The organism is Lysobacter antibioticus HS124, assembly GCF_000336385.2.
Taxonomy (GTDB): domain Bacteria; phylum Pseudomonadota; class Gammaproteobacteria; order Xanthomonadales; family Xanthomonadaceae; genus Lysobacter; species Lysobacter firmicutimachus.
This window is the reverse complement of sequence record NZ_HG424470.1, coordinates 1-57,671: the sequence shown is the minus strand read 5'-3', so window position 1 is coordinate 57,671 and position 57,671 is coordinate 1. Positions and strand designations below refer to the sequence as shown.

Here is a 57,671-nt window from a genome sequence, read left to right as displayed (position 1 = left end):
GCCAAGCTCTACGACTGTCTTGCCGTTGAGGTTTCCCCATGCACCTGACCGCCGAAACCCTGGAACGTCCGGCCGCGGCCGAAAACCAATCGCCCGCGCAAGCCGCGGCTGCGACGCGCGAGCGCGCGTATGCGCCGGCGCGCAGCGAGGCGGCGCGCGCTGAAGTCGAGACGTCGGCCGCGGCTCGTAGTCCTGAGTCCCGCGCTCGTAGCGAAGTCCCGACTTCCCAGCGAATGCCGCTCATTTGGTTCGACGGCCGGTTCATCCCCGGCGACGCGCCGGAAGCGCCGCTGACCACCCACGCCATGCATTACGGCACCGCGGTGTTCGAAGGCATCCGCAGCTACGCCACCGTCGACGGCGGCGCGGCGGTGTTCCGCCTGCCCGAGCACATGGAGCGCATGCGCAAGGGCGCGGACATGTTCGGCATCGACTTCGACGTCGAGCGCGCCAGCCAGGCGACCCTGGCCACCCTGCGCGCCAACGGCCACCGCGACGCCTACATCCGCCCGCTGACCTGGATGGGCACGGGCAGCATCGGCCTGGACGTCGATCCGCTGAGCCAGCACTTGATGATCGCGACCCTGCCCAAGGTCGTGCATCTGGGCGGCGCGCGCACCCGCCTGACCGTGTCGCCGTGGAAGCGCAACCCGGCCACCTCGCTGCCGGCGCTCAAGCTCAGCGGCGCCTACGTCAATTCGATCCTGGCCAAGCGCGAAGCCAAGCAGCGCGGCTTCGACGAAGCCTTGTTCACCGACGACAAAGGCTATGTGGTCGAGTGCACCGGCGCCAATGTGTTCATGGTCAAGAACGGCGTGGTGACCTCGGTCGAACATCGCGACGCCCTGCCCGGCATCACCCGCGACACCATGATCGAGCTGTCCGGCGCGCAATCGCGCGAGGTCACCCTGCACGAGCTGCTCGACGCCGACGAAGTCTTCGTCTGCGGCACCGCCGCCGAGGCCACCCCGATCAGCGTGCTGGACCGCCGCGAATTCGGCGACAACCCGGTCACGCGCGAGCTGGCCGCCCTGTACGCACGCGTCGTGCGCGGCGAAGAGCCGCGCTACGCCGCCTGGCTGACCGCGGTCTGAGCCATGGATTGCGACGTAGCCAGCCTGGCCACGCTCAGCGCCGCCGACCTGTTGGCGGCGCAAGTGCGGCTGAGGCGTTATCTGGAGCCGACTCCGCTGCACCACGCCGAGCGCTTCGGCTGCTGGTTGAAACTGGAGAACCTGCAGCGCACCGGCTCCTACAAGGTGCGCGGCGCGCTCAACGCCCTGCTGGCCGGGCGCGAACGCGGCGATCATCGTCCGGTGATCGCCGCCTCGGCCGGCAATCATGCCCAGGGCCTGGCCTGGGCCGCGTATCGCCTGGGCATCCCCGCGATCACGGTCATGCCGCGCACCGCGCCGCAGACCAAGGTCGCCGGCGTCGCCCATTGGGGCGCCACCGTGCGCCTGCACGGCGACGGCTACGACGACGCCAAGGCCTTCGCCAAGGAACTGGCCGAGCAGCACGACTACCGGCTGCTGTCGGCCTTCGACGACCCCGACGTGATCGCCGGCCAGGGCACGATCGGCCTGGAACTGGCGGCCTTCCTGCCCGACGTGGTGCTGGTGCCGATCGGCGGCGGCGGCCTCGCCGCCGGCGTGGCGATGGCGTTGAAGTCGCAGCTGCTGGCGGGCGGCGCCGCCGGCCGCAAGGTGCGGGTGATCGGCGCCCAGGTCGAAGGCGTGGACTCGATGGCGCGCGCCCTGCGCGGCGACCGCCGCCTGCTCGAGCCGGCCGCGACCCTGGCCGACGGCGTGCGGGTCAAGGAGCCCGGCCGCCTGACCGAGCGCGTGCTCGGCGAAATGCTCGACGACGTGGTGATCGTGCGCGAAGCCGAGCTGCGCGAAACCCTGGTCCGGCTCGCGCTGGAAGAACACATCATCGCCGAGGGCGCCGGCGCCCTCGCCCTGGCCGCCGGTCGCCGCATCGTCGGCAAGCGCAAATGCGCGGTGGTGTCCGGCGGCAACGTCGACGCCGGGGTGCTGGCGCAGCTGCTGTCGGACGTGCGGCCGCGGCCGCCGCGGCGCCCGCGCCGGCGCAACCGCGAAGCGCTCGGTCGCGAAGCGGCCACCGTCGAGGCGGACATTTACAAGCTCGCCAATCTCGATCCCGCGATGCGACTTAGTCGGGGCCGCCGCGGCCCCGACTCCCGCCCCAGCGACGATGCCACGACTTCCAACCCGCGTTACGCCGTATTAGAGGATTGATTCCCATGAACGACACGTCCGGACCGGTAGTACCGACCGACGCGCCGCAACAACAGGTCACGATTTTCGACACCAGCCTGCGCGACGGCGAGCAGTCGCCGGGCTGCAGCATGACCGCCAGCCAGAAGCTGCGCTTCGCCCATGCCTTGTCCGAACTCGGCGTCGACGTGATCGAGGCCGGCTTTCCCGCCAGTTCCGAGGCCGACCTGGAAGGCACCCGGGCGATCGTGCGCGAAGTGCGCGGCTCGACCCTGGCGACCCTGGCCCGCTGCCACCCCGGCGATATCGAAGCCTGCGCGCGTGCCCTGGAAGGCGCGGCCAAGCCGCGTATCCACGTGTTCATCTCCACCAGCCCGCTGCACCGCCAGCACAAGCTCAACCTGGACAAGCAGCAGGTGACCGAGCGCGCGATCGCCGCGATCGAGCAGGCGCGCCGCTACGTCGACGACGTCGAGTTCTCCTGCGAGGACGCGCTGCGCACCGAGCACGATTATCTGGTCGAGATCTGCAGCGCCGCGGTCGCCGCCGGCGCGCGCACGCTGAATATTCCCGACACCGTCGGCTACACCACCCCGAGCGAGATCCGCGCCCTGTTCGAACACCTGCGCGGCAACGTGCGCGACGCCGACAAGGCGGTGTTCAGCGCCCACTGCCACAACGACCTGGGCCTGGCCGTGGCCAACAGCCTGGCCGCGATCGAAGGCGGCGCGCGCCAGGTCGAATGCACCATCAACGGCATCGGCGAACGCGCCGGCAACTGCGCGCTGGAAGAGCTGGTGATGGCGCTGCGGGTGCGCAACGCCTACTACAACGTCGGCACCCGCATCGACAGCCGCCGCCTGGTGCCGACCTCGCGCCTGCTGTCGCGCATCACCGGCATGGTGGTCCAGCGCAACAAGGCCATCGTCGGCCAGAACGCGTTCGCGCACGAATCGGGCATCCACCAGCACGGCATGCTCAAGCACCGTGGCACCTACGAGATCATGCACCCGGAGACCGTGGGCTGGGCGCAGTCGCAGATGGTCATGGGCCGCCACAGCGGCCGCGCCGCGCTGAGCGACCGCCTGCAGGCCTTGGGCTTCAGCCTGGACGAGGCGCGTTTGAACGCGGTGTTCGCCAGCTTCAAGGCGTTGGCTGAGAAGAAGCGCGAAGTGTTCGACGCCGACCTGGAGGCGCTGGTGCTCGGCGCCGACGCCAAGGCCGCGCGCGGCTACCGGCTGGTGCGCGCCCACGTCAGCACCGGCGTCGCCGACGGCAGCTTGCCGACCGCGAGCGTGCAGTTGGTCGAGCCCGACGGCGCCACGATCAGCGAAGCCGCGGTCGGCGACGGACCGGTGCACGCGCTGTTCGCCGCCCTGGCCCGCGCTACCGGCATCGCCCTGCGCATCGACAGCTACAACGTCTCCAGCGTGACCACCGGCGACGATGCCCAGGGGCAGGCCAGCGTGACCGCGCGCGTGGACGGGATCGAGCTGACCGGCTCCGGGACCAGCACCGACATCATCGAGGCCAGTGCGCTGGCCTGGCTGGAGTTGGCCAACCGCTTGCTGCGCACCCGTCAGCAAGCCGAGTCGCAGCCGCACAAGGTCGCCGCCACCGCCTGACCTGAGCCCTTCTCCCGCAACCGGGAGAAGGGACACCGAAGATCGAACCATTCAAGCCGAAAGCCATAGTCGCCCCCATCATGACTTCAGCCACCCAGCCCAGCACCCTGTTCGACAAACTGTGGGACGCCCACCTGGTCGCGCCCGAAAGCGAGGCCGCGCCCGCGGTGCTGTACATCGACCTGCACCTGATCCACGAGGTCACCTCGCCGCAGGCCTTCGCCGAACTCGAAGCGCGCGGCCTCACGCCGCGCCGCACCGATCTGACCAAGGGCACGCTCGACCATTCCACCCCGACCCTGCCCGCCGGCGCCGACGGCCGTCTGCCCTACTACACCGCCGAGGCCGAGCATCAGGTCGACACCCTGCGCCGCAACTGCGCGCGCCACGGCATCGAGCTGTTCGATTTCGACAGCGCCCATCGCGGCATCGTCCACGTGATCGGCCCGGAACTCGGTCTGACCCAGCCCGGCCAGACCATCGTCTGCGGCGACAGCCACACCGCCACCCACGGTGCGTTCGGCGCGCTGGCCTTCGGCATCGGCACCAGCGAAGTCGGCCACGTGCTGGCCACCCAATGCCTGCTGCAGCGCAAGCCCAAGACCCTGGCGATCAACATCGAAGGCGAGCTGGCCCCCGGCGTCGGCGCCAAGGACCTGATCCTGCACGTGATCGGCGAAATCGGCGTCAACGGCGGCACCGGCCACGTCATCGAGTACCGCGGCTCGACCGTGCGCGCGCTGTCGATGGACGAGCGCATGACGGTGTGCAACATGTCGATCGAGGCCGGCGCCCGCGCCGGCCTGATCGCGCCGGACCAGGTCACCTACGACTATCTGGCCAAGACCCCGCGCGCGCCGCGCGGCGCCGACTTCGAGCGCGCCGTGGCGCGTTGGAGCGAGTTCAAAACCGACCCAGGCGCACGCTTCGACCGCGAAGTGCATATCGATGCGTCCACGATCAAGCCGACCCTGACCTGGGGCACGCACCCGGGCCAAGTCGCCGCGGTCGACGCGGCGTTGCCGCAGGCCGGCGACGCCGACGAGGCCAAGGCCCTGGCCTACATGGGCTTCGAAGGCGGCAGCGCGCTGGCCGGGCGTCCGGTCGACGTGGTGTTCGTCGGCAGCTGCACCAACTCGCGCCTGTCCGACCTGCGCCAGGCCGCCGAGGTGCTGCGCGGCCGACACGTGCATCCGCGCGTGCGCATGCTGGTCGTGCCCGGCTCCGAGCAGGTCAAGCGCGATGCCGAGGCCGAGGGCCTGGACGCGGTGATCCGCGCCGCCGGCGCCGAGTGGCGCGAACCCGGTTGCTCGATGTGCATCGCCATGAACGGCGATCTGGTCGGCGCCGGTCAGTTGGCGGTATCGACCAGCAACCGCAATTTCGAGGGCCGCCAAGGCAAGGGTGCGCGCACTCTGCTGGCTTCGCCGCTGACCGCGGCGGCCTGCGCCGTCGCCGGACGGGTGGTCGACCCGCGCGATTACCTCGCCCATGCCGCCCAAGCCTCGGCCGTCCAGGAGGTCGCGTGATGTCCGCTTCCATCGCTTCTACCGACGCCGGCGCCGGCGCCGGCTTCGTCGAACTGGTCTCGCGCACCGTGGTGCTGCGCGAGCGCAACATCGACACCGACCAGATCATCCCGGCGCGCTTTCTGACCACCACCGAGCGCAAGGGCCTGGGCAAGTTCGCCTTCAACGACTGGCGCTACCTGGCCGACGGCTCGCCCAACCCGGCCTTCGAGTTCAACAAGCCCGCAAACGCCGGCGCCGCGATCCTGGTCGCCGGGCGCAATTTCGGCTGCGGCTCTTCGCGCGAACACGCGCCCTGGGCGCTGACCGACCTCGGCCTGCGCGCGGTGATCAGCAGCGAGATCGCCGACATCTTCCGCAGCAACTCGCTCAAGAACGGCCTGCTGCCGGTGGTGGTCGAGCAGGCGCTGCTCGACGAGCTGCTCGCCCGGCCGGGCATCGAGCTGCGCATCGACGTGCGCGAACGCCGCCTGCATCTGCCCGACGGGCGCTCGGTCGAGTTCCCGCTCGACGCCTTCGCCCAGACCTGCCTCATCGAGGGCGTCGACCAGCTCGGCTATCTGCTGCGCCAGCAGCAGGCGATCAATCACTACGAACAGCGCCGCGCCGCGGCGCAATCCCCATCCCAGGAGTCCTCCCATGCGCGCTGACATCGTCGTTCTGCCCGGCGACGGCATCGGTCCGGAAGTCACTGCCGCCGCGGTCGAAGTGCTGCGCGCGGTCGCCGCCCGCTACGGTCACCATTTCGAACTGCGCGAGCACGCGATCGGCGGCGCCGCGATCGACGCCAGCGGCGAGCCGCTGCCGGCGGCGACCCTGCAGGCCTGCCAGCGCGCCGACGCGGTGCTGCTGGGCGCGGTCGGCGGCCCCAAGTGGTCCGATCCGCAAGCCAAGGTCCGCCCCGAGCAAGGCCTGCTGGCGCTGCGCAAGGGGCTGGGCCTGTATGCCAACCTGCGCCCGGTGCAACCGCACGCCGCCACCCTCGGCGCGTCGCCGATCAAGCCGCACCTGCTGGCCGGGGTCGACCTGATGGTGGTGCGCGAGCTTACCGGCGGCATCTATTTCGGCCGCAAGCAACGCAGTCCCGACGCCGCCAGCGACCTGTGCGAGTACAGCGTGGCCGAGATCGAACGGGTCGTGCGCCGCGCCTGCGAACTCGCCCGCGGCCGCCGCAAGCACGTGGTCTCGGTCGACAAGGCCAACGTGCTGGAGACCTCGCGGTTGTGGCGCGAAGTCGCGGCAAAGGTGGCGCGCGAGGAATTCCCCGACGTGACCCTGGAGCATCAGCTGGTCGATTCGATGGCGATGCATCTGATCGCCAAGCCGCGCGCGTTCGACGTGATCGTCACCGAGAACATGTTCGGCGACATCCTCACCGACGAAGCCTCGATGCTGGCCGGTTCGCTGGGCCTGCTGCCCTCGGCCTCGCTCGGCGAAGGCAAGGTCGGTCTGTACGAACCGATCCACGGTTCGGCCCCGGACATCGCCGGCCGCGGCATCGCCAACCCCTGCGGCACCATCCTCAGCGCCGCGCTGCTGCTGCGCCATTCGCTGGGCCTGGAGGCCGAGGCCGAATGCGTCGAGCGTGCGGTCGCCGCGGTGCTGGAGGCCGGCACGCTGACCGCCGACCTGGCCCCGGCCGGCCGCGCCGCGACCACCGCCGAAGTCACCGCGGCGGTGTTGGCCCAGCTCGAGCTGCCGTGTCAGGTCGCCGAGCTGCGCGATTGAGCGCAGACGACGGGCGGATGCGATGAACGCACAGCCCATTCCGCTTCCCTGAACACGCCGTATCGAACACGCCGTATCGAACTCGCCGCGGGGCGCGGCCCGTGCCGCGTCCCGCGCAACGCAAGCGTCGCGCATTACAAAGAGGTCTCTCCGGCCCGTCCGTACCCTCCTTCCCGAAGCCGGGCGGCTTCGGGATTTTTTTGCCCGCGTCACAACCGCGCGATCGCGAACCCGTCACCCGCCGTTGATGTGAACCCAGGCAACAATCGCGCCACGAGCCTGTGCCATCATCCTGACGCAACCTGGGTCGGCCACGTGCGACCTGCAGACAGTCGCGGGAACGCATGACCGAAACGGACCTCAGTGTCGACCTGCTGGTGGTCGGCGGCGGCATCAACGGTGCCGCGATCGCGCGCGACGCCGCCGGCCGCGGGTGGTCGGTGCTGCTGTGCGAGCGCGACGACCTCGCCGCGCACACCTCCAGCGCCAGCACCAAGCTCATCCACGGCGGCCTGCGCTATCTGGAGCAGTACGAGTTCGCCCTGGTCGGCAAGGCCCTGGCCGAACGCAAGCGCCTGCTGCGCATGGCGCCGCACATCATCCGGCCGCTGCGCTTCGTACTGCCGCACCAGCCGCATCTGCGCCCGGCCTGGCTGATCCGCCTGGGCCTGTTCCTGTACGACCGCCTCGGCGGACGCCGCGGCCGCGGCTTGCCCGGTTCGCGCTCGGTCAACCTGCGCAAGCACATCGCCGGGCGCCCGCTGCAGGACGAATTCGTGCGCGGCTTCGTCTATTCCGACGCCTGGGTCATGGATGCGCGCCTGGTCGTGCTCAACGCGATGGACGCCGCCGAGCGCGGCGCCGACGTCCTGACCCGCACCGCCTGCGTCGCCGCGCAGCGCGAACGCGACGGCTGGCGGGTGCGCCTGCGCGGCCCCGGCGGCCGGGCCCGCGACGTGCGCGCGCGCGTGCTGGTCAATGCCGCCGGCCCCTGGGCGGCGCGCTTCCTCGACGAGGTCGCGCGGCTGCCGCATGCGCGCCGGCTGCGCCTGATCAAGGGCAGCCACATCGTCGTGCCGAGGCTGTTCGATCACGACCATGCCTACATCTTCCAGCAACCCGACCGGCGCATCGTGTTCGCGATCCCCTTCGAACAGGCCTACACCCTGATCGGCACCACCGATGTCGACTACCGCGACGATCCCGCCGCGCCGCGCATCGACGAAGCCGAAACCGCCTACCTGTGCGAAGCCGCTTCGCGCTATTTCAAGCGGCCGATACGCCCGCACGACGTGGTCTGGAGCTACAGCGGCGTGCGGCCGCTGCTCGACGACGACAACGACCGGGCTTCGCAGATCACCCGCGACTACCTGCTCGATCTGGATCGCGGCGGCGCGCCGCTGCTGAACGTGTTCGGCGGCAAGCTGACCACCGCGCGCAAGCTGGCCGAAGAAGCTTGCGACCGGCTCGCCGACGATCTCGGCGCGGCGCGCCCGGCCTGGACCGGCGATGCGCCGCTGCCCGGCGGCGACCTGCCCGGAGCCGACTTCGACGCCTTCCACGAAGATTTCAGCCTGCGCCGGCCGTGGCTGCCGGACGCGCTGGCGCTGCGCCTGTGCCGCAGCTACGGCAGCCGCGCCTTGCGTGTGCTGGAGAACTGCGCGCGCCTGGACGACCTGGGCGACTGCTTCGGCGCCGATCTGTACGCGGTCGAAGTCGACTATCTGGTCGATTACGAATGGGCGCGCACCGCCGAGGACATCCTGTGGCGGCGCTCCAAGCTCGGCCTGCGCATCGACGCCGCGGGCGTGGAACAGTTGCAGGGCTATGTGGCGCGGCGCGTGGCCGGCCGGGCGGATGCGCAGGCGCAGGTGGGGTTCGCATGAATCCTCGTGCGCCCGCATGCGGTGCATGCGCGAGCGACGTCATCGTCGTGCCGGCACGGCCGCGCCGCCGCCCGGGTTCGGGCCGGCCCGGATCTCCTCGTCCCTTTGCATCGTCGTCCCCGCGAACGCGGGGGTCCAGGGCTTCACCGCACCAGGCACCGAAGCCTCCGGTGTCCCGCCTTCGCGGGAATGACGGCAGAACGGCGTCCCCGGCCTGACAGCCGCCTCGCAAGATCCGCCAAACCCGCACCGCTCGCGTCCCCCAGGAGATCCATCGCGATGCCCACCCCGATGTCGCAATACCTCAGCGAATTCGTCGCCACCGGCATCCTGATCCTGCTCGGCAACGGCGTGGTCGCCGGCGCGCTGTTGAACCGCTCCAAGGCGCAGGGCGCCGGCTGGGGCGTGATCACCGCGGCCTGGGGCCTGGCGGTGCTGATCGGCATCTTCATCGCCGGTCCGACCAGCGGCGCGATCATGAATCCCGCCCTGACCCTGGCCCTGGCCGCGATCGGCAAGCTGTCCTGGTCGCTGGTCCCCGGCTTCGTCGCCGCCCAGCTCGCCGGCGCCTTCGCCGGCGCGGTGCTGGTGTGGCTGAGCTATCTCGCCCATTGGCGGCTCAGCGACGATCCCGCGGCCAAGCTGGCGATCTTCTGCACCGCACCCGCCGTGCGCGACACTCGCGCCAACCTGCTGACCGAAGCCATCGGCACCTTCGTGCTGACCTTCGCCGCGCTCGCCATCGGCGCCAACAGCCTCGCCCCCGGCCTGGGCCCGTTCGGCGTCGGCCTGTTGGTGGTGGTGATCGGCATGTCGCTCGGCGGCCCGACCGGTTACGCGATCAACCCCGCTCGCGATCTCGGCCCGCGTCTGGCCCATGCGCTGCTGCCGATCGCCGGCAAAGGCGGCTCGGACTGGGGCTATGCCTGGGTACCGGTGGTCGCGCCGGTGGTCGGCGCGGTGGCGGGAGCGTTCGCGTTTCAGGCTGTGTATGGATGAGAAGCGGGCATGGGGAGTCGCAAGGCGTTGCGTCGCTGAATCGTTCCGACTCCCTCACTCGATTCCCTCTCTCGACTCTCGACTCTCGATTTCCGACTCCCGACCTCCGCACGAGTACCCCTATGGATAAGCCCTACATCCTGGCCATCGACCAAGGCACGACCAGCTCGCGCGCGATCCTGTTCGATCGCCAGGGCGCGGTGGTCGGCATCGCCCAACGCGAGTTCGAGCAGATCTTCCCGCGCCCGGGCTGGGTCGAGCACGATCCGCGCGAGATCCTCGCCAGCGTGCAGACCACCGCGATCGAGGTCATGACCAAGGCCCAGGTCGGCCCCGAGCAGATCGCCGGCATCGGCATCACCAATCAGCGCGAGACCACCGTGGTGTGGGACCGCCACACCGGCCAGGCGGTGCACAACGCCATCGTCTGGCAGTCGCGGCAGACCGCGGCGATTTGCGACCGGCTCAAGGCCGAGGGCTACGAGCCGCTGGTGCGCGAACGCACCGGCCTGTTGATCGACGCCTATTTCTCCGGCACCAAGGTCAAGTGGATTCTCGACAACGTCGAGGGCGCGCGCGAGCGCGCCGAGCGCGGCGATCTGCTGTTCGGCACCATCGACACCTGGCTGATCTGGAACCTGTCGGAGAACCGCGCCCACGTCACCGACTACAGCAATGCCTCGCGCACGCTGATGTACGACATCCACAAGCGCCAGTGGTGTCCGGAACTGCTGAAGATGCTCGACGTACCGGCCTCGATGCTGCCGGAAGTGCGCTCCAGCAGCGAGGTCTACGCCCATACCGGCGCGCGCCACTTCTTCAACAACTCGGTGCCGATCTGCGGCGTCGCCGGCGACCAGCAGGCGGCGCTGTTCGGCCAGGCCTGCTTCGCCCCGGGCATGGCCAAGAACACCTACGGCACCGGCTGCTTCCTGCTGATGAACACCGGCGAGAAAGCGGTGCGTTCGGACAACGGCCTGCTCACCACCATCGCCTGGGGCATCGACGGCCAGGTCGAGTACGCGCTGGAAGGCAGCATCTTCGTCGCCGGCTCGGCGGTGCAGTGGCTGCGCGACGGCCTGCGCCTGTTCGGCAAGGCCGGCGACTCGCAGGCCTACGCCGACCGCGCGCGCTCCACCGACGGGGTCTATTTCGTGCCGGCCTTCGTCGGCCTCGGCGCGCCGTACTGGCGCAGCGACGTGCGCGGCGCCATGTTCGGCCTGACCCGCGGCACCAGCAAGGAGCACTTCGTGCGCTCGGTGCTGGAATCGCTGGCCTACCAGACCCGCGACGTGCTCGAAGCGATGCAGGCCGATTCGGGCATCCGGCTGACTTCGCTGCGCGCCGACGGCGGCGCGATCGGCAACGATTTCACCGCCCAGTTCCAGGCCGACATCCTCGACGTGCCGCTGAAGCGGCCGCGGGTCAACGAAACCACCGCGCTCGGGGCGGCCTATCTGGCCGGGTTGGCGGTCGGCTTCTGGAACAGCCGGGAGCAGATCGCGCAGCAGTGGCAGGTCGAACGCAGCTTCGAGCCGCAGATGAGCGGCGCCGAGCGCGAGAAGTTGTATGCCGGGTGGAAACGGGCGATCGAGGCGACACTGGCGTTCAGCGTCGAGCACGCTTAGGCCTGGCGGGCTCACCCCAACCCCTCTCCCGCAGTGGGAGAGGGCCGGGGGTGAGGGCGCGCGACAGCGCGAAATCCGCAACGCCATCCGCGGCAACACGCTCCCCGCCTTTTGTCGCAAGCGGGGAAAACACCACTACCGCCGCGCTCAAGCCTCCGCCGGCACCTTGACCTTGAACCAGGCCGCGTACAGCGCCGGCAGGAACAGCAGGGTCAACAGCGTCGCGACCAGCAGGCCGCCCATGATCGCCACCGCCATCGGCCCGAAGAAGGCGCTGCGCGACAGCGGAATCATCGCCAAGATCGCCGCCAGCGCGGTCAGCACGATCGGCCGGAAGCGGCGCACGGTCGCGTCTACTATCGCCTTCCACGGTTCGTGGCCCTCGCTGCGGTCCTGTTCGATCTGATCGACCAGGATCACCGAGTTGCGCATGATCATGCCGGCCAGGGCGATCGTGCCGAGCATGGCGACGAAGCCGAACGGCACCCGGAACACCAGCAGGAACAAGGTCACGCCGATCAGGCCCAGCGGCGCGGTCAGCAGTACCATGAAGCTGCGCGAGAAGCTGCGCAGCTGCAGCATCAGCAGGGTGAACACCGCGAACAGGAACAGCGGCATGCCGGCGTTGATCGACTTCTGCCCGCGCGCGGAGTCCTCGACGCTGCCGCCGATGTCGATCGAGTAGCCGTACGGCAGCTGCGCGCGCAACCCGTCCAGGGTCGGCGAGATCTGCGCCATTGCGCTGGACGGCTGGGTACCGTCGTAGATGTCGGCGCGCACGGTCATGGTCGGCAGGCGATCGCGGTGCCAGATGATGCCTTCCTCGAAGCCGTAATCCAGGGTCGCGACCTGGGTCAGCGGCACGCTGCGGCCGTTGCTCGTCGGCACCATCAGGCTGCCGAGCATGTCCAGCTGCAAGCGCTCCTGTTCGGGACCGCGCAGCAGCATCTCGATCAGTTCGTTGCTCTCGCGGTAGGTGCTGATGTGCGAGCCCGACAGCGAACTGGACAGGAACTGCGACAGCTGCGCCGAGCTGATGCCGAGCGCACGCGCGCGCTCCTGGTCGACCTGCAGGCGCACGACCTTGTTCGGCTCGTCCCAATCCAGGTTGACGTTGGCCACGTGCGGGTTGGCGCGGATCTTCTCGCGCACCTGGTAGGCGATCTTGCGCACCTGGTCGATGTGCTCGCCGGAAACGCGGAACTGCACCGGGTAGCCGACCGGCGGGCCGTTCTCCAGCCGGGTCACGCGCAACTGCAGCTCGGGGAAGCGCGGCGCCACGTCCTCGATGACCCACTTGCGCAGGGTTTCGCGCGCTTCCAGGTCCTTGGGCATCAGCACGAACTGGGCGAAGTTGGCCGCCGGCAGCTGCTGGTCCAGCGGCAGGTAGAAGCGCGGCGAACCGGTTCCGACATAAGCCACGTAGTTGGACAGATCCTTGCGCTGCTTGAGCATGGCTTCCAGGCGCTGGGCCTGGACGGCGGTCCGGCGCAGCGAGCTGCCTTCGGCCAGCTCCATGTCGACCATCAGCTCGGGGCGCACCGAGTCGGGGAAGAACTGCTGCGGCACGAAGCGGAACATGAAGATCGAGCCGATGAAGGCGGCGATGGTGATCGCGATGACCAGCCAGCGCCGGCGCACGCACCAGGTCACCCAGCGGCGGAAGCTCACGTAGAACTTGGACTCGTAGGGGTCGTGGACGTGGCCGTCGATCGGCGGCTTGGGCGCCAGCACGCTGGCGAACATCGGCAGGCGCCGCGCCAGCGCGCTGCGCGCGTCGCGCCAGCGCGCGGCCGGCGAACCCGGCTTGGGCGGCGCCGCGGCGTGGCCGTAGTCCGGCAGCAGCTTGTCGCCGAGGAAGGGGATGAAGGCCACCGCGGCGATCCACGACACCAACAGGGCGATGGTCACCACCTGGAACAGCGAACGGGTGTACTCGCCGGTGCTCGAGGCCGCCGTCGCGATCGGCAGGAAGCCGGCGGCGGTGATCAGGGTGCCGGTCAGCATCGGGAAGGCGGTGCTGTCCCAGGCGAAAGCGGCCGCGCGCAGGCGGTCGAAGCCCTGCTCCATTTTGATCGCCATCATTTCCACGGCGATGATCGCGTCGTCGACCAGCAGTCCCAGCGCCAGCACCAGCGCGCCGAGCGAGATCTTGTGCAGGCCGACGCCGAAGAAGTCCATCACCGCGAAGGTCATCGCCAGCACCAGCGGGATCGACAGCGCGACCACCAGGCCGGTGCGCAGGCCGAGCGAGAAGAAGCTGACCAGCAGCACGATCGCGACCGCCTCGGCGAGCACGCGCACGAACTCGCCGACCGATTCCTCGACCGCGGCCGGCTGGTCGGCAACCTTGCGCAGTTGCATGCCCGCCGGCAAGGTCTTCTGCAGGCGCGCGAACTCGCCTTCCAGGGTCTTGCCGAGCTTGAGGATGTCGCCGCCCTGCTTCATCGACACGCCGATGCCGATCGCGTCCTCGCCCATGAAGCGCATGCGCGGCTGCGGCGGATCGGAGAAGCCGCGCCGCACCTCGGCCACGTCGCCGAGGCGGAAGGTGCGGTCGCCGACCCGAATCGGGAAGTCGCGGATCTGCTCGACCGAGGTGAACTGGCCGCCGACGCGGATCGGCACGCGGCTGGTCGGAGTCTCGAAGAAACCCGCCGAGACCAGCGCGTTCTGCTGGTTCAGCGCGTCCTGCACCGCCTGCGCCGGGACGCCGAGGGTGGACAGTTTCACGTTCGACAGCTCGACCCAGATCTTTTCGTCCTGGACCCCGAACAGCTCGATCTTGCCCACGTCGGTCTGGCTCTGCAGCGCCAGCTGCACGCGCTCGGCGTAGTCCTTGAGCACGGCGTAGTCGAAGCCGGGCCCGGTCAGGGCGTAGATGTTGCCGAAGGTGTCGCCGAACTCGTCGTTGAAGAACGGGCCGATCGCGTCGCTGGGCAAGGTCGGGCGGATGTCGCCGATCTTCTTGCGCACCTGGTACCACAGCGGCGGGATGTCCTTGGAGCGCATCGCGTCGCCGGCGACGAACATCACCTGCGATTCGCCGGCGCGCGAGTACGAGCGGATGTACTCGTACTGGCCGGTTTCCATCAGCTTCTTCTCGATCCGCTCGGTGACCTGGCGCGAGACTTCCTCGGCGGTGGCGCCGGGCCACAGCGTGCGCACCACCATGACCTTGAAGGTGAAGGCCGGATCTTCGCTGCGCCCCAGGCGCAGGTAGGACATGGCGCCGGCGATCGCCAGCACCAGCATCGCGTAGATGATCAGGCTGCGATGGCGCAGCGCCCACTCGGAGAGGTTGAAACGCATACGCTGGGCTCGCTTCGTTCGACGGCCGCCGCGCGGGACGCGGCGGCGGGATCTGGAGGGCGCCGGCGGACCGGCGCGCGAGAAAGTCGCGCGGTCGCTATCGCGGCGCCTGGAGGCGCCGCGACGCGCTCAGCGCGCGACCGGGTGGTTGTCGCGGTCGACCGGCTGCACTTTCTGGCCGTCGCGCAGCAGATGGCCGCCGGCGGCGACCACCCAGTCCTGCGCGCCCAGGCCCGACAGCACCGGCACGCTCTGCGCGCCGTAAGGGCCGGTGTGGATCGGCTTGAGCTTGACCGTGCCGCTGCGCGGGTCGGCGACGAACACCGCGCTGCCGCCGGCGGCGGTGCGTTGCAGCGCCGAGAGCGGCACGCTGAGGCCGGCCGAAGCGGCGCTGGGCAGATAGATGCGCGCGCTCTGGCCGAGTTCGAGCGTGCCGGCGGGCGCATCGACGCTGACCCGCGCCGCATAGGTGCGCGAGGCCGGGTCGGCCGCCGGCGCGACTTCGCGCACCCGCGCCGGCCAACGCTTGCCGGGTTGCGACCACAGTTCGACCAGGACGTCCTGGCCGGGCTTGAAGGTGGCGATCGCGCCTTCCGGCACCGCGAAGGCGACTTCGCGCACGCCGTCGGCGGCGAGCGCGAACACCTGCTGGCCGGCGGCCACGACCTGGCCGGCCTCGGCGCTGCGCGAGGCGATCACGCCGGCGCTGGGCGCGCGCAGATGGGTGTAGGCGGACTGGTTGCGGGCGACGTCGAGATTGGCGCGGGCGGCGTTGACCTGGCCCTGCGCGGCCTTCGCCGCCGCGTCCTGGGCGTCCATCGCCGAGCGGCTGACCAGTTGGTCCTTGGCCAGCTGCGCGTAGCGCACCTGATCGGCGCGGGCGCGGCCGTAATCGGCTTCGGCCGCGGCCAATTGGGCCTGGGCGGCGCGCGCCTGGGCCTCGAGATCGCCGGCATCGAGCACCGCCAGCACCTGGCCGGCGGCGACGTGGGCGCCGACATCGACCTTGCGCTCGATCAGCTTGCCGCCGACCCGGAACGACAGCGGGCTTTCCTCGCGGGCGCGCACTTCGCCGGCGAAGGCCGAGACGCCGTTCGCGGCGGCGCCCGGACGGGTCACCAACACCGGACGCGCGGTTTCGGCCTGCGGCGCGGCCTTGCTGCAGGCCGTCAGGGACAGCGTCGCGGCCAGGGCCGCGCCGAGCAGCGCCGGGGCGGCGGGCTTGGCGGAAAAAATCCGGTGACGCATTGCGGTGAGCCTCATCGGGAATTAATGTACTAGCCAGTACTGTATAAATAACAAACCCGATAGTCCAGTATTTAAGCATGATGTCGCCCCGCCCCTCCAGCCCCACCCCCGAGCCGGCCAAGCCGGCCGGCCCCGGCCGCCCGAAGGACCTGAGCAAGCGCAACGCGATCCTGGAAGCGGCCAAGCGGCTGTTCCTCGGCCAGGGCTTCGACGGCGTGAGCATGGACCAGATCGCCGCCGAAGCCGGGGTCTCGAAGCTGACCGTCTACAGCCATTTCGGCGACAAAGACAGCCTGTTCGCAGCCGCGGTGCAGGCCTACTGCCAGCAGCACCTGCCCTCGCCGATGTTCGCCCCGGAGCCGGCCGCCCCCCTGCGCGAGCGCCTGCTGGCGATCGCGACCGCCTTCTACGAGATGATCAGCTCGCCCGAGGCCATCCAGATCCACCGCCTGCTGTGCTCGCCCCAGGTGGCCCAGTCGCCGCTGTCGAGAATGTTCTGGGAGGCCGGCCCGCAGCGCCTGCACGATGAGTTCGGCGCCCTGCTGCAGCGCCGGGTCGAGGCCGGCGAGCTGGACATCGACGAGGTGACGCGGGCCGCGCCGCAGTTTTTCTGCCTGGCCAAGGGCGAGCCGCATGCGCTGCTGATGTTCGGTTGCGGCGCGCCGGCCCCGGACGAGGTGCGGGCCCATCTGGAGGCCACCGTCGACCTGTTCCTGCGCGCCTATGGCCGGCGCTAGCGGCTCGCGCCGCAGGCCATACGGTGCCGTGAGTTCTGGTGACTTTCGGCACTAAGCCCCGGCAGGGGCGTGGTTAATTCTTTTTCCGCCGGGGTGCGCGCGGTCCCGGTAGAATTCGCGATTCCCCGCGCTACATGAAGACCGCTCCCATGACTACGCTCGATTACGCCAAGGCTCGTGAACTGATGGTCGAACAACAAGTTCGGCCGTGGGACGTGCTCGACCCGCGCGTGCTCGATGTGCTGGCCGGTTTGCCGCGTGAGGCGTTCGTCGCCGAAGCGCACCGCAACCTGGCCTACACCGACATCGCCCTGCCGCTGGCGCACGGCGAATTCATGCTCAAGCCGGTGCTCGAAGGCCGCGCCCTGCAGGCGCTGGAACTCGACCCGACCGACGATGTGCTGGAAATCGGCACCGGCAGCGGCTTCCTCAGCGCCTGCCTGGGCCGCCTGGCGCGCGAGGTGGTCAGCCTGGAAATCCACGCCGACCTCGCCGCGACCGCGCGCGAGCGCCTGGCCGCGCAGTCGATCCTCAACGTGCAGGTGGTCGACGCGGACGTGTTCTCCTACCGCACCGACCGTCGCTTCAACGCCATCTGCGTGACCGGCGCGGTCGCCGAATTGCCGGCGCAGTGGCTGCAATGGCTGCAGCCGGGCGGCCGCCTGTTCGTGGTCCGCGGCCGCTCGCCGGCCATGGAAGCGATCCGCGTCACCGCCGGCGAGCGCAACGAAGTCAACGCTTCGCGCATCCAATCGTTGTTCGAAACCGATTTGCCCTACCTCGTCGGCGCCGCGCCCGCGCCCGCCTTCGAGTTCTGACCGTCCTGTCAGTTCCACGTCAGTCCCCCGTAAGAACCCGCGTGCCAGCATGCGGGTTCCCAAAAACAAGCAAGCTCAAGGAAGCCGCATGGGAAGCCGCACGATCCGCCGTCCGCTCGTTCTCGCCCTGGCCCTGAGCCTGTTGCCGACCCTGGCGTCGGCCGAGGACCTGTTGCAGACCTACGAACTGGCGCGCCAGGGCGACCCGCAGCTGTCGGCCGCGCAAGCCAATCGCCTGGCGACCAAGGAAGACCGCATCCAGGCCCGCGCCGCGCTGCTGCCGTCGCTGTCCGGCAGCGTGAGCTTGAACCGCAGCCGCAGCACCAGCCAGGGCGGCAGCGGCAGCGACGACGGCAGCGACCTGCCGGCCGGCGCGATGTTCAAGTCCGAAAGCACCAATCGCCGGTCCGGCCTGACCGCGAGCCAGATGCTGTACAACCGCGCCAGCATCAAGACGTACCAGGGCCAGAACGTGCTCAGCGAGGCCAGCGACTTCACTCTGGAGTCGGCCAACCAGGAGCTGATCACCCGCACCTCGGCGGCCTACTTCGACGTGCTGGTCAAGCTCGAGAACCTGGCCGCCGCCGAAGCCGCCGAAACCGCGCTGCAAAAGCAGTTCGACTACGCGTCCAAGCGTCTGGAAGTCGGCCTGGCGCCGATCACCGACGTGCACGAAGCGCGCGCGCAGTACGACAGCGCGCGCGCCGGCACCATCACCGCGCGCAATCAGGTCGAAGACGCCTATCAGGCGCTGAGCCAGATCACCGGCCAGCCGGTGCGCACGCTCAAGGCGCTGCCGGCCGATTTCAAGCCGGCGCTGCCGGAATCGCGCGACGTCGAGAGCTGGGTCGACAACGCGGTGCAGAACAACCCCGCGCTGCACGCGCAGGAACTGCAGGTGCGCGCCTCCGAGATCGGCGTGGAAACCGCGCGCGCCGGCCACTGGCCGACCCTGAGCCTCACCGGCGGTTACAGCGACAGCGCCACCTGGGGCGACCGCACCTTCATGGGCGCCACCCGCGATGCGCCGGGCAACTCCAGCTACGGGCCGAGCATCGGCGTCGAGCTGTCGATCCCGATCTTCGCCGGCGGCCGCATCCAGTCCGGCGTGCGCCAGGCGCTGGCGCGCCGCGATGCGGCCCAGGACGAACTGGAACGGCAGAAGCGCCAGTTGGTGCGCACTACCCGCAACGCCTACCAGACCCTGGTCGCCGGCATCAGCGAAGTCGAAGCGCGGCGCCTGGCCCTGGTTTCGGCGCAGGCCGCGTACGACGCTTCGCAGGTCGGCCTGGAAGTCGGCACCCGCACCGTGCTGGACGTGCTCAACAACCAGCGCACCCTGCTGCAGGCGCAGCAGGCCTACGCCACCGCCAAGTACAACTACCTGCAGAACCGCCTGCTGCTGGAACAGGCCGCCGGTTCGCTCGACGTGGGCGACGTGCAGGAAATCAACCGTCTGCTGACCGCCGACGCCGCGACCAACCTCGCGCCGCCGCCGAGCGGGATGCAGTAAGCCCCGCGCCAGCAGCGCGATACCGAAAAACCGCCGGCATTGCCAGCGGTTTTTCATGCCCGGGCCTCGCCTATGTAGGAGCGGCGTAAGCCGCGACTGCCGCAGCGAGGTTCTGCGCGTCGCGTCCGAAACCCACACAGCGCCTTGTACGCAGACTGCACGGCGGCTTCGGCCACTGCGCTCTCGATCACCGCTGCGGCTGTCGCGGCTTACGCCGCTCCTGCAAGAGCGCGATCACGCCGGCGGCAGCGCCGGGCGCAGCAGGGCCATGGTGCGGGCCAACGCGCCGCGGCCGAGTTCGACCAGGTCGCGGCCGGCATCGATCATCTGCGCGCGTTCGCGCGGGTCGGCCAGCAGACGCTCCACCGCCGCTTCGACCGCGTCGGCGTCGGCGCCGATGCGCAGCGCGCCGGCCGCTTCCAGGCGCTGGGCGATCTCGACGAAGTTGTGCAGGTGCGGACCGGTCACGATCGGCGTGCCGGTGGCCGCCGGCTCGAGCAGGTTGTGGCCGCCGATCGCCTGCAGGCTGCCGCCGACGAAGGCGACGTCGGCGCAGGCGTAGAAGCTCATCAGCTCGCCGAGGGTGTCGATCACGAACACGTCGTCGCCCGGCTGCGGCCAGCGCGCGCGCGAGCGCGTCGACACCTGCCAGCCCGCGCCGCGCGCCTGCTCGGCCACCACCCGGAAGCGTTCGGGGTGGCGCGGCGCCCACAGCAGCAGCAGATCGGGAAAGCGCTCGCGCAGGCGCCGGTGCATGGCGATGGTCGCCGCCTCCTCGTCCTCGTGGGTGCTGGCGGCGATCCACACCGGCCGCTCGCCGGTGTGGCGGTGGCATTCGGCGGCGAACTCGTCCAGCGCATCGGGCACGTTGACGTCGAACTTGAGGTTGCCGGTCTCGGTGACCTGTTCCGGCCGCGCGCCGAGCTGGACGAAGCGCTCGCCGTCGGCGCGCGACTGCGCCGCGACCGTGCGCACGGTGCGCAGTGCGCGTCCGACCAGCGGCGCCAGCACGCGGTAGCCGCGCAGCGAGCGCTCGGACAGGCGCGCATTGAGGATGTAGGCGGGAATGCCGCGGTCGCGGCAGCCGAACAGCAGGTTCGGCCACAACTCGGTTTCCATGATCAGCGCTGCGCAGGGCTGATGGTGGCGCAGGAAGCGCGCGACCGCGCCGGGCAGGTCGTAAGGCAGATAGACGTGCTCGACCGAATCGCCCCAGGCCGATCGCGCCCGGTCCGAGCCGGTCGGGGTGATGGTGGTGACCAGCAGGCGCAAGTCGGGACGGCCGCGGCGCAAGGCATTCACCAGCGGGATCGCCGCATTGACCTCGCCGACCGAGACCGCGTGCAGCCACAGGGTGCGGGTCTGGGCCGGGCCGCGGTAGACCGCGTAACGCTCCAGCCAGCGCTGGAAATAGGCGGGCTGGCGAAAGCCGCGCCAGATCAGGTGGTAGACCGTGACCGGCGCCAACAGGTACAGCGCGACCGAATACAGGCCACGCAACAGGCGCTCGATCAAATCCTTCCGCATCCGCCAAGGATAAAGGCTGGCGAGGTGATTCGGTCGTGCAGGCCGCTGCGGACGCCGATTTCGCGCACCGTCCCGCCCGCATCGCCGGCCCGCCAGGACGGACGCGCTCGCGGAGCGATGCGCGCGCCGGCGGGCACCCGCCGCGCAACGCGAGCCCTCGGCGCACCGGCATTCACGCCCGCACCGCATAAACTATCGCCATGGCCGATACCGCCCTGCCCCCGCGTCCGTCCCTGCTTTCGCCGCGCCTGTGGCCGATGTGGCTGGCCCTGGCCGGCATGTGCCTGGGCGCGCGCCTGCCGTGGGGCCTGCAACGCCTGCTCGGCGGCTGGATCGGTGCGTTCGCCCTGCGCGCGGCGGGCACCCGCCGACGCGCGGCTCAGATCAATCTGGCGCTGTGCTTCCCGGAAAAGAGCGAGGCCGAACGCGCCGCGCTGCTGCGCGAAAGCTTCCGCGACCTCGGCATCGGCTTCTTCGAATTCGCCCGCGCCTGGTGGGGCTCGGTCGCGCCGATGCGGCGCACGGTGCGGATCGAGGGCCTGGAGCGGCTCGACGAAGTCCGCGCCGCCGGGCGCGGCGTGCTGATGGTATCGGGCCATTTCATGACCCTGGAAATGTGCGGCCGGCTGATGTGCGAACACTTGCCGCTGGCCGGCATGTACCGCCGCCATCGCAACCCGGTCATGGAGTGGGCGGTCAAGCGCGGCCGCCTGCGCTACGCCAGCGCGATGTTCACCAACGAGGAAATCCGCCCGGCGATGCGCCACCTCAAGCAGGGCGGCTTCCTGTGGTACGCGCCCGACCAGGACATGCGCGGCAAGGACACGGTGTTCGCGCCGTTCTTCGGCGTGCAGGCCGCCACCATCACCGCCACCCACCAGTTCGCCCGCCTCAGCGGCTGCGCGGTGGTGCCGTTCTTCCACCGCCGCGAAGGCGCCGACTACGTGCTGCGCCTCGGCGCGCCGCTGGAGGAGTTTCCTTCCGCCGACGCCACCGCCGACAGCGCCCGGGTCAACGCCCAGATCGAGGCCATGGTGCGGCAGGCGCCTAGCCAATACTTGTGGATCCACCGCCGCTTCAAGCGCCGGCCGGCAGGCGAGATCTCTCCCTACAAGAAACAGAAGTAACCGGTTCGGGGCCGGAACCGGCGAAAGCCGCGCGTGCCGCCGCTGTTCGCTGTCTGCTATCGCCGACTCGCCGCTACTCGCTCCTGGGCTGAGCCAACAGGCTTCCCGCATACAACGCCGCCAACAACAGCGTCAGCCCGCCCCAGAAGGTCGAATAGAACGCCAGGTGGGTGTTGAGCGGGAACACCGTCACCAGCAAGGCCAGCATGGCCGGGCGCGCCGCCTCGCGCGCCTGCGCGTCGGCGAAGGCCCAGGCGCGCCAGGCCAGGGCGGCGCCGGCCAGCCACATCAGCAGGCCGAAGGCGCCGGTTTCGCTGAGTACTTCCAGCAGCAGCTGATGGGCGTGCAGGGCCGGGCCTTCGCCCCAGGAGGTCAGGCGACCGGGCTGCGGGTCGCAGGCCGGGAAGGCTTCGCGGAAACCGCGCGCGCCGACGCCGTTGACCGGATGCTCGCCGACCATGCACCACGCAGCGCGCCAGATCCGCGTGCGCCCGGACAAGGCGTTGTCGACGCCTTCGACGTCGGCGCTGACCACGTGCGCGGTGCGCGCCAAGCGCTCGTGCACCTGCGGCGAGACCCGGTCGAGCACGCCGATCGTCAGCACGCCGATCGCGAACACGCCGAGCAGGCGCTTCCAGCCGAGCAGGCGCCAGCCCGACAGCAGCAGCACCAGGCCGTAGGTGATCCACGAAGCGCGCGAGCCGGCCAGGACCACGACCACCCCGACCGCAGCTGCGGCCAGCAGCCAGCCGGCGCTGCCGAAGCGACGCCCGGCGGCGTAGAGCACGAACGGCGAGAAGCTGGCGATGACCTGGCCGAGCTTGAGGTTGCACGGACCGAGCACGCCGCTGAGACGGTCCGCGGCGGCGGTCTCGGCGGCGCTGCACATGCCGTGCCCGCTGATCGCCTGCTTGAGCGCGTCGATGCCGAAGAACAGCGGGCTGGTGCCGGCCACCCACTGGATCAGCGCGTCGACGGTCCAGACCGACAGGATGATCGCCAAGCCGCCGAAGGTGGTGCGGCGCCCCCGCGGCGAGGCCACGGCCGCGGCGACCAGCCACAGGAACGGCAGATAGCGCAGATCGACCGCGGCTTCGCGCAGGGCGCGGCCGGGATCGACCGCATCGATCGCCGAGACCAGCTCGGGCAGCCAATACGCGGCGAACAGCACGCTGGTCAGGGCCCAGGCCGGGTCGCTGAGCAGCCGCGCGCCGGTGTTGAACCGCGCCAGCGCCAGCTTGACCAGCGCGGTCAGCGCGCCGAGGGTCAGCACGCCCTCGGCATAGCCGGGCGCGAACAACAGCGCGACATAAGCCAGGATCCAGGCCGGCGCCCAGCGCCAGCCGACGATCGCATGGCGCGGCGCGGGCGCGCCGGGTTCAGCCGCGGTCGGCGCCATCGACGAGTTCGGCATAGACGGCAAGCGTGGCCTCCTGCATCGCCCGCAAGGAAAACGCCATCGTATCCACAGCCGGCGGCGGCTGCGTTAGCAATTCGCAAGCGGACCGATGCAGGGCGTCGGCATCGAACGGCGCGACCGCGCCGCCGGCTTGCGAACGCGCCAGCAATTCCCCGACGCCGCCGTGGTTCCAGCCCAGCACCGCGCGGCCGCAGGACCAGGCCTCGATCACAGTGCGGCCGAAGGCCTCGGGCTTGCGCGACAGTTGCAGCACCAGATCGCTGGCCGCATAGGCGCGCGCGATCGCGTCGGTCGGGGCGGTGAACGCCACCGCCTCGGCGATGCCCAGCGCCTGCGCCTGCTGCTCGAGTTCGGCGATGTAGGCCTCGCGGCCGGACTCGCGCGCGCCCGGCAGCCACAGCCGCGCGTCGCGGCCGTCGCCGCGCAGCGCGGCCAGCAAAGCCAGCGCATCGGCGTGGCCTTTCAGGCGCGTGCCGCGGCCGGGCAGCAACAGCAAGGGGCCGTCGCCGCCGAGTGCCGGATGGATCGCCGCGGCCCAGGCGCGTGCGTCCGGGTCGGGCCAGGGCGCGCGCGGAAACGCGGCCGGCTCGATGCCGCGCGGGATCGTCCGCAATCGCGCCGGGTCGGTGTCGGGATAGTGCTGCAGCACATATTCGCGCACGGTGCCGGACACGCAGATCACCCGCTCGCCGCGGGTCATCACCGCGCTGTAGCGCGAAGGCGAATTGAGCCCGTGCACGGTGGTGACGAAACGCGGCCGCGCGTCTTCGGCCAGGCCGCGCCAGGCCAGCAGGCCGACCCAGGCCGGCAGGCGCGAGCGCGCGTGCACCAGGTCGACGTTCTGCGCGGCCCACAACCGGCGCAGCGCGAAGGCATGGCGCAAGGTCGCCGGCGACTTGCGCCCGATCGCCAGCTCGACGTGTTCGCCGCCGAGCGCCAGCAGCTTCGGCACCAGCCGGCCGCCGGCGGAAACCACGATCGCGCGATGGCCGGCGCGCACCAGCGCGTCGGCGATTTCCAGGGTGGAACGTTCGACGCCGCCGGATTCCAGCGCCGGCAGCAGTTGCATCACCGTCAGCCGGCGCGGCTCCGGCGATGTCATGCGCGGACGATCAGTCGTCGACCAGGGTGAAATGCGCGCCGCAGTACGGGCACTGGCATTCGCGCTCGGCCTCGATCGGCAGGTACACGCGCGGATGCGAGTTCCACAGCGCCATCGACGGCAGCGGGCAGCTCAGCGGCAGGTCCGCCCGGGTGACGGTGTAACGCTGGTCGGCGTTGGCCTGGGTGGGATGGGCGTTGGCTGCGGTGGTCATGGGAAACGACGGGTGGCGACGCGGGGTGGGCAGTTTACCAGCGTGCGGCCCCGCGCCGCTGCACGCGGCCGGCCCGGACCGCTCAGGCCAGCGGCGGCAGGTCGAACCAGAGCAGTTCGGCCGCCGTTTCGCCGCGCCCGGCCAGAGCCAGCGCGCCGGATTCGCCGTGCAGGCCGAGGGCGTCGCCGGCCTCGAGCCGGCGCCCGTTGGCCTCGACCTGGCCGCGCACCACCTGCAGCCAATAGCTGCGGCCGGGGGCGAGCGGGCAGTCGGCACGGCCGTCGCGGCCCAGACGCAGCGAGTACAGGCGCAGGTCCTGGCGCACCGGCAGGCCGCCGTCGGCGCCGTCGCGCGAAGCCAGCAGACTCCATTCGCCCTCGCCGGCCGCGGCCGGCGTCGCGCGGACGCAGGCCGGGCGCGCATTGAGCCGGTCGGGCTGGATCCAGAACTGCAGAAAGTGCAGCGGCTGTTCGGCCGAAGCATTACGCGCGCCGTGGGCCAGGCCGTGGCCGGCGCCGATCCACTGCCATTGCCCGGCCTGCACCGCGCCGCCGCCGTCCAGTTCCGGGTGGGCCAGCGCGCCGCTCAGCACGAGGCTGAGAATGTCCATGTTGGCGTAGCGGTGCGGTTCGAAGCCCGCGTCGGGACCGACGCGGGCTTCGTGCACCACTCGCAACGCACCGAAGCCCATCCAGGCCGGGTCGTAGTAACCGCCGAAGGAAAACGCGTGGCGGCTCTCGCACTGGTCCGCCTGCAGCAGACCGCGGGCGGCGGATGGACGTTCGATGATCATGCCGCGCAGTTTATTACTGCTTCGGCACCAGCGCTTCGGTGGTGATGCGGATGCTGACTTCGTCGCTGACGTTCGGCGCGTACTTGCCGAGGCCGAAGTCGCTGCGCTTGAGGGTGGTGGTGGCGTCGAAGCCGGCCGCGGCGCGCTTGGCCATCGGCTGCTCGCCGATCTTGTTGATGGTCACGTCCAGCACCGCCGGCTTGGTCACGCCGTGCACGGTCAGCTCGCCGGTGACCTTGAGCTTCTTCTCGCCCGCGGCCTCGACCTTGGTGCTCTTGAAGGTGATGGTCGGGTACTTCTCGGCATCGAAGAAGTCGGCGCTCTTGAGGTGCTCGTCGAAGTCCGGCACGTGCGAGTTCAGGCCGTCCAGCGGGATGGTCACCTGCACCGAGGACGCGGCCGGCTTGGCCGGATCGTAGGTGATGCTGCCGTCGACCTTGCCGAAATGGGCGACCGGGTGGGAGAAGCCGAAATGGCTCCAGCCGGCGACGACGTCGGTGTGGTTGGGGTCGATCTTGTAGGTCAGCGGGGCGGCGACGGCGGCGCCGGCGAAAGCGAAGCCAAGGACGGCGGCGAGCAGGATGCGCTTCATGGGTGGTCTCCTCGAAACGGCGGACAGGAAGGAACGGCGGGGGAACGGCGGGAAAAACAGCGGCGGAACGGCCTCAGTCGATGCGCGCGGCTTCGTCGAAGGGCAGGCGCGGCGAACGCGGGAACAGCTTCTCCGGTTGGCCGACGCCGAGGTTGATCAGGAAGTTGGACTTGATCTGGGTGCCGGCGAAGAAGGCCTCGTCGACCTTGGCATTGTCGAAACCCGACATCGGGCCGGTGTCCAGGCCCAGCGCGCGCGCGGCCAGGATCAGGTAGGCGCCCTGCAGGCTGCCGTTGCGGAACGCGGTGGTGCGGATCGACTCGTCGTTGCCGGCGAACCAGCTGCGCGCGTCGGCATGCGGGAACAGGTAGGGCAGCTTTTCGTAGAACTCCAGGTCGTGGCCGACGATGACCGTGACCGGCGCGGCCAGGGTCTTGGCCAGGTTGCCCTCGGACAGGGCCGGGCGCAGCTTCTCCTTGGCCTGCGCCGACTTGACGAACACGAACCGCGCCGGCGACCCGTTGGCGCTGGTCGGCGCCCACTTCACCAGGTCGTAGAGCTGGCGCAGGGTCTCATCGCTGACCTCGCCGCCGAGCTCGTTATGGGTACGGGCGGTGCGGAACAGCTGATCGAGCGCGTCGTCGGTCAAGATCCGGGACATCGTTTTCTCCGTGAGGCTGCCAGGCTCGGCATGTGATCGGGAGGGGAAGTGTAGAGTCTCGATCCGACCGCAGAACCGACACCTTCGGAACGGATTAACTGCAACCGTGCAACAAAACGGCTTTCCTGCGAAAACTAGCTCCACTGCTGCAACTTGGGTCCTGACCGACGGCCGCGCCGGCAATCAGCGCCAGGCCAACGCCCTGGCCCTGGCCCTGGGCCGCGCCGCAGCCGACTGGACCCTGAGCCCGCGCGTGCCCTGGCGCTGGCTGGCGCCGCGGCGCCTGCCCGGCGCGCAACAGGCCTTCGGCCCGGCCTTCGCCCAGGCGCTGGCGGCCCCGCCGCGCCTGGCGATCGGCTGCGGCCGCCAAGCCGCGCTGGCGACCCGGCTGCTGCGCAGCGCTCACTGCGCCGCGGTGCAGATTCTCGATCCGCGACTGGACCCGCAGTTCTGGGATCTGGTGGTCGCGCCCGAACACGACGGTCTGCGCGGGGCCAACGTGGTAACCCTGCTGGGCAGCCTGAACCCGGTCGACGACCTGTGGCTGGCCGGCGCGCGCAAGACCTTCCCCGCCTTCGGCGCCCTGCCCGGGCCGCGCACCGCGCTGCTGCTCGGCGGCTCCAGCGCCCACGCCGATTTCGACCAGGACGCCTTCGACGACCTCGCCGGGCAGTTGCAGGCGGTGCTCGAACGCGAGGGCGGCAGTCTGCTGGCGACCACCTCGCGGCGCACCCCGGCGCCGGTGCGCGCACGCCTGCGCGAACGCCTGGCGCGGCTGCCGCGGGTGTCCTGGTACGAACCCGGCGAAGGCGCCAACCCTTATCCGGGCCTGCTCGGCTGGGCCGACCGCATCGTCTGCACCGCCGACTCGGTCAACATGCTGTCGGAAGCCGCGGCCACGCATGCGCCGGTATTCGCTTACGGCGTCGACCGCATCGACGGCCGGCCGCGCCGTTTCGTCGACAGCCTGCTCGGCCTGGGTCGAGTGCGGCCGTTCGACGCCTCGCTGCGCAGCTGGCCGGTGACGCCGCTGCGCGAGACCGCGCGGGTCGCGGCCGAAGTGCGGCGCCGGCTGCAACTGCCGGACTGAGCGCGGCGCGCGGCGACGCGCTCTCGGCCGCGCCGGCCTGGCGCCGGCGCCGCTACGGCGCTGCGGCGCGCAGCCCCTGCTCGCGCATGGCCGCATCGATCGCCGCGCGCGCGGCGCGGATCGCCTCGGTCTGCGCGACCCGGCGCGGGCGCCGGTCGAGGGTGCATTCCAGTCCCGCCGCGAGCAGCACCGCATGCGCCGCCGCCAGGGCCTGCGCCTGCGCGGGCGGCAGCCCGTCGGCGCGGCACGCGGCCGCGATCAGCCCGGGCGTGTCGCGCGGCCGCAGCAAGGCCGGCGCGCGCGCGCTATCGCCCAGCACCCGGTACTGGAGCAGGAACTCCAGATCGACCAGGCCGCCCTCGCCCTGCTTGAGGTCGAAATGCGCGGCGTCGCTGCGGTCGAGCTCGGCGCGCATGCGCGCGCGCATCGCCGCGACCTCCTCGCGCAGCTTGGCCGGATCGCGCGGGCGCGCCAGTGCTTGCGCGCGCACCGCCTCGAAGCGCTCGCCCAGGCCGGCGTCGCCGGCGACGAAGCGCGCCCGCACCAGGGCCTGATGCTCCCAGGTCCAGGCGCGTTCGAACTGATACTCGGAAAAGCTCGCCAGCGACGACACCAGCAGGCCCTTGGCGCCGTCCGGGCGCAGCCGCACGTCGACGTCGAACAGGCGACCGGCCGCGGTCACCGCACCGAGCAGGGCGACGATCTTCTGCGCCAGCCGCGCGAACCAGCGCGGCGCGTCCAGCGCGCGCGCGCCGTCCGACCAGGCGCCGCCTTCGACCGGCGGCGCGTCGTACAGGAACACCAGGTCCAGGTCGGAACCGAAGCCGAGTTCCTCGCCGCCCAGGCTGCCGTAGCCGAGCACGGCGAAGCGGCCGCCGGCAATGCGCCCGTGCGCCGCGGCTATTTCGCCCTCCGCCAGGGCGAGGATGCGCATCACCACGCCGTCGGCCAGCCACGCCAGCTGGCGCGCGCTGTCCTCGGCCGACTGGCGGCCGTCGCGCAGGGCCATGGCGATGCGGAAGCTCAGCGATTGCCGCACTTCGTTGAGCGCCTGCAAGGTCGCCTCGGCGTCGTCGCCGCCGTCGACTTCGGCGCAGGCCGACAGCAACTCCTCGCGCCCCGGCAGGGGCCCGACCACGCGCGCATCGAGCAGTTCGTCGAGCAGCAGAGGATGCGAGGCCAGGCGTTCGGCCAGCAAGGCGCTGCGCGAGACCACTTCGACCAGCCGGGTCAGCGCCGCCGGTTGTTCGTCGAGCAGCGCCAGATAAGCGCTGCGGCGCAGGACGTTGTGCAGCAGCGCGAGCAAGCGCTTCAACGCGAGCATCGGTTGGCTGGAACCCGCCGCGCCGTGCAGCAGCGCCGGCAGCACCCGGTCCAGGCGCACCCGCGCCGCGTCCGACAGGCCGCGCACGCCGGGGCTGCGGGCGAAATCGCGCAGCGCCGCATCGGCGTCGGCGGCGGGTTCGAAACCTGCCTCGTCGAGCACCGCCGCCTCGCCGGCCTCCGGCAGCGCACGCCAGTACGCGGTCAACGCATCGGGCGCGGCGCGGCGACGGCGCGGCGCGAGCAGCGCGTCGAATTCGGCGGTGACGCGTTCGCGGTGATGGGCGAGCTCGGCCAACAACGCCTCCCAGTCCGGATAGTCCAGACCGGCGGCGATGCGCGCGCGGTCTTCGCCGGTCGCGGGCAAGGCGTGGGTCTGCGCGTCGCGCAGCATCTGCAGGCGATTCTCCAGGCGGCGCAGGAAGCGGTAGGCCTCGGCCAGGTCGGCGCCGGCCGCCTCGCCGATCTGGCGTTGCGCGACCAGCTCGCGCAGCGCCGGCTGCAGACGGCGCCCGCGCAGTTCCGGTTCGCGGCCGCCGCGGATCAATTGCAGCGCCTGGACCAGGAATTCGATCTCGCGGATGCCGCCCGGCCCGCGCTTGATGTCGTCGGCCAGTTCCTTGCGCGCCACTTCGGCGCTGATCGCCGCCTTCATCGTGCGCAGGCCGTCGAGCGCGCCGAAGTCCAGGTAGCGCCGGTACACGAACGGGCGCAGCGCGGCCAGGAAGCGCTCGCCCGCCTCGATGTCGCCGGCCACCGGCCGCGCCTTCTGCCAGGCGTAGCGTTCCCAGTCGCGGCCTTCGCGCTGGAAGTACTGCTCCATGGCGGTGAACGACCAAGCCACCCGGCCGGCATTGCCGTAGGGGCGCAGGCGCAGGTCGACGCGATGACAGAAGCCGTCGCCGGTGATCTCGTCGAGCAGCCGCGCCAGTTGCTGACCCAGGCGGGCGAAATAGGCCTCGGCGTCGAGCGCGCGCGCCGGGTCGCGACCGTCGAACTCGGTGCTGCCGTCGTGCTCGTAGGCGTAGACCAGATCGACGTCGGAACTGAAATTGAGTTCGCCGCCGCCGAGCTTGCCGAGGCCGAACACCACCAAACGCACCGCTTCGCCGTCGCGAGTGCGGACCGTGCCGCGCTGGCGGGCGAATTCGTCCTCCAGTGCGCGCAGGGCGGCGTCCAGGCAGCGCTCGGCCAGGGCCGTGCTGCCGGCCAGGGTGTCCTCGACCCGGTCCAGGCCCAGCGCGTCGCGCCAGATCAGCCGGGTCGATCCGGCGGCGCGATAGCGGCGCAGGCGCATGCCCCAGTCGCTGCGGTGGTCGGGCGGCAGGTCCGGCGGCGCCGGCTCGGCCGCGCCGTCGTCGGCGGCCAACGCCAGCAACAAGGCCGGCTGCCGCACCAGGGTGTCGATGGCGAAGTCGCTGACGACGGCGACCCGCGCCACCCGCGCGGCCAGCTGCGGATTCTCGAGCGCGGCGCGCGCCTCGGCGGATGCGGCGCGCAAGCGCGCCAGCGCGCGTTCGGCCAGCGGGTCGGCGGCGGCGAGGGACATGGAAACGGACGGCGGAGAAGCGGTCATGCGCCGATGATCGCATGCCGCTGCAGCGGCTCCGGCAGTGGCCGCCATGCGCGTTGCGAGGCGGCCCGCGGCGACCGCGGCCGCAACGCGCGTGCGCTGCCGCAGACGGCCCGGCCGCGTCCTTGGCGCGAACGCCGTCGCAGGTACGACGGCGCCGCTGCGCGATGCGCATGCGTCCCGCGACGCCGTCGCGCCTGCGCAACCGTCGACTCGCCGTGCGCACAGCATGCCGGCAACGCCGCGCCGGCCGCGACGACAAAAGGCCGCGCAAATAAAAAGCCCGCTTCCGGTAGAACCGGTTGCGGGCTTGCTCCCTCCCCCACGTCGGGATGCGGGGCGATCGTGAAGGAACCGTTATCGGCTTTGCACGCTGCACTGCAAAACAGAACTTGCCAGTTCATTTGAAACGCGCCGCCGGCATTGCTGCCGTCCGGTTCGAAAGCCAGCAACGGCGGGACTGTTATCGATGCCACCCGACCCGGCGGTAAAACAGATCGGGTACCGCGGCGATGCGCACGCAGGAAAACTGAACAGGGCGACTGCGCGGCGATTGCGCCGACGCTGCGGCCGCAATGTGTCGTCGGTCGCAACTCTGTCCTGCCTCACGCGTGTCCAGCGTTCATCAGGTGTCGCACCTGCTGTAATCCGCGGAGCGATTCGCGTTACACGGAGGAGACGCCATGCCCCGCTCCCGCTTCCCCCGCATCGCGCGCGCGGCCCACGTCCTGGCCTTGGGCCTGGCCATCGCCGCCTGCGCGCATGCCCCGACATCGACGTCCATCAAGGAGGACCCCATGAGCACCGCCGCCAGCGGCACAACCCAAGTCACCGGCGAAGACATCAGCCGCCGCATGCTCAAGCTGATCGGCAGCCTGACGTCCAATGCCGACCTCAACGCCGATCACGTCCGCCGCCACACCGGCCTGGATGTCCAGCTCGCCGCCAACGGCGACGGCTCCTTCGGCACCGGCGCGCAGCTGAACCCGGACTGGTCGTACAACCTCTACGTCACCCGCCCGGCCGGCGAACAGAAGAACAAGCTGATCTTCGACTTCGCCCGCACCGGCAGCCAGGACGCGCCGATGACTCCGGTCTGCGGCCTGGATTTCGACCACTACGCGCGCGAGCTCAAGACCATGGGCTTCCAGGGCGATGCCAGCTACGCCGAGCACGGCCGCCTGGACCACTGGAATTTCAGCCGCACCGGTCTGTCGCTGCAGATCTTCGTCGAGGGCGAGTCCAGCGAATCGCCGGCCAAGATCGGCCACCACTGCGTCAAGACGCTCACCATCGAATAAGGCAAGGAGGCCGTCATGCCCGCCAAGATCAGTCCCGAGCTGCAGAAGCTGCTCGACGAATTCGCCAAACAGCCCGGCGTCAGCGCCGACGCCGCGGCCAATCTCAAAACCACCATCGAAGGCTCGCCCGCGCTGTCCAAGCAGCTCGACGACGCCATCGCCGGCGGCCACCTGAAGTCGTTCAAGCCGCTGACCGACCCCAACGCGGGCGGCGCCTACAACGGCAAGGAACAGGCCATGCTGTTGCCGATCAAGGGCCTGGAGAAAGCGCCCGCCGGCACCTACGACGCCGGCAACATGACCTTCGTGCTCGGCCACGAGGTCCAGCACGGCTTCTACCGCACCGATCGCGACAAGGCGATCCAGACCTTCGCCACCGAAGCCACCGCACTGTCCAAGACCGTCGCCGACAAGCACGACTACACCGCCTCGGTCGGCAAGGTGATCCAGGCCGATCGCGACAACGAGGCCAAGGCCCACATCGCCGGTTGGAACGCGTTGGTCGGCAACGTGCGCGAAACCAATCCCAAGGCCACCCTCGCCGACGTGTACGCCAAGTCGCCCGGCCGCGCCGGCGATTTCATCGACCGCACCGGCACCGCGCCGAACTTCAACTACGCGTTGAAGGCCGGGCTGACCGTCGAGGCGGACCTGTCGATGAAGATGAGCGACGACAACGTCAAGTCGATGGGCAAGTACTACTTCGACATGCCGGCGGCGCAGGCGCGCCTGGGTCACAACGGCAATTCGGACTACGCCAACTACTACGGCGCGTCCTACATGAGCTTCATCAGCCAGCTCGAGCATGCGCACGGCAAGACCGCCAAGGGCGGCAAGCCGGAAGTGCATCTCAACATGACCCAGCTCAAGCTCAACGAAAGCCTGATGGAGCAGAACGGCATCGACCTGGGCGCCAATTCGGCCGGTCGCCAGCCTTACTACGACACCAGCGGCAATCCGCCCAAGCTGGGTCATTTCGACCACACCAAGACCACCCACACCCACGTCAACATCCGCAACGCGCCGCTGGACGCGCTCAACGAGCTGCAGGGCGACCCGCATGCGCACGAGCACGGCAAGCTCGACCCGCGCCACGCCGAACACCCGGATCACCGCTTGTTCCGCGGCATCCTCGACAAGGTGCAGGGCGAGTACGCGCGCCACGGCGGCAGCCTGCCGGAACGCGACGCCGAACGCCTGGCCGCCGGCCTGGCGCTGGAGAGCAAGCGCAACCACCTGTCCAGCCCGGATCACCTGGTGCTCAGCGTCGACCCCACCACCAAGGAAATCGGCAAGACCGCGTTCCTGGTCCAGGGCGACCCGACCAACCCCTCGCACCTGCGGGTGGGCGTGTCGTTGCAGCAGACGCCGCCGACCGAAGACGCGTTCCGCCAGCTCGATGCGCTGAACCAGCAGCAATCGCAGACCCCGCAGGCGCAGCAGCAACACCAGCACCGGGCCATGCCGTAGCGGACCGGCGCTGCGGGAACGAGGACGCAGGAACGAGGAACGAGCAACAACCGGGTCGGCCCGGATTCGCTTCCCGCTCCCGCGTCCTCGGCGCCCGAAGCCGGCGCCGCCAATGCGCGACCACGGCCGCCGCCGGCTGCGACCGGTCCGTCACTTCGCCGCTTCGCCCATTGCGGTCGCGCCGCCGGCGCGACGATCCTTTACCCTGCTCGCCCCGCCAAGCAGGGAGCGTCCATGGGCAATCGGGTCTTTCTGTATCTGTGCACGGAAACCGAGGCCGCACAAGGCGGCGGCCGGCCGTTCGCCGAGGCCAAGAACCATTTCCCGCCGCTGTGGCAGCTGTTGCTCGCCGACGGCCGCGAGGGGCCGGCCAACGTCGCGCAGCGGCTGCCGTTCCTGGACACCGACACCGGCAATCTGATCGGCGACGCGGCTGCCGCCCGCGATCGCTTCTCCCTGCTGGAACGCTACGTCGTCGGCCATCCTCAACTGGACCGCATCCCCGGACTGGCGCTGCAGTTCGAAGCGTTCCGCCGCTACCTGGACGAAGAAGCGGCCCTGGTCCGGGCCGGCGCCGCCGATCCCGACGCGCCGCTGTGGTTCTCGGCCGATCTGGACGAACTGTCCTGGCTCGACGGCGACATCGACGGCTTCGTCGAGCGCATGGCCGCGCAGTGCGGCGCGTTCTGGCGCGAACTGCAGGACGCGATCGCGGCCGACCGCGCCGGGCGCGTGGCCGAACTGCTGGAAGTCCAGGGCCCGGCGTGGCATGCGGGCGAGTGGAGTTCGTGGCTGTGGCAGTTCGGCTTCGGCGGCCTCGACCATCCCTACTTCGACCAGCCCGAACGGCCACGCAGGATCGCGTTCGAAGCTTTCGAACACGACCACTACGCCGACCAGGCCGCGCTGGGCCACGACCGCATCCTGTTCGAGGCCGACGGTCTGCGCGGCCTGCGCCGGCGCGGCGAACACGACGAGCACGACCGGCTGCAACCCGGCGAAGTGCTCATTCCCGCGCAATGGCAGGACATCCTCGACGCCGGCCATGAACAGCGCGAACTGTACTGGGTCGCGCGCCAGGACCGTTACGGCCTGCTGGAGCGCCATGCCGACGGCCGCGTGCGACTGCTGCTGGAACCGGTGCTGAGCGAAGTCGACGAGTTCCAGGCGCTCGCCCCCTGCGCCCTGGCCGCGGTGCGGATCGGCGAACGCGCCGGCCTGCTGCAGGACGACGGCGGCTGGCGGCTGGCGCCGGAGGCGGCGTCGCCGCCGGCGCAGGCGATCGGCCGCTTCAGCCACGGCCGGGCATGCGCTCGCAGCGGCGAGCGCGTCGGCTATCTGGATACCGCCGGACACTGGTGCGTGCCGCCGGTCTACGACGCCGGCGGCGACTTCACCGGCGAGGGCTATGTGGAGGTGCGCCGCAAGGGCCGGTTCGGCCTGATCGACCGCGACGGCGCGACGGCGCTGGAACCGCAGTACGACGCGTTGGAATGGAACGGCGACGCGCGCGCCTATCTGGCCCGGCGCGGCCGCCAATGCGGCTGGCTGCATGCCGACGGCCGCGCCTGGGTCGCGACGGAATGGGACGAGATCGAGGCCATGCCCGCGGGCACGGCGATCCGGGTGCGGCGCAAGGGCCGCTACGGCCTGCTCGACTGGTCGGGACGCGAGTGCGTCGCGGCGGCCTATCGCGCGCTCGACCTCGACCACGAAACCTACGACGCCGACGCGCCGGTGCAGCGCGAGGCGCTGCGCTACGTGGTGCGCACCGGCGGTCGCGACGGCGGCCTGGGCATGATCGACGCCGACGGCCGCGAACTGATACCGCCGGTGTACGACGAGTTGTCGGCCTTCGCGGCCTGGATCGAAACCGGGCCGGGCGAAACGGCGGACGCGAGCGGCGAAGCCTGGCGCACGCCCCCGCACCTGATCGCGCTGCGGCGCGAAGTCGACGGCCGCGGACGACGCGGCGCCTGGGACTTGCGCTTGGGCCGCGAAGTCGTGCCCTGCGCGCACGATCGCGTGTTCGCGGCCGCCTTGTACCGCGACGGCGCCGACATCGTGGTCGGCTATCTCGTCGCCGACGAGCTGCCGGGCGCGGAGCACGAAGACGAGGGCTACAGCCGCCAGCGCATGCAAGTGCTGCGTGCCGACGGCAGCGCGCTGCACTCCGGCTACGCCTGGATCGGCGTCGCGCGGCCGCTGGACTGGAGCGAGCTGTCGGAGATCGCACAGCGTCTGTATCGCGCCTGGTCCGCGGACGACGCCGTCGAGGCGGTGCGCAGCGACGACGACGGTTTCGAATGGCTGCGCCGCGACGGCAGCCGTCGCGGCCATGTCGAGTGGCTGGCCGAGCGCTATGCGGCCGGCGACCGCGACGCCGCGTTGCGCTTGGCGCGTGAACTGCGCGACGGCTACGGCGTGGCCGCCGATCCGGTCGCGGCCCGGCGATGGATGGCGCGCGCGGCCGGCATCGCCGCCGACCCGCCGGCACGCCGCCCCGGCCTGCTCGCGCGCTTGTTCGGCGCCGCCGACGCGCGCTGGTCGCCGGACGCAGCCGCCGCCGACGGCAGCGCCGATGCCATGGACGAATTGGCGGCGATGCTGATCGACGGCGTCGGCGGCGCGCCGGCGCCGGCGTTGGCCCGAGACTGGCTCGAGCACCTGCTCGACCGGGTCGCCCCGAATCACGCGCGCGCGCAGATCCGTCTCGGTCATTTGCTGCAGAACGGCATCGGCGGCGACGCCGACCCCGAACGCGCCTTGCGCCTGTTCGAGCGCGCCGCGGCTCAGGCCGAGCCGGATGCGCTGTACAACCTCGGTCACGCGCACGAGTTCGGCCTCGGCACCGCGATCGACCACGAGCGCGCGCTGGACCACTATCGGCGCGCCGCCGAGATCGGCGACGGCGACGGCGCGCATCGCGCCGGGCTGGTCGCATTGCGCCTGGGCGCGCACGCCGGCGCCGACCGCGCCGCGGCCTGCGCCGAAGCCGCGCGCTGGCTGCGCCGTGCCGCCGAACACGACAGCTATGCCGGCGCGCACATCGCCGGCAGCGATCTTGCGGCGCTGCTGGTGCGCGGCGACGGCGTGGAGCGCGACGTCGACGAAGCCGAACGCCTGTGGCTGGCCGCCGCCGAGGGCGGGCATCGCGGCAGCATCGAACATTTGCTGGCGCTGTACGGCGACCAGGACAGCGAGCGCCACGACCCCGAGCGCGCCGCCTATTGGCGCCAGCGCCGCTGACCGCGGCGCAGACGTTCAGCGTCCGCCGCGGCGGCGGTACTCGGCCAGGTCGATGCGCAGGATCCGGCGCAGTTCCAATATCGCCTGCGGCGTCTCCTGCACGCTGTGGCCGGAAACGATCGCCTTCTCCGATTGGGCGCCGTCCAGGTGCGCGCTGGCGTAAGGCACCACGCCGTCGCTGGACTGCGCCAGCGGCACCGTCGGATCGCGCCAACCCACGACGGTGTGGAACGGCAGTCCGGGTTCCAGGCTCAGGCCGGCGGTGCTGCGCATGAACAAGGAATGCGGACTGAGATCGTCCGGCCCGGTCGGCGGACGGCCCTTGCGGAAACCGATCTTCTGCAACTGGTCCTGGTCGACTTGGCTGCGCTGGATCAGTTCGGCGGTGTCGCGCAGCACGTCGAACGGCAACCGGATCAGCTTGCGCACCATGCGCAGCGGCCAGCCGTCGGTGACCACCGCGCCGCGATGCGGCGACGCCAGGAACACGGCGCGGCCGAACTGCGGCATCGGCCGGAACACGGTCAACTCACGCACCAGCGGGTCCTCGCGCAGGCGCTGCGCGGTGGCGGCGTCGAAGTTGCTCAGGCTGGCTTCGCGCACCTGGTCGCCGCTGTCGCTGAGCAGCAGGCGCGAGATGACCCCGCCCATGCTGTGCCCGACCAGCACCGCATCGCGGCTGGCGACGTCGTCGCCCTGCGGATCGTAGTGGGCGAAGGTGCGCTGCAAGGCCGACTCGATCGCCGCGCGGTTGCCGAGGATGCTCAGATTGGTCGGATAGAACCCCTGCCACAACTGGTAGTGGCGGCGCAGGGTTTCGTCGCCCAGCACTTCGTTGGCCAGGTTGACCCAGGCCTCCGGGCTGCTGGCCAGTCCGTGCACCAGCACGATCACGCGCTTGTCCGGATCGTAGGGCTGGTTGAGATAGACCCGCGGCGAGAACGCGCGCGCCTGCTTCGGCCGCAGCAGGCTGGACAGGCTCAACCGCGCCAGTTCCGAACGCGCCAGCCAGATGCCGTAGGCGGCCGAGTAGTTGGCCGCCAGCGGCACGCTGCGCCCGGCTATGGTCTCGCTCTCGATCCGGAACGGGTTGTACACGTCCATGCGCGCGCTGCGGTCGGCGAGCACCGCATCGAGCGAGTCGCCGTCGAAACGCAAGGTCGCGGTGACCGGCAGGTAGCGCGTATCCCGATAAGGCAGGCTCGCGGCCGCAGGCCCCTGCCCCGCAGCCGCCGAGCGGCGCGGGAACACCGCGACCAGCGAAGTGCCGAAGCCGTCGCGGCGATAGACCGCACGCAGGTTGTCGAAGCCCAGCGTATCAGAAGCCAGCAACGCCTCCGGTTGCTGCTCGATCTCGGAGGATTCGTAACCGTGCAGGGCGACGCTCAGCTCCAACCCGCCGACCTGTACCGGGCTGGCGCCGACCCGGCCGCGGCTGGCTTCGAACGCGGCCTGGGCGACCACGTCGACGGCGCGGTTGTAGAAACGCAGCACCCGCTCCTGGCGCGCCTCGAACACGCGCTGCTCCGGCGTGCGCGGGGTCAGGAACAGATAGGCGTAGGCGTAGCGCGCCGCCTCGATCGCGGCGCGGGTGCGCGGATCGGCGGCCACGTCGGGCACCGCGGCCGCCGTCGGCGCGGCCGGCTTGCGCGCCAGCCCGGCGCTCTCCGCCGCCTGCGTCACCGACGCCGGCAGGGCGTTCATGCGCAACAACTGCAATTCCGCCGAGGCCGCCAGCCAATCCTCGACCGCAGCCAGCGTGCGCAGTTGGCCGATGCACGGCTCCGGCTCGCGCGCGCAGGTCTCCGCGTCCAGCCCGGCCGATCCCAGCACGCTCGCCGCCGATGCGCTCAGGCGGCCGCCGCTGAGCGCATCGATATTGCGCTCCACCGCGACGTCGCCGAAGGCGCGCTCCTTGACCTTGACCACGGCGCAACCGCTGCCGAGCAGGACGGCGAGGCCGAGCGCGAGCCAGGCGGCGGGGGATCGGGACATGGCGGATTCCGGACGGGGGCGAAGGCCATTGTCCGGGGCCCGCGGGGCGCGAGTAAATCTCCCGATCGCGAACGGCCCGGGCATCCATCGCCGCGGCTGCGCTCCGGCGACGCCCACCGCCGCCCCTCCGGCGCACAGTCCGGTCCGCGCCACCGGTCGGCGTCGGGCACGGAACGAGACCGCCCAGGTCCGTGGGGCAGCCACGCCGAGGCCTAGCGCGAGCTTCGTTCCGTGCGCGCACGCGCGCAGGCCCGCCGCGCTGGGAGCGAACGGCGGGCGTCTTCACAGCCGGCGCGCAGCGGCGTTCAACCGTATCGAGCCGGCCATCCTTTCTCCGCACCCGAGGCGCTCCTCATGCATCCGTCCGGAAATCCCGCAGAGTCCGGCCAGCCCGAGCTGCACGTCCAACACATCGCCTGCACCAACAACGCGTGGTTCTCCCTGCGTTTCGTCGTCCAGCGCGTGGAAGGCGATCGGGTGATCGGTCAGGCGCACAGGACCAGCGCATTTCCGGCCGGCCAGACCCGCAACGTGGATCTGGCCACCCTGCGTTTCCACGGAAAAGCGCTGGACATAGGCGACCGCGTGCGCCTGCGCGTCGGCGCGATCGGCGGCGGCCGGCGCGACGGCCCTTCGGTGGCTTACGCGCCCAACGGCCACACCGCCGCATTCAGTGTGCGCGGCACCACCCAGCGCTTCTCGATCAACCGCCTCTGAGGCGCCCGGCCATGGCCGCGTCCCACGCTCTCGACGGCCGATCCGCCGATTGGCTGCGCGATCACGAGCAACTGTTCGTCCGCTTCGGCCTCAACACCGAGGACGCCGACGCCCGCCGCCGCAATCGCGGCGCGCAGGTCCATATGCTCGCCGACGCGCGCTTGCCGCAGATCGCGCCGGACCGTGTGTTTCCGAACGTGGTCGCGGTCACCCGCGGCGCGGCGCTGTCGATCCGGATCCGTTCGCGTTCGCCGCTCGGCTTCGGCTTCCGCGTCGCCACCGACGCCGGACCGGTGGTGGACCGGTTGTACGCGGTCGACCGGCCCGACGCGCAGGGCTTGCGCAGCGTCACCGTCAGCCGGTTCCAACGCGACCAACGCCTGATCGTCGTCGATCCGATGAGCGCATGGCTGAGCGATTCGCGCGATCGCGATGCGCTACAGCAACTGTGGCGCTGCGAAATCTCGACCTGGGCGGTGCGCCAGTTTCTCGACCCGATCAGCGGGCGGGTCTACACCGCCAACCGTCCACGCTTCGCGGCGACGGCGGAGGCCGGGCCGTTCGAGACCCGCGGCGGCCAAGCGCTGGACGCGGCGGACGGCGCGCGGGTCCGGGTCAACCCCGGCGTGGTGCGCGGCGAGGGCGAAGCCGGGCAGCGCTTCGGACGCATCCAGGTGCAGGCCGAAGACGATCCCGAGCGCCAGCGCATCGGCTCGCTGCACGTGCATTTCTTCGTCCTCGGCCTCGACTGACCGTCGTTCGTCCCGCGCGCCGCCGCGCTTCGCACATCGCGCACCCGAGAGGTCCGCATGCTCGTCACCATCGCATTCGCCGGCGAACCCGACCGCGACATCGTCCTGCGTCTGGCGCCGGAGACCAGCCTGCTGCGGGTCCGCGAGCAACTCGCGGCCAAGGCCGGGATGCAGCCGGGCGAGCGCTTCCGCCTCGGCAGGGCCGGCCTGCATCCAACGCTCGAGGCCGAGACCACGGTCGCGCAAGCGATCGACAAGGACCAGACACTCACGGTCCGGCCGGCGCAGACCAAACGCGCGGAATCCGCGGCCAAGACGCAGGCGCAAGCGCGTCCCGCCTTGCGCCCGACCGCACCGGAGGCACGCCCGGCCGAGGCGCGTTGGGGGCTGAGGAACGAGACCGACGCACCGGATCTGCTGCCGCAGTTGCAGGGCCGGCTGGCCGGGGTCAACGCGCGCACTCCGGACGAGTTCGCCGCGTTGCCGCTGGAGACGGTGCAGGCGCTGCTCGCCACGCGCCGGCTCGACCGCGGCCTGCGCTTCAGCGCCGACCTGGGCGACAGCGTGTTCGGCGCGCGTTCGCCGCGCTCGCCGGCGGTCTATCGGCACCCGCAGCGGCCGCCGCATTCGGGCGGCGTCTCGTTCACGTCGCGCGGGCGCCTCAGCGCCACCGCCAGCCGGGTGCTGCACGAGTTGCATACCCGCAGCATCCACAACGCCAACGCCGGCGGCGGCGTCAACGGCTTCGGCCTGGGCGCGGATTTCCGCCGCGACCTCGAGCGCCTGCAGCGCAGCGAAGTCACCGCGATCCATCTGGTCGAGGAGACGATCGTCCCCAAGGTGGCGGTGACGCTGGACCCGGACCAGGATCTGGACGTCGCGCCCGAACTGGTCGAAGCGGTGGACGCCGCGCTGGCGGTGCGCGGCGGCCGGCGCAGCCAGTACCAGGCGCTGCACGAGCGCGTGTTCGCCGGGTTCGGCTATTTCTTCCCCTGCGAGACCCTGCTCGGCGGGGTGCGCATGCGCACGCTCAGCACGACCAGCGAGGATCTGCGCGAGCAGCAGCAGTTTCTGGCGGGCTTCGGCTTCGGCGCCGCCGCCAAGGACGTGCCGACCAGCCACGGTCCGGCCAGCGGCGACATCGGCTACGCGCGGTCCGAAAGCCGCCTGTCCAGGCACCGGCATATCCGCCAGCTTCGCCAACAGGACGTGCGCACGGTCGGCGGCCATCCGGCGCTGGGCCTGGCCGACGATCTGCTCCTGCAGTGGATGGCCGGCCTGGATGCGGTGGAACTGTGGGCGGCCATCGGCCATCGCCGCCTGGTGCCGATCCTGCGCTTCCTGCCGCGCCGGCAGCGCGACCGGTGCGTCGGCGTGATCGAGCCGTTCGCCCGTTCCGACCTCACCGCGCGCTTCACCGTGCTGGACATGGCCGCCTACGTGGCGCCGTTCAACCGCGCGCTGCTCGACGAGCTGATGTAGCCGCCGCAACGCGTCGGGGCGGGCCGCGCCCGACGGCGCCGCAAAAAAAAGAACCCCGCCTCGCGGCGGGGTTCCCGGTGTCGCTGCACGTGGGGCGTGGATCAGAAGTCCATGCCGCCCATGCCGCCCATGCCGCCGGCGCCCGGCATCGCCGGCTCGTCCTTCTTCGGCAGTTCGGCGACCATCGCTTCGGTGGTGATCATCAGACCGGCGATCGACGCGGCGTTCTGCAGCGCGGTGCGGGTGACCTTGGTCGGGTCCAGGATGCCGGCCTCGAGCATGTCGACGTACTCGCCGGTGGCGGCGTTGTAGCCGAACGCGCCCTTGCCTTCGATGACCTTGTTGAGGATGACCGACGGCTCTTCGCCGGCGTTGGTCACGATCTCGCGCAGCGGCGCTTCCATCGCGCGCAGGGCGATGGCGATGCCGTGGTTCTGGTCTTCGTTGGCGCCCTTCAGGCCGGCGATCGCGGCCTTGGCGCGCAGCAGCGCGACGCCGCCGCCCGGGACGATGCCTTCTTCCACGGCAGCGCGGGTGGCGTGCAGCGCGTCTTCGACGCGGGCCTTCTTTTCCTTCATTTCGACTTCGGTCGCGGCGCCGACCTTGATGACCGCAACGCCGCCGGCCAGCTTGGCCACGCGCTCCTGCAGCTTCTCGCGGTCGTAGTCCGAAGAGGTCTCTTCGATCTGCGCCTTGATCTGCTTGATGCGCGCTTCGATGCCCGAGCTTTCGCCCGCGCCATCGATGATGGTGGTGTTCTCCTTGGAGACCTGCACCTTCTTGGCGCGGCCGAGGTCCTTGATGGTGGCCTTCTCGAGCTGCAGGCCGACTTCTTCGGAGATCACGGTGCCGCCGGTGAGGACGGCCATGTCTTCCAGCATCGCCTTGCGGCGGTCGCCGAAGCCCGGGGCCTTGACCGCGCAGACCTTGACGATGCCGCGGATGGTGTTGACCACCAGGGTCGCCAGCGCTTCGCCTTCGACTTCCTCGGCGACGATCAGCAGCGGCTTACCGGCCTTGGCCACGCCTTCCAGTACCGGCAGCAGGTCGCGGACGTTGGAGATCTTCTTGTCGTGCAGCAGGATGAACGGGTCGTCCAGCTCGGCCGACATCGACTGCTGGTTGTTGATGAAGTACGGCGACAGGTAGCCGCGGTCGAACTGCATGCCCTCGACGACGTCGAGCTCGTTCTCCAGGCCCGAACCGTCTTCGACGGTGATCACGCCTTCCTTGCCGACCTTGTCCATCGCCTGGGCGATCAGGTCGCCGATGTTGGCGTCGGAGTTGGCCGAGATGGTGCCGACCTGGGCGATTTCCTTCGAGGTCGAGGACGGCTTGGACAGCTTCTTCAGCTCGCCGACGGCTTCGGTCACGGCCTTGTCGATGCCGCGCTTGAGGTCCATCGGGTTCATGCCGGCAGCGACCGCCTTCATGCCTTCGCGGATCAGCGCCTGGGCCAGCACGGTCGCGGTGGTGGTGCCGTCGCCGGCGTTGTCGGAGGTCTTGGAAGCGACTTCCTTGACCATCTGCGCGCCCATGTTCTCGAACTTGTCGGCCAGTTCGATCTCCTTGGCGACGGACACGCCGTCCTTGGTGATCGTCGGCGCGCCGAAGCTCTTCTCGAGCACGACGTTGCGGCCCTTCGGACCGAGGGTGGCCTTGACGGCGTTGGCGAGCACGTTGACGCCGCGCACCATCTTGGCGCGGGCGTCTTCACCGAAACGGATTTCTTTAGCAGCCATTGTTGCTGACTCCGGGATTTGAGATTGGGGATTCGGGATTGGCTAAGAGCGGATCAGTGGCGGGACACGGGAACGGAGGGGAACGCAGCGCACGCGCTTTGCGAATCCCGAATCTCCAATCCCGAATCCCCGCTCGCTCAGCCGACGATCGCGAGAACGTCGTCTTCCTTGAGGATCTTGTATTCGACGCCGTCCTGCTTATAGGTGCTGCCGGCGTACTGGCCGTAGATGACCTTGTCGCCGACCTTGAGCTTCGGCGCGCGCAGGCTGCCGTTGTCCAGGGCCTTGCCTTCGCCGATCGCGACGACTTCACCCTTGGTCGACTTTTCCTTGGCGGCGTCGGGGATGATGATGCCGCCGGCCGAGATTTCGTCGGCTTCGATCGGCTTGACCACAACGCGGTCGTAAAGCGGCTTGAGATTCATGGCAACCCTCTGTAAGTGCTTGAATGGGTGGGAAAAGAACCGGAATTTTAGCAGTCGCCACCGGAGAGTGCCAACGCCGGGGACGAAAGCGCCCGGACGCGCCGGGACTGGTCGCTAGATGAGGTGCGACGGACGGGTTTCAAGGGGCCGGACGAAAAAAGTCGCAACGCCGTCGCGGTCGGCTGGCCCGGCCCGCGGCCACGAGGCGCCTCCCGGCCGCGCCGCGCCGTCTCGGTGCGGGGGAGGACGGACCGGCCGGCCTCGCCGCACGGCTCAGCCCACGCCGTCGGACGCCATCGCCTCCAGATAGGCCGTCGGACTGACCCCGAAGTGGCGCCGGAACATGGCGCCGAAGGCGCTGACGCTGGCGTAGCCCGAATCCAGGGCCACCGCAGTGACCGCGGCGCCGGCCGCCAGCCGCTCGACCGCGCTCAGCAGCCCGGCGCGCTGGCGCCATTGGCGCAGGCCGTAGCCGGTTTCGAGGGCGAAATGGCGGCGCAGGCTGCGCTCGGACAGATGCGCCCAGGCCGCCCAGTCGGCCGCGCCGCGCGGGTCGGCCGGGTTCTCGATCAGGGCCTGGGCGATCTTGAGCAGGCGCGGGTCCGTCGGCATCGGCAGTCCGGGGCGGCCGGCGCCCGCGGCCGCGGCGGCGATTTCGTCCAGCGCCACCGCGATCAGGCGGGTCCGCGCCGGCGACGGGGCCGCGCCGTCGCCGAGCCGGGCGACGATCTCGCGCAGCAGCGCGGGCACGCGCAGGCCGCAAGGCTGCGTGGGCAGGGCCGCACAGGCGTCGGCGGCCACATACAGGCTCCAGCCGGCGAAGCGCGGACCGTGAGAGCGCAGCGAATGCTCGGCCTGCGGCGGAATCCACACCGCATCCGACGGCGGCACCAGCCAGCGGCCGCGCTCGCTGCCGACGGTCAGCAAACCGCGCCGCGCGCCGAGCAACTGGCCGCGGGCGTGGCGGTGCGGTGCGGTCGCGCGCGGGCCGGGCGTGTCGCGGACCACGGCGATCACCGCCGGGCCGTCGCCGGCGTCGGCCTGCGCGGCGCTCAGCCAGGCGTCGGCGGACGCGGAAGAATCGCGTCCGGCGAGGCCGCGCGAATGAGGATCGGGCAAGGTCGGCCTCCGGTTTGGCCGCAACGCGATGGAGATCGGCCGCGGCAACGTAGCAGAGCCGGAGCGCGGCGCCCAAGCTGGCGCTCCCGCCCCCAAAACCGAGGAGCCCCGCCATGCGTCCCCACGACATTCTTCCCGACGGCGCCGACACCACCGTGCTCGGCGGCGCCACCGTGCGCAAAGGCTCGGTCGCGGCGTTCCTGGCCAATGCCCGCACCCTCGCCGACCCGCAGGCCGACGCGGCGGCGCGCGCGCAGGCCCAACGGCACATCCGCGAGGTATTGCCGGCGCTGCGTGCGATCGGCTTGTTCGAGACGATGCAGATCCGCGACCCGCGCCTGCGCGCCTGGGTCGAGGCGCAGGCATGAGCGCGGCCGGCGCCGGCTCGCGCTAACGTAGTGCGGATACCGCCGTCGCGCGCCCAGCCCATCGCCAGGACCCCTCATGACCGCCACCTCCCCCGCCCGCATCGCCGCCTCGCTGGCCGAACTGTGGTCGCCGCGCGTCGTCGCCGAAGTCGACGACGCTTACGTCAAGGTCGCGCGCGTGCACGGCACCCTGGCCTGGCACAGCCACGAGCATGAAGACGAGCTGTTCTTCGTGCTCAAGGGCCGCTTGGTGATCGAACTGGAGGACCGCCGGGTCGAACTCGGCGAGGGCGAGATGTTCGTCGTGCCCAAGGGCGTGCGCCACAACCCGATCGCCGAGGAGGAATGCCACCTGCTGCTGATCGAGCGCAAGACCACCCTGCACACCGGCGACGTGGTCACCGACAAGACCCGCTCGCTGTCCGAGCAACTGCGCCCGCTCGATTGAGCGACCCGCATCGGCGGGCCGGCGCCGCGCGCAAAAGAAAAGAGCGCGTCCCGTGGAACGCGCTCTTTGGTACGGAGACGGCCTGTCCTCTGCATGGCGCTATCCGGCGCCCTTCCCCCGAACCGACCTCGTGTCTTGCCGAAGTCCCTATCGGCGTAGTGCCGATCTTGCGAAGTCCGTGTAACGGTTGCCAGCCGGCGAGGTCGCGAATGCCGCTACTATCGGTAGCACCAACGGGCAACAAGCGCCATAAGCCATTGTTTTTCCATGAAAGACGTGGCAAGCCAGAGACCGCTAGTGCACCAGCTATGGCGTCTATCGGTCACCAGGTGAAGATCGGTAGCACAATGCACTCAGCGACCACCCGATACCGGAGATGAGCCGATGACCCCGCAGCAGCGCATCCGTCTCGCCCGCCGCCACGCCGGCCTGTCGCAGGCCGCGCTCGCCGCCGCCGTCGGCGTGCAGCGCAGCGCGGTCGGTCATTGGGAATCGGCCCAGGGCAAGTTTCCGAGCATGGCCCACCTGCGCGAGCTGGCGCTGGTGACCGGGGTGCAGTTCGAGTGGCTGGCCACCGGCCGCGGCAAGATGAATCTGTCCGCCGACACCGCGATGGACTCGGTCGCCGCCGCCGAGGCCCTGCTGATCGACGACCCGCTGGAGCTGCGCCTGATCCTGGCCTTCCGCGAAGCGCCCACCCGCAGCCGGGCGCCGCTGGTCGAAGTCGCCGAGCAGTTGGCCGAATTGCGCACCGGCCGCGCGCGCTCGGCGGTGTCCAAGCGCGCAACCGGATGAGCCGGCGCAGGCGCGCGCGAAACGTGACCGCCTCCGCGCCCGCAAAGCGTGACGCAGCGCAGCAGGCGCTGTCACAAACCCCGACTAGACTCGACCGGATGCGCCTGGGGGAGGCGCTTTCCGACTGCGCCCACCGTCATGCGTGCGCGTCGCCATCACAAGGAGCCGTTCGATGTCGAAGTCCGTTCGTGGCCGTTCCGTTGTTTCGTCCTGGCGCCGCCGCGCGCCGCTGGCGCTGGCGCTCGCCGCGCTGATCCCGTCCGTGGCCCCGGCCGCGGTGTTCATCAACGAATTCCATTACGACGACGCCACTTCGTCCGGCGACGTCGGCGAGCGCATCGAGGTCGTGGCCACGGCCGGCGAGACGCTCAGCAACTACCGCATCTACCTGTACAACGGCAGCTCGCCGTCGGCGGCGACCACCTACGACAACGACCTGGTGCCGGCCGGCAGCGTGGTCAGCTGCGGCGGCAGCGTGCGCATCGCCACCCTCAGCTACCCCACCAACGGCATCCAGAACGGCCCCAACGACGGCTTCGCCCTGGTCGACGGCAGCGGCAACGTGGTCCAGTTCCTCAGCTACGAGGGCTCGATCACCGCCAGCAACGGCCCGGCCGCCGGCAAGACCAGCAGCAACCTGCCGGTGTCCGAATCGGGCTCGACCGCGGCCGGCACTTCGCTGCAACTGTCCGGCAGCGGCAGCGCGTATTCGCAGTTCGCCTGGCAGAACTCGGCCACCCAGACCTTCGGCGCCTGCAACAACGGCCAGAGCTTCACCGGCTCGAACCCGAACACGCCGCCGAGCGTGACCTCGACCACGCCCGCCAACGGCGCCAGCAACTTCCCCGCCGCCGGCGACTTGGTCGCCCAGTTCAGCGAAGCGGTCAGCCTGGCTGCGGGCGCGCTGACCCTGCAGTGCGCCAGCTCGGGCCCGGTCGCGCTGACCTATCCGTCCAGCGGCACCGCGATCGCCGCCTCGACCGGCACCGCCCTGTACGCCGGCGAGGCCTGCACCTTCACCGTGGTGGCCAGCAAGGTGACCGACGCCGGCGGCGCCAGTCCGGCCGCCAATACCGTGGTCAACTTCAACGTCGCCAGCGGCGGCGGCACCGGCGGCTACTACGCCCACGTCAACACCAGCAGCCCCAGCCAGCTGCGCTGCTCGCTGCACGAGACCATCAAGGGCCATACCGTCTACCCGTACAGCGGCGGCACCACCAACACCTGGAGCATCCTCGAGATCGCCGACGAAGATCCGAACAACGCCGGCCGCATCCTCGACGCCTACCGCAACCGCAGCTTCGTCAAGGTCACCGATCGCGCCGGCAGCGGCAGCGGCCTGAAGTACAACCGCGAACACACCTGGCCGAACTCGCTGGGCTTCGGCTCGACCACCGGCAATCTCGGCCTGCCGAACGCGCCGTACACCGACACCCATATGCTGTACCTGACCGATTCGGCCTATAACGCCGACCGCGGCAACAAGCCCTATGCCAACTGCTCGCTGTCCAGCGGCTGCGGCGAGCGCGTCACCGAGGCCAACAACGGCAGCGGCGGCGGCAGCGGCGTGTACCCGGGCAACTCGAACTGGTTCAAGACCCCGGACGGCAACGCCGGCTCGTTCGAAGTCTGGGGCCAGCGCAAGGGCGACATGGCGCGCGCGATCCTGTACATGGCGATCCGCTACGAAGGCGGCACCGATCCGAACAGCGGTCAGGCCGAGCCGGACCTGGAGCTGACCGACGACCGCAGCAAGATCGTCATCACCTCGTCCTCGCCGGCCTACATGGGCCTGCTGACTACCCTGCTGCAGTGGCACCAGGCCGACCCGCCGACCGCGGCCGAGAAGGCGCGCAACGAAGTGATCTACAGCTTCCAGGGCAACCGTAACCCCTTCATCGACCATCCGGAGTGGGCGACGGCGTCGTTGTTCACCTCGACCAAGCCGGCGAGCTGCCAACTGATTCCGTAATCGGGTCGAAGCGGCCGAAGCAAGCACCACAGCAAGGCACGCCACGGACGCCCGCTCGCTGCGGGCGTCCGTTTTTTCGCATCGGTCCGTTGTCCTGTTTCATCGTGCCATCGCGTTGTTCCAGGCAATCGGCGCCGGCCGTTGCGCCGCCCGGCCGCAACCGGCGCCGAGAACAGGGGGAAGCATGAGAAGGACCTCGATCGCGCGGCTGCGCCTGCCGGCCGTGCTCGCGCTGTGCCTGGCCGCAGCCGCTTGCGCCAACTTCTCCGCGGTGGGGAAGTACTCCGACCAGACCAAGAAGCTCGCGGCCGCGTTCGCGCCGATGATGGCCGGCTCGGTGCAGAGCTGCGTCGACAACTACACCCGCAAGAAACTGATCGCCTCGCCCAGCTTCGATCCGGCGCAGGTCGAAGTCCAGGCCAAGGAGCGCTGCGCCAGCATCGCCGAGGCCAACGGCACCATCGCCGCGCTCAACGATTTGTTGAGCCAGTACGCCGATACCCTGGCCGCGCTCAGCGACAAGAAGCTGCCGTCCTACAGCGAGGACTTCGGCTCGCTCAAGGGCAGCCTGGCCAAGTTGACCCGCGACGACGGCAGCACGCCGATGCTGGAAAAGGCCCAGCTCGATTCGGTGATCGCGCTCGGCGATTTCCTGGCCCGGGTCGCCACCCAGCGCCAGCAGCGCAAGCACATCCGCGAGTTGCTCGACCATCAGGACGCGGTGTTCGTGGTGGTCGATACGCTCAAGGCCTATGCCGACCTCAACTACCGCGGCTACCTGCGCGACGAACTGCGCAGCATGGGCCCGTTGCGGCTATCGATCGAACGCGCGGCCAAGACCGAACCGCTGGCGGCCAACGCGGCCAAGGCCGCGCTGCTGACCGAAACCCGTCAGGTCGAGGCGCGCCAGGCCTCGATCGACCAGTTCCTCAAGGCCGCCGACCGGCTCAAGACCAGCCATGCCGAACTGCGGCGCAAGCTGGACAAACTCGACGACGCCGAACTGGCCAAGCAACTCAACGATTACGCCAAGGAAGTCGCCGCGCTGCGCAAGCAGCTGCGCGACGCGTTCTGAGCGACCCGGAGACCGCCATGCCCACCGAAAGCGCGAACATCCAGGCCCAGGAGGCCTACGCGATCGCCGACTCCTTCGCCCAGGTGTCGGCGCGCATTCTCGAACTGCGCGTCACCCGCGATCTCGAACCAGAGCAGGCGCGCGCCCTGGAACGCTCCGAGGACTACCTGGACGCGTTCGTGGTGCTGTTCCGGAACCACGGCATCCAGTTGCTCGGCAAGGGCGCCGCACAGGCCAAGGCCGAGCTGACCGAGGCGGTCGATTCGGCGCGCGACGCGCTGGACGACATCGCCCAGATCAAGCGCGGGCTGCGCATCGCCGCGGCCGTGGTGACGCTGGCGATCGCGCTGCAGGCCGGCGAGGCCAAGGCCGTGGTCAAGGCGATCAAGGGCGTGACCGACGCCGCCAAGGAACCGGCCACGGCCTGAGCGCGGCTCAGGCGGCGGCGTCGAACAGCACCACCGGCTTGCCGAAGCCGCGCGCGCCGGCCATCGCCGCGATCGCTTCGGCGCCGCGTTCGAAGCCGTAGCGCTCGCCGACCACCGGCTGGATGCGCGCGCGTTCGACTTCGGCCAGGAAGGCTTCGAAGTCGCGCCGGCTGCCGACGCTGACGCCGTGGATGTTGAGCTGGCGCGCCATGATCGGGCCGATCAGCTCGCCGTCCACGCGCGTGCCCTGCAGGAAACCGATCACCGCGATGCGGGCGTTGTCGGCGGCGGCGTGCAGCAGGCCGGCGAACGAAGCGCCGCCGACCACGTCGACGATGCCGTCGACGCCGCGGCCGGCGGTGGCCTCGCGCACCGCCGCAGCCAGGTCGGGGCGAGTGCGGTAATCGATCACCTCGCGCGCGCCGAGCGCGCGCAGGCGCTCGGCCTTGGCCGCGTCGCCGGTGGTGGCGATCACGTCCAGGCCGCGCGCCGCGGCCAACTGCAAGGCCATCAGCGACACGCTGCCGCTGCCCTGCACCAGCACGCTGGCGCCGGGTGCGAGTTCGAGCTTGCGCAAGGCGCTCCACGCGGTCAGTCCCGACACCGGCAGGGTCGAGGCCGCCGCATCGTCGAGGAAATCCGGCGCGCGCACCACCGCCGCGGCCGGCAACACGACCCACTGCGCCAACCAGCCGTCGAGCGGGCCGCCGAGCTTGCTGAGATGGTTTTCCGATTTGAACGGCCCCTCGATCCAGCGCGTGGTGTAGTGGCCGAGCACGCGCTCGCCCACGGCGAAGTCGCGCACGCCGGCGCCGACGGCGTCGATCCGGCCGACGCCGTCGGACAGCGGCACGAACGGACGCGGCAACTCCGGCTGGTAGCGGCCGCTGGCCAGGGCGTAGTCGCGGTAGTTGACCGAGGCCGCGGCGACGCGGATGCGCACCTCGCCGGGGCCGGGCCGGGGCTCGGGCAGCGCGACCCGGCGCAGGCTGGCGAGATCGTGGCCTTGCAGTTGGAAAGCGTCCATCGGGTCCTCCAGGGGGGGGCGGCGCGGCGGCGCCGGGGATGGACAGGCTATTGTTGCGGCATGCGCCGATATAGGATCGTCGCGACAACTCATCTTTGAGAACTGCTCAACAATGGTCGGCGGCCTGTATTCCGAACTCGAGGCCTTCGAGGCCATCCTCCGCCATGGCAGCTTCTCCGCCGCGGCGCGCCAGTTGCAGCTGACGCCGGGCGCCGTGACCCGGCGCCTGGCCGCGCTCGAAGCCCGGCTCGGGGTCAAGCTGCTCAATCGTTCGACCCGCCGGCTGAGCCTGACCGAGTCGGGCCGCCACTACTACGCGCAGGTCGCGCCGGCGCTGGCGCAGATCCTCGCCGCCGGCGAGCGCGTGCACGACCTGTCGGCGCAGGCGCGCGGCCAATTGCGGGTGTCGTTGCCGATGAACTTCGGCCGCCTGTACGTGACCCCGCACGTCGGCGAGTTCCTGCGCCGCTGGCCGCAGATCGAACTCGACCTGCAGTTCGACGACCGCTTCGTCGATCTGATCGGCGAAGGCTTCGACGCCGCGATCCGGATCGGCGCGCTCGACGATTCGCGCCTGGTCGCGCGGCGCATCGCCCAGACCCGGCGCATCCTGGTGGCCGCCCCGTCCTACCTGCAGCGGCGCGGCGCGCCGGCCGCGCCGGGCGCGCTGATCGAGCACGACTGCCTGCACTACACCCTGTTCCGCGATACGCCGGCCTGGGAGTTCCAGCGCGCGGGCGAGCCGCTGCGGGTGCCGGTGCGCGGCCGGCTCAAGGCCAACTACGGCGTGCCCCTGGTCGAGGCCGCGCTGCGCGGCGAAGGCATCCTGCAGACCGCGACTTTCGCGGTGGCCGACGAACTCGCCGACGGCCGCCTGGTCGAGGTGCTGCCGGACTGGAGCCTGCGGCCGATCGGCATCTACGCGGTGTACCCGAGCCGCGAATACCGGCCGCGCAAGGTCGAGGCCTTCATCGATTTCGTCGAACAGACCATCGGCCAGCCGGCGCGCTGGGACCGGGTCATCGCCGGCGACCGCTGAGCGGCGGCGCGCGGCGCGGAACCAAGCGCGCGCGGCAACGCTCCAAGCGCCGTCCCGCCACCGCGCCGGCGGCCCGGCCCTCATGCGCTTTTCGCGCCGGCGGGCCAAAGCTGGCGACCCAGCTCATCCCTCCTTCGCTGCGTCCACGATGCCCGTTTCCGACGAATCCGCCGCCGCTCCGCCCGCGCCCGCCTGGCGCCGCGCCCTGTCGATGCTGGCGAGCCTGGCGATCCTGGCCCTGGCCCTGCATGCCCTGGCCGGCGAGTTCAGTGCCCAGGGCTATCGTGCGATCCGCCACGCCGTGGCCCGGATCGACGACGCGCGCGTGGCCGCCGCGCTGCTGCTGGGCCTGGCCAGTTACGCCTGCCTGGTCGGCTTCGACGCGATCGGCCTGCGCCGCAGCGCCGGCCGGGTCAAACCGTTGCGCCTGGTGGTCACCGCGTTTCTCGCCAACGCGGTCGGCCACACCCTGGGCTTCGCCGCGCTGACCGGCGGCGCCGTGCGCCTGCGCGGCTACGGTGCGGCCGGCTTGTCGCTGGCCGACATCGGCCAGGTGGTGTTGATGAGCACCCTGGGTTTCGTGTTCGGCGCCTGGCTGTTGCTGGCCGGCGCGCTGTCGCTCGAGCCGGCGCCGGCCGCCGCGTTGCTGCCGCTGAGCGAAGCGGCGATCCGCGCGCTCGGCGCGGCGCTGGCGCTGGGCTTTCTCGCCTTGCTGGCGCTGGCTGGGCGCCACGGCCGCAAGCTGAGCCTGCGCGGCCATGCGCTGTGGCTGCCCGATCGCAATACCGTGCTGCGGGTGTCGGCGCTGAGCGTGGTCGAACTGATGCTCGCCGGAGGCGCCCTGTACGTGTTGCTGGCGCCGGCGCTGCCGCAGGCCGGGGGCGGTTGGTTCGGCTTCCTCGGCTTCGTCGGCCTGTATCTGGTCGCGGTGGTCGCCGGCCTGGTGTCGAGCGTGCCGGCCGGGATCGGCGTATTCGAATGGAGCCTGCTCAAGTTGCTGCCCGGCGTCGCCCCGGCCAGTCTGCTCGCCGCGGCGCTGGTCTACCGCATCACTTACTACGCCCTGCCGCTGGCGCTGGCGACCCTGCTCGGCGCGGTCGGCGCCTTGCGCGGACCGGTCGCGCGCCGCGCCGGCGCGGCGCGCAGCCTGTGGCTGGCGATCCGGCCCTGGCTGCCGCATCTGATCGCGCTGGCCGCGTTCGTGCTCGGCGCCGCGCTGATCCTCGACGGCACCCTGCCCAAGCCGCGCCATCGCCTCAGCGGCGCGCCACTGCCGCTGGTGGAAACCTCGCAGCTGCTCGCCAGCCTCGGCGGTGTGGGTTTGCTGTTGATCGGCCAAGGCCTGCAGCGACGCAGCCATGCCGCCTGGGCGCTGGCCCTGGCGGTCTGCGTGCTGATGCCGCTGCCGTCGTGGCTGCGCGGCGGCCACCTGGCGCTGGCGCTGGCGCCGCCGCTGGTCGCGCTGGCGCTGTGGGCGGCGCGGCGCGAGTTCTACCGCGAGGGCGCGCTGCTCGACGAGGCCTGGTCGTGGCCGTGGTTGCGCAATCTCGGCCTGGTCCTGGTCGCCGCGTTCTGGCTGCTGTTCTTCGCCTACAGCCACGTCGAGTACCGCAACGAGCTGTGGTGGGAGTTCCTGATCTCCGGCAATGCCCCGCGCGCGTTGCGGGCGATGCTGCTGGTCAGCGTGGCGGTGATCGCGTTCGGCCTGGCGCGCCTGCTGCACGCGACCCGCGCGCCGCTGCCGGCGGCCGACGAAGCGCAGCTGGCGGCGATCCGGCCGATCCTCGCCGGGGCCGACGACAGTCAGGCGCATCTGGCCCTGCTCGGCGACAAGGCCTTGCTGCTCGACGAAGCGCAACGCGGCTTCGCCATGATGCAGCGCTACGGCGGTTCGCTGGTGGCGATGGGCGACCCGGTCGGTCCGCCCGACGTCGCACGCGCGCTGATCTGGCGTTTTCGCGAAGAAGCCGACCGGCTCGGCGTGCGGCCGGTGTTCTATCAGGTCGGCGAACAGCACTGGCAGACCTATCTCGACCTCGGCCTGAGCCTGGTCAAGCTCGGCGAAGAGGCGCTGGTGCCGCTGCGCGACTTCGGCCTGCAGGGCGCGCAGCGCGCCGAACTGCGCCAGGCCTGGAACCGCGGCAAGCGCGCCGGGCTGTCGCTGCGCATCGTCCCCGCCGAGCAGGTCGAGCCGTGGCTGCCGGTCTTGCAACGCATCTCCGACGACTGGCTGGAGCACAAGGCCGGCGAAGAGAAAGGCTTCTCGCTCGGCCATTTCGACCCGGCCTATCTGCGCCGGCTGCCGTTGGCGGTGGTGGAATGCGAAGGCCGCGCGGTGGCCTTCGCCAATCTGTGGACCGCGACCAACGGCCGCGAGCTGTCGGTGGACCTGATGCGCCACGCCGCCGACGCGCCCAAGGGCTGCATGGATTTCCTGTTCGCCGAACTGATGCTGTGGGGCCGGGAACAAGGCTTCGAGCGCTTCTGCCTCGGCATGGCGCCGCTGTCGGGCTTGCCGCAACATCGCCTGGCCGGACGCTGGAACCGCTTCGCCAACCTGGTCGCCCGCCACGGCGAGCGCTTCTACGGCTTCACCGGCCTGCGCCGGTTCAAGGCCAAGTTCGACCCGATCTGGCGCACCCGCTATCTCGCCGCGCCGGGCGGCATGCATCTGCCGGCGGCCTTGCTCGACGTGACCCGATTGATCTCGCTCGATCCGCGCCGCGACGACGAACGCCGGCCTGCGCGACTGCCGCTGGGCGCGCCGCCTCAGGGCGCGGCGGACGCGGCCGGCGCGGCGATGCCCGCCGCCGACAACACCCGCGCGGCGACGCCGTCGTAATCGCCGCCGAGGTGGTGGTCGCCCGGCAGCGCGGCGCGCTGCGCCGCTTGCGCCGGCAAGCGCGGACACAGCGCGTCGCCGTCGTCGCGACCGTACAGGCACAAGGTGCGCGCCGCCGGCATGCGCGCGACTTCCGGCGCGATCGGCAGACCGCGGTCGCTGCCGCCGATCCAATTGCTGAGGTGGAATTCGTACTCGGCCTTCTGCCCGGGCGAGATCAGCGCCGTGCCGCGCACGGCGGCGCGCACGTCCGGCGCGAGGCGGTTATAGGCCGCCGGCAGCACGTCGGCGCCTTGCGAGAAACCGATCAGCAGCACGCGCGGCCGACGCCACTGCGCGCGGTAGTAGCGCACGATGCGCTCGAGGTCGGCGGCGAAGCTCTGCGGCGTGCGCGGGGTCCAGAAATAGCGCAGCGAATCGACTCCGACCGTGGGCACGCCGGCGCGGCCCAGCCTCGCGGCGACGCTGCGGTCGAAATCGGCCCAGCCGCCGTCGCCGGAAACGAAGATCGCGAAGCTGTCGGCGTTGCCGCCGGCCGCGGCCGCGGCTTCGACCAGCGGCAGGCCGTGCAGGTCGGGCGGCGGCGGCGGCAGGCTGACATGGCGCTGTGCGCCCAGCGCGATCAACGCCGCGCGCAGCCCCGGGGTGGCGTCGCCGCGCGCGCTGCGGGCGAAACGCCGCGCCTGCGGCACCGCAGCGACGAAACGCTCGACTTCGTCGGCCGTACAGGCCCGCGCCTGCGCCGGGTCGGCCGCGACCAGCCACGGCAGGCTCAGCGGCGCCGCTTGCAGGCGTGCGTACGCGCCGTCGGCGCGCAGCCGCAGCGCGCCGCCCGCGCACAGCGCGCGCGCCGGCGCGATGCTGGGGCAGAAGCCTTCGGACACGGCGCCCGCGAACAAACCGGCATGGCCCTGGGCGGCGATCGCATACGCCCACGCCGCCCCTTCGCCGTCACCGAGCAACAGCGGCAGGCGGTAAGTCGGCAAGCGGTAATAGGCCTGCAGGAAACGCGAGAAGTTTTCCACGTCGCCGGCGGAGAACGCGCAGTCGCCGCCGTCGCGGCGCAAGGCCGCCTGCAGCGCGCGCAGATCGATCTGCGCGACCAGGGCACCGTCGCCGGCCAACGCCTCCAGGCGCGCCCGCCGCGCGCGCGCATCGCCGTCGCCGGCGAACCACAGCACCACCCGCCGCACTTCGCCGGCCGGCAACCGCACTGTCGCGCGCTGGAAGCGGCCGTGCGAAACCGTGGCCGCCGCGGGCGCGGCCACGGCCGCGCCCGCGACGAGCGCACACAGCAGGCACAGCAGGAAGGACGCGAAGCGGATCGGTGCGGGCATGGCCGGGTCTCCTCGATCCCGTCTTATACCGGGCCCGGCGTACCGGCCAGCGCGAAGATCCGGCAGCGGCCGCCGCGCACGGCAATACGCCCCCGCAACGGCGCAGGATCGGCAAAGCCGCCCGGTGCGGCCGCCGTCGGCGGCCCGGCCCGGGGCCTTACACTTGGCCGATGCCGACCCCCACTCCGCCCGTGCTGGTGCTCAGCACCTGCCCCGACCAGGCCAGCGCCGACGCCATCGCCCAGACCCTGGTCGAGGAACGCTTGGCCGCCTGCGTCACCCGCCTGCCCGGCGCGCGCTCGACCTACCGCTGGCAGGGCGAGATCGAGCAGGCCGACGAAGTGCAGTTGCTGATCAAGACCCGGGTCGCGGTCTATCCGGCCCTGATCGAACGCCTGATCGAACTGCATCCGTATGAACTGCCGGAGGTTCTCGTGGTCGAACCGCGCGACCACTACCGCCCTTACGGCTTATGGGTGAACGAGCAGACCCCCGACCGATGACCGACCATCCGTTCCGCCGCCGGCGCCTGCGCGCCGCCGCGGCTTTCGCGTTCGCCGCCTTCGCCGCCCTGGGCAGCGCTCCCGCCCTGGCGGTGAACGAGCAGGACCTGCTGCCGGTCGACGAAGCCTTCGTGCTCGGTGCCCAGGCCGCCTCCGCCGACCGCATCGCGATCGACTGGAAGATCGCCAAGGGCTACTACCTCTACAAGCACCGGATCTCGGTGAAGGCCGACGCCGGCTTCGCCGCGCAGCCGCTGCAACTGCCCAAGGGCAAGGCCTACAAGGACGAGTTCTTCGGCGACGTCGAGACCTATCGCGAGCGGGTGGTCGCGTCCCTGCCCGGGCAGGCCCAGGGCGGCAGCGTCAAGCTGACGATCAAGTACCAGGGCTGCGCCGATGCCGGCATCTGCTATCCGCCGCAGACCCGCACCGTCGCCGTGGCGCTGCCGGCCGCCGCCGCCGCGGCGGTCGATCCGGCGCCCGCGGCCGCGCCGCTGGCCGGCTTCGGCGTGCGCGGCGGCGCCGCGTCCAACCCCTTGCTCGGCGCGCCCGCGCTGGGCGCGCCGAGCAACGCCGCCGGCGCCACCGATGCCCTGCCGCTGCCGCCGGAACAGGCCTTCGGCGTCGAAGCCATCGCCCAGGACGGCGACAGCCTGCTGCTGCGCTTCACCCCGGCGCGCGGCTATTACCTGTACCGCGACAAGACCTCGCTCAAGACCGACCGCGCCGACATCGCCGCCGGCAAGCCGCAATGGCCGCGCGGCGTCGCCCATCGCGACGAACACTTCGGCCAGGTCACGGTGTTCTTCGACCAGATCGACGTGCCCTTGCCGCTGCTGCGCAAGACCGCCGATGCGGCCAGGCTGGCCCTCACCGTCGGCTTCCAGGGCTGCCAGACCG

Annotated in this window: 47 protein-coding genes (1 of these 47 running past the window's edge); 31 read left to right on the top strand and 16 right to left on the bottom strand. The window is 70.9% G+C overall.

The window, feature by feature from the left end; translation table 11 throughout:
- The 10 genes from TX83_RS06850 to glpK all read left to right on the top strand — a co-directional run.
- Window positions 1–48 carry the final stretch of an ACT domain-containing protein gene (locus TX83_RS06850; protein WP_064747191.1) on the top strand. Its footprint begins 189 nt before the window's first position, so 48 of the gene's 237 nt are visible here — the last part of the coding sequence; the start codon falls outside the window, past its left edge; its stop codon occupies window positions 46–48.
- Between the two features lie 185 nt (window positions 49–233).
- The gene (locus TX83_RS06845; RefSeq protein WP_064747190.1) at window positions 234–1,094 is read left to right on the top strand and encodes an aminotransferase class IV; all 861 of its coding nucleotides are present in this window, start codon (window positions 234–236) and stop codon (window positions 1,092–1,094) included.
- A 3-nt stretch (window positions 1,095–1,097) separates the two neighbouring features.
- Window positions 1,098–2,261, top strand: a complete 1,164-nt coding sequence (locus tag TX83_RS06840; protein WP_079248090.1) for a threonine dehydratase — start codon at window positions 1,098–1,100, stop codon at window positions 2,259–2,261.
- Window positions 2,262–2,266: 5 nt separating this feature from the next.
- A complete protein-coding gene (locus TX83_RS06835; protein ID WP_064747189.1) occupies window positions 2,267–3,865 on the top strand; it encodes a 2-isopropylmalate synthase in 1,599 nt (532 codons plus the stop codon).
- A gap of 80 nt (window positions 3,866–3,945) precedes the next feature.
- Entirely contained in the window at window positions 3,946–5,394 is a 1,449-nt protein-coding gene (gene leuC, locus TX83_RS06830) for a 3-isopropylmalate dehydratase large subunit (RefSeq protein ID WP_064747188.1), read from the top strand.
- Window positions 5,394–6,044, top strand: coding sequence for a 3-isopropylmalate dehydratase small subunit (leuD, locus tag TX83_RS06825; RefSeq protein ID WP_064747187.1), 651 nt, complete (start codon window positions 5,394–5,396; stop codon window positions 6,042–6,044). Before leuC ends, leuD begins: the two co-directional genes overlap by 1 nt.
- On the top strand, window positions 6,034–7,122 hold the full coding sequence (gene leuB / locus TX83_RS06820; RefSeq protein ID WP_064747186.1) for a 3-isopropylmalate dehydrogenase: 1,089 nt from the start codon (window positions 6,034–6,036) through the stop codon (window positions 7,120–7,122). The genes leuD and leuB overlap by 11 nt, the downstream gene beginning before the upstream one ends.
- A 344-nt stretch (window positions 7,123–7,466) precedes the next feature.
- Window positions 7,467–9,008, top strand: coding sequence for a glycerol-3-phosphate dehydrogenase (glpD, locus tag TX83_RS06815; protein WP_064747185.1), 1,542 nt, complete (start codon window positions 7,467–7,469; stop codon window positions 9,006–9,008).
- Window positions 9,009–9,287: 279 nt separating this feature from the next.
- The gene (locus TX83_RS06810; RefSeq protein WP_222423730.1) at window positions 9,288–10,007 is read left to right on the top strand and encodes an MIP/aquaporin family protein; all 720 of its coding nucleotides are present in this window, start codon (window positions 9,288–9,290) and stop codon (window positions 10,005–10,007) included.
- Between the two features lie 122 nt (window positions 10,008–10,129).
- Window positions 10,130–11,635 carry a glycerol kinase GlpK gene (gene glpK / locus TX83_RS06805; protein WP_064747183.1) on the top strand — a complete coding sequence of 502 codons (1,506 nt, stop codon included), beginning with the start codon at window positions 10,130–10,132 and terminating at the stop codon, window positions 11,633–11,635.
- A 147-nt stretch (window positions 11,636–11,782) separates the two neighbouring features.
- Here glpK and TX83_RS06800 read toward each other — a convergent pair whose 3' ends face one another.
- The gene (locus tag TX83_RS06800) at window positions 11,783–14,947 is read right to left on the bottom strand and encodes an efflux RND transporter permease subunit (protein ID WP_064747182.1); all 3,165 of its coding nucleotides are present in this window, start codon (window positions 14,945–14,947) and stop codon (window positions 11,783–11,785) included.
- A 129-nt stretch (window positions 14,948–15,076) separates the two neighbouring features.
- Complete coding sequence (locus tag TX83_RS06795) at window positions 15,077–16,195, bottom strand: efflux RND transporter periplasmic adaptor subunit (RefSeq protein ID WP_064747181.1); 1,119 nt, start codon at window positions 16,193–16,195, stop codon at window positions 15,077–15,079.
- Between the two features lie 77 nt (window positions 16,196–16,272).
- Between TX83_RS06795 and TX83_RS06790 the strand changes: the two genes are divergently transcribed.
- The 3 genes from TX83_RS06790 to TX83_RS06780 all read left to right on the top strand — a co-directional run bounded on the left by TX83_RS06790 (window position 16,273) and on the right by TX83_RS06780 (window position 19,263).
- A complete protein-coding gene (locus TX83_RS06790) occupies window positions 16,273–16,932 on the top strand; it encodes a TetR/AcrR family transcriptional regulator (RefSeq protein ID WP_087960680.1) in 660 nt (219 codons plus the stop codon).
- Window positions 16,933–17,081: 149 nt separating this feature from the next.
- Entirely contained in the window at window positions 17,082–17,750 is a 669-nt protein-coding gene (locus TX83_RS06785; RefSeq protein ID WP_425606063.1) for a protein-L-isoaspartate O-methyltransferase family protein, read from the top strand.
- A gap of 88 nt (window positions 17,751–17,838) precedes the next feature.
- Window positions 17,839–19,263 carry a TolC family outer membrane protein gene (locus TX83_RS06780; protein ID WP_064747179.1) on the top strand — a complete coding sequence of 475 codons (1,425 nt, stop codon included), beginning with the start codon at window positions 17,839–17,841 and terminating at the stop codon, window positions 19,261–19,263.
- Between the two features lie 234 nt (window positions 19,264–19,497).
- On the opposite strand, the gene waaA is transcribed toward TX83_RS06780, so the two are convergent.
- A complete protein-coding gene (gene waaA, locus TX83_RS06775; RefSeq protein WP_064747178.1) occupies window positions 19,498–20,790 on the bottom strand; it encodes a lipid IV(A) 3-deoxy-D-manno-octulosonic acid transferase in 1,293 nt (430 codons plus the stop codon).
- 200 nt (window positions 20,791–20,990) lie between these two features.
- On the opposite strand from waaA, the gene lpxL reads away from it, so the two are divergent.
- Complete coding sequence (gene lpxL / locus TX83_RS06770) at window positions 20,991–21,917, top strand: LpxL/LpxP family Kdo(2)-lipid IV(A) lauroyl/palmitoleoyl acyltransferase (protein WP_064747177.1); 927 nt, start codon at window positions 20,991–20,993, stop codon at window positions 21,915–21,917.
- Window positions 21,918–21,990: 73 nt separating this feature from the next.
- Here lpxL and TX83_RS06765 read toward each other — a convergent pair whose 3' ends face one another.
- The 6 genes from TX83_RS06765 to TX83_RS06740 form a co-directional block, all read right to left on the bottom strand.
- Window positions 21,991–23,316: an O-antigen ligase family protein gene (locus TX83_RS06765; protein WP_064747198.1), complete on the bottom strand. Its 1,326-nt coding sequence runs from the start codon at window positions 23,314–23,316 to the stop codon at window positions 21,991–21,993.
- Entirely contained in the window at window positions 23,297–24,439 is a 1,143-nt protein-coding gene (locus TX83_RS06760) for a glycosyltransferase (protein ID WP_064747176.1), read from the bottom strand. Before TX83_RS06760 ends, TX83_RS06765 begins: the two co-directional genes overlap by 20 nt.
- 10 nt (window positions 24,440–24,449) lie before the next feature.
- Window positions 24,450–24,653 carry a zinc-finger domain-containing protein gene (locus TX83_RS06755; protein ID WP_064747175.1) on the bottom strand — a complete coding sequence of 68 codons (204 nt, stop codon included), beginning with the start codon at window positions 24,651–24,653 and terminating at the stop codon, window positions 24,450–24,452.
- An 82-nt stretch (window positions 24,654–24,735) separates the two neighbouring features.
- Complete coding sequence (locus tag TX83_RS06750; RefSeq protein ID WP_064747174.1) at window positions 24,736–25,446, bottom strand: pirin family protein; 711 nt, start codon at window positions 25,444–25,446, stop codon at window positions 24,736–24,738.
- Window positions 25,447–25,459: 13 nt separating this feature from the next.
- Window positions 25,460–26,038, bottom strand: coding sequence for a YceI family protein (locus tag TX83_RS06745; protein ID WP_064747173.1), 579 nt, complete (start codon window positions 26,036–26,038; stop codon window positions 25,460–25,462).
- 73 nt (window positions 26,039–26,111) lie between these two features.
- Entirely contained in the window at window positions 26,112–26,699 is a 588-nt protein-coding gene (locus TX83_RS06740; protein WP_064747172.1) for a malonic semialdehyde reductase, read from the bottom strand.
- 106 nt (window positions 26,700–26,805) lie between these two features.
- Here TX83_RS06740 and TX83_RS06735 point away from each other — a divergent pair, with 106 nt between their 5' ends.
- Entirely contained in the window at window positions 26,806–27,789 is a 984-nt protein-coding gene (locus TX83_RS06735; RefSeq protein ID WP_064747171.1) for a mitochondrial fission ELM1 family protein, read from the top strand.
- Window positions 27,790–27,841: 52 nt separating this feature from the next.
- On the opposite strand, the gene glnE is transcribed toward TX83_RS06735, so the two are convergent.
- Entirely contained in the window at window positions 27,842–30,688 is a 2,847-nt protein-coding gene (gene glnE, locus TX83_RS06730; RefSeq protein ID WP_064747170.1) for a bifunctional [glutamate--ammonia ligase]-adenylyl-L-tyrosine phosphorylase/[glutamate--ammonia-ligase] adenylyltransferase, read from the bottom strand.
- 794 nt (window positions 30,689–31,482) lie between these two features.
- On the opposite strand from glnE, the gene TX83_RS06725 reads away from it, so the two are divergent.
- From TX83_RS06725 to TX83_RS06715, 3 genes are all read left to right on the top strand, one after another.
- Window positions 31,483–31,986, top strand: coding sequence for a hypothetical protein (locus tag TX83_RS06725; protein WP_141233400.1), 504 nt, complete (start codon window positions 31,483–31,485; stop codon window positions 31,984–31,986).
- Between the two features lie 15 nt (window positions 31,987–32,001).
- Complete coding sequence (locus TX83_RS06720; protein ID WP_064747168.1) at window positions 32,002–33,456, top strand: XVIPCD domain-containing protein; 1,455 nt, start codon at window positions 32,002–32,004, stop codon at window positions 33,454–33,456.
- Window positions 33,457–33,690: 234 nt separating this feature from the next.
- Window positions 33,691–36,705 carry an SEL1-like repeat protein gene (locus TX83_RS06715; RefSeq protein ID WP_064747167.1) on the top strand — a complete coding sequence of 1,005 codons (3,015 nt, stop codon included), beginning with the start codon at window positions 33,691–33,693 and terminating at the stop codon, window positions 36,703–36,705.
- 15 nt (window positions 36,706–36,720) lie between these two features.
- On the opposite strand, the gene TX83_RS06710 is transcribed toward TX83_RS06715, so the two are convergent.
- A complete protein-coding gene (locus TX83_RS06710; protein WP_064747166.1) occupies window positions 36,721–38,700 on the bottom strand; it encodes an esterase/lipase family protein in 1,980 nt (659 codons plus the stop codon).
- 354 nt (window positions 38,701–39,054) lie between these two features.
- On the opposite strand from TX83_RS06710, the gene TX83_RS06705 reads away from it, so the two are divergent.
- The 3 genes from TX83_RS06705 to TX83_RS06695 are packed head-to-tail and all read left to right on the top strand — an operon-like array spanning window position 39,055 to window position 41,651.
- Complete coding sequence (locus tag TX83_RS06705) at window positions 39,055–39,417, top strand: hypothetical protein (protein WP_064747165.1); 363 nt, start codon at window positions 39,055–39,057, stop codon at window positions 39,415–39,417.
- An 11-nt stretch (window positions 39,418–39,428) separates the two neighbouring features.
- Complete coding sequence (locus TX83_RS06700; protein WP_064747164.1) at window positions 39,429–40,169, top strand: hypothetical protein; 741 nt, start codon at window positions 39,429–39,431, stop codon at window positions 40,167–40,169.
- A 57-nt stretch (window positions 40,170–40,226) separates the two neighbouring features.
- Entirely contained in the window at window positions 40,227–41,651 is a 1,425-nt protein-coding gene (locus tag TX83_RS06695) for a hypothetical protein (protein ID WP_064747163.1), read from the top strand.
- 101 nt (window positions 41,652–41,752) lie between these two features.
- Here TX83_RS06695 and groL read toward each other — a convergent pair whose 3' ends face one another.
- The 3 genes from groL to TX83_RS06680 form a co-directional block, all read right to left on the bottom strand.
- Complete coding sequence (gene groL / locus TX83_RS06690; RefSeq protein ID WP_064747161.1) at window positions 41,753–43,393, bottom strand: chaperonin GroEL; 1,641 nt, start codon at window positions 43,391–43,393, stop codon at window positions 41,753–41,755.
- A gap of 137 nt (window positions 43,394–43,530) precedes the next feature.
- The gene (locus TX83_RS06685) at window positions 43,531–43,818 is read right to left on the bottom strand and encodes a co-chaperone GroES (protein WP_064747159.1); all 288 of its coding nucleotides are present in this window, start codon (window positions 43,816–43,818) and stop codon (window positions 43,531–43,533) included.
- Window positions 43,819–44,091: 273 nt separating this feature from the next.
- Window positions 44,092–44,937 carry an AraC family transcriptional regulator gene (locus tag TX83_RS06680; protein WP_222423729.1) on the bottom strand — a complete coding sequence of 282 codons (846 nt, stop codon included), beginning with the start codon at window positions 44,935–44,937 and terminating at the stop codon, window positions 44,092–44,094.
- Between the two features lie 113 nt (window positions 44,938–45,050).
- Between TX83_RS06680 and TX83_RS06675 the strand changes: the two genes are divergently transcribed.
- The 6 genes from TX83_RS06675 to TX83_RS06650 all read left to right on the top strand — a co-directional run bounded on the left by TX83_RS06675 (window position 45,051) and on the right by TX83_RS06650 (window position 50,023).
- On the top strand, window positions 45,051–45,305 hold the full coding sequence (locus tag TX83_RS06675) for a hypothetical protein (protein WP_064747157.1): 255 nt from the start codon (window positions 45,051–45,053) through the stop codon (window positions 45,303–45,305).
- Window positions 45,306–45,381: 76 nt separating this feature from the next.
- A complete protein-coding gene (locus TX83_RS06670; RefSeq protein WP_064747155.1) occupies window positions 45,382–45,753 on the top strand; it encodes a cupin domain-containing protein in 372 nt (123 codons plus the stop codon).
- Window positions 45,754–46,137: 384 nt separating this feature from the next.
- Window positions 46,138–46,548, top strand: a complete 411-nt coding sequence (locus TX83_RS06665; RefSeq protein WP_064747154.1) for a helix-turn-helix domain-containing protein — start codon at window positions 46,138–46,140, stop codon at window positions 46,546–46,548.
- A gap of 172 nt (window positions 46,549–46,720) precedes the next feature.
- Window positions 46,721–48,520 carry an endonuclease gene (locus TX83_RS06660; protein WP_064747153.1) on the top strand — a complete coding sequence of 600 codons (1,800 nt, stop codon included), beginning with the start codon at window positions 46,721–46,723 and terminating at the stop codon, window positions 48,518–48,520.
- Between the two features lie 184 nt (window positions 48,521–48,704).
- Window positions 48,705–49,595 carry a hypothetical protein gene (locus TX83_RS06655; protein WP_064747152.1) on the top strand — a complete coding sequence of 297 codons (891 nt, stop codon included), beginning with the start codon at window positions 48,705–48,707 and terminating at the stop codon, window positions 49,593–49,595.
- Window positions 49,596–49,612: 17 nt separating this feature from the next.
- Window positions 49,613–50,023 carry a hypothetical protein gene (locus TX83_RS06650; RefSeq protein WP_064747151.1) on the top strand — a complete coding sequence of 137 codons (411 nt, stop codon included), beginning with the start codon at window positions 49,613–49,615 and terminating at the stop codon, window positions 50,021–50,023.
- A 7-nt stretch (window positions 50,024–50,030) separates the two neighbouring features.
- Here TX83_RS06650 and TX83_RS06645 read toward each other — a convergent pair whose 3' ends face one another.
- Complete coding sequence (locus TX83_RS06645) at window positions 50,031–51,050, bottom strand: zinc-dependent alcohol dehydrogenase family protein (protein ID WP_064747150.1); 1,020 nt, start codon at window positions 51,048–51,050, stop codon at window positions 50,031–50,033.
- A gap of 112 nt (window positions 51,051–51,162) precedes the next feature.
- Here TX83_RS06645 and TX83_RS06635 point away from each other — a divergent pair, with 112 nt between their 5' ends.
- Window positions 51,163–52,089, top strand: coding sequence for a LysR family transcriptional regulator (locus TX83_RS06635; RefSeq protein WP_064747149.1), 927 nt, complete (start codon window positions 51,163–51,165; stop codon window positions 52,087–52,089).
- Between the two features lie 148 nt (window positions 52,090–52,237).
- Window positions 52,238–54,931: a bifunctional lysylphosphatidylglycerol flippase/synthetase MprF gene (gene mprF / locus TX83_RS06630; protein ID WP_079248088.1), complete on the top strand. Its 2,694-nt coding sequence runs from the start codon at window positions 52,238–52,240 to the stop codon at window positions 54,929–54,931.
- Here the strand turns inward: mprF and TX83_RS06625 are convergent.
- Entirely contained in the window at window positions 54,859–56,268 is a 1,410-nt protein-coding gene (locus TX83_RS06625; protein ID WP_079248087.1) for a virulence factor family protein, read from the bottom strand. The two genes, mprF and TX83_RS06625, sit on opposite strands and share 73 nt — an antisense overlap.
- A gap of 170 nt (window positions 56,269–56,438) precedes the next feature.
- Here TX83_RS06625 and cutA point away from each other — a divergent pair, with 170 nt between their 5' ends.
- Window positions 56,439–56,771 (top strand): divalent-cation tolerance protein CutA, encoded by a 333-nt coding sequence (gene cutA / locus TX83_RS06620; RefSeq protein WP_064747148.1) that lies wholly within the window; start codon window positions 56,439–56,441, stop codon window positions 56,769–56,771.
- Window positions 56,768–57,671 (top strand): protein-disulfide reductase DsbD N-terminal domain-containing protein (locus tag TX83_RS06615; RefSeq protein WP_261370047.1); only part of this gene is annotated, 904 nt, incomplete at its 3' end. The genes cutA and TX83_RS06615, both read left to right, overlap by 4 nt.

Coding starts and splice junctions, on each gene's coding strand:
- TX83_RS06845 (WP_064747190.1), top strand. CDS start 234: ATGCCGCTCATTTGGTTCGACGGCCGGTTCATCCCCGGCGACGCGCCG.
- TX83_RS06840 (WP_079248090.1), top strand. CDS start 1,098: ATGGATTGCGACGTAGCCAGCCTGGCCACGCTCAGCGCCGCCGACCTG.
- TX83_RS06835 (WP_064747189.1), top strand. CDS start 2,267: ATGAACGACACGTCCGGACCGGTAGTACCGACCGACGCGCCGCAACAA.
- leuC (WP_064747188.1), top strand. CDS start 3,946: ATGACTTCAGCCACCCAGCCCAGCACCCTGTTCGACAAACTGTGGGAC.
- leuD (WP_064747187.1), top strand. CDS start 5,394: ATGTCCGCTTCCATCGCTTCTACCGACGCCGGCGCCGGCGCCGGCTTC.
- leuB (WP_064747186.1), top strand. CDS start 6,034: ATGCGCGCTGACATCGTCGTTCTGCCCGGCGACGGCATCGGTCCGGAA.
- glpD (WP_064747185.1), top strand. CDS start 7,467: ATGACCGAAACGGACCTCAGTGTCGACCTGCTGGTGGTCGGCGGCGGC.
- TX83_RS06810 (WP_222423730.1), top strand. CDS start 9,288: ATGCCCACCCCGATGTCGCAATACCTCAGCGAATTCGTCGCCACCGGC.
- glpK (WP_064747183.1), top strand. CDS start 10,130: ATGGATAAGCCCTACATCCTGGCCATCGACCAAGGCACGACCAGCTCG.
- TX83_RS06800 (WP_064747182.1), bottom strand. CDS start 14,947: ATGCGTTTCAACCTCTCCGAGTGGGCGCTGCGCCATCGCAGCCTGATC.
- TX83_RS06795 (WP_064747181.1), bottom strand. CDS start 16,195: ATGCGTCACCGGATTTTTTCCGCCAAGCCCGCCGCCCCGGCGCTGCTC.
- TX83_RS06790 (WP_087960680.1), top strand. CDS start 16,273: ATGATGTCGCCCCGCCCCTCCAGCCCCACCCCCGAGCCGGCCAAGCCG.
- TX83_RS06785 (WP_425606063.1), top strand. CDS start 17,082: ATGACTACGCTCGATTACGCCAAGGCTCGTGAACTGATGGTCGAACAA.
- TX83_RS06780 (WP_064747179.1), top strand. CDS start 17,839: ATGGGAAGCCGCACGATCCGCCGTCCGCTCGTTCTCGCCCTGGCCCTG.
- waaA (WP_064747178.1), bottom strand. CDS start 20,790: ATGCGGAAGGATTTGATCGAGCGCCTGTTGCGTGGCCTGTATTCGGTC.
- lpxL (WP_064747177.1), top strand. CDS start 20,991: ATGGCCGATACCGCCCTGCCCCCGCGTCCGTCCCTGCTTTCGCCGCGC.
- TX83_RS06765 (WP_064747198.1), bottom strand. CDS start 23,316: ATGGCGCCGACCGCGGCTGAACCCGGCGCGCCCGCGCCGCGCCATGCG.
- TX83_RS06760 (WP_064747176.1), bottom strand. CDS start 24,439: ATGACATCGCCGGAGCCGCGCCGGCTGACGGTGATGCAACTGCTGCCG.
- TX83_RS06755 (WP_064747175.1), bottom strand. CDS start 24,653: ATGACCACCGCAGCCAACGCCCATCCCACCCAGGCCAACGCCGACCAG.
- TX83_RS06750 (WP_064747174.1), bottom strand. CDS start 25,446: ATGATCATCGAACGTCCATCCGCCGCCCGCGGTCTGCTGCAGGCGGAC.
- TX83_RS06745 (WP_064747173.1), bottom strand. CDS start 26,038: ATGAAGCGCATCCTGCTCGCCGCCGTCCTTGGCTTCGCTTTCGCCGGC.
- TX83_RS06740 (WP_064747172.1), bottom strand. CDS start 26,699: ATGTCCCGGATCTTGACCGACGACGCGCTCGATCAGCTGTTCCGCACC.
- glnE (WP_064747170.1), bottom strand. CDS start 30,688: ATGACCGCTTCTCCGCCGTCCGTTTCCATGTCCCTCGCCGCCGCCGAC.
- TX83_RS06725 (WP_141233400.1), top strand. CDS start 31,483: ATGAGCACCGCCGCCAGCGGCACAACCCAAGTCACCGGCGAAGACATC.
- TX83_RS06720 (WP_064747168.1), top strand. CDS start 32,002: ATGCCCGCCAAGATCAGTCCCGAGCTGCAGAAGCTGCTCGACGAATTC.
- TX83_RS06715 (WP_064747167.1), top strand. CDS start 33,691: ATGGGCAATCGGGTCTTTCTGTATCTGTGCACGGAAACCGAGGCCGCA.
- TX83_RS06710 (WP_064747166.1), bottom strand. CDS start 38,700: ATGTCCCGATCCCCCGCCGCCTGGCTCGCGCTCGGCCTCGCCGTCCTG.
- TX83_RS06705 (WP_064747165.1), top strand. CDS start 39,055: ATGCATCCGTCCGGAAATCCCGCAGAGTCCGGCCAGCCCGAGCTGCAC.
- TX83_RS06700 (WP_064747164.1), top strand. CDS start 39,429: ATGGCCGCGTCCCACGCTCTCGACGGCCGATCCGCCGATTGGCTGCGC.
- TX83_RS06695 (WP_064747163.1), top strand. CDS start 40,227: ATGCTCGTCACCATCGCATTCGCCGGCGAACCCGACCGCGACATCGTC.
- groL (WP_064747161.1), bottom strand. CDS start 43,393: ATGGCTGCTAAAGAAATCCGTTTCGGTGAAGACGCCCGCGCCAAGATG.
- TX83_RS06685 (WP_064747159.1), bottom strand. CDS start 43,818: ATGAATCTCAAGCCGCTTTACGACCGCGTTGTGGTCAAGCCGATCGAA.
- TX83_RS06675 (WP_064747157.1), top strand. CDS start 45,051: ATGCGTCCCCACGACATTCTTCCCGACGGCGCCGACACCACCGTGCTC.
- TX83_RS06670 (WP_064747155.1), top strand. CDS start 45,382: ATGACCGCCACCTCCCCCGCCCGCATCGCCGCCTCGCTGGCCGAACTG.
- TX83_RS06665 (WP_064747154.1), top strand. CDS start 46,138: ATGACCCCGCAGCAGCGCATCCGTCTCGCCCGCCGCCACGCCGGCCTG.
- TX83_RS06660 (WP_064747153.1), top strand. CDS start 46,721: ATGTCGAAGTCCGTTCGTGGCCGTTCCGTTGTTTCGTCCTGGCGCCGC.
- TX83_RS06655 (WP_064747152.1), top strand. CDS start 48,705: ATGAGAAGGACCTCGATCGCGCGGCTGCGCCTGCCGGCCGTGCTCGCG.
- TX83_RS06650 (WP_064747151.1), top strand. CDS start 49,613: ATGCCCACCGAAAGCGCGAACATCCAGGCCCAGGAGGCCTACGCGATC.
- TX83_RS06645 (WP_064747150.1), bottom strand. CDS start 51,050: ATGGACGCTTTCCAACTGCAAGGCCACGATCTCGCCAGCCTGCGCCGG.
- TX83_RS06635 (WP_064747149.1), top strand. CDS start 51,163: ATGGTCGGCGGCCTGTATTCCGAACTCGAGGCCTTCGAGGCCATCCTC.
- mprF (WP_079248088.1), top strand. CDS start 52,238: ATGCCCGTTTCCGACGAATCCGCCGCCGCTCCGCCCGCGCCCGCCTGG.
- TX83_RS06625 (WP_079248087.1), bottom strand. CDS start 56,268: ATGCCCGCACCGATCCGCTTCGCGTCCTTCCTGCTGTGCCTGCTGTGT.
- cutA (WP_064747148.1), top strand. CDS start 56,439: ATGCCGACCCCCACTCCGCCCGTGCTGGTGCTCAGCACCTGCCCCGAC.